This window comes from Pseudonocardia sulfidoxydans NBRC 16205 (assembly GCF_007989085.1).
Lineage (GTDB): Bacteria > Actinomycetota > Actinomycetes > Mycobacteriales > Pseudonocardiaceae > Pseudonocardia > Pseudonocardia sulfidoxydans.
Genome location: NZ_BJVJ01000003.1, coordinates 112,250 through 167,831 on the forward strand (window position 1 = coordinate 112,250; position 55,582 = coordinate 167,831).

58 protein-coding genes (2 of these 58 cut by a window edge) are annotated in these 55,582 nt (G+C 72.7%); 35 read left to right on the plus strand and 23 right to left on the minus strand.

The annotated features are described in order from the left end of the window. The 6 genes from PSU4_RS02650 to PSU4_RS02675 all read left to right on the plus strand — a co-directional run. Positions 1–651, plus strand: the 3' portion of a protein-coding gene (locus tag PSU4_RS02650) for an SDR family NAD(P)-dependent oxidoreductase (protein ID WP_147102325.1). It extends 144 nt beyond the left edge of the window; only the last 651 of its 795 coding nucleotides appear in the window; its start codon lies off the left edge, out of view; the stop codon is at positions 649–651. Continuing rightward, on the plus strand, positions 648–1,202 hold the full coding sequence (locus PSU4_RS02655; protein WP_186816704.1) for a VOC family protein: 555 nt from the start codon (positions 648–650) through the stop codon (positions 1,200–1,202). The genes PSU4_RS02650 and PSU4_RS02655 overlap by 4 nt, the downstream gene beginning before the upstream one ends. A gap of 11 nt (positions 1,203–1,213) precedes the next feature. Further along, positions 1,214–1,402: a ferredoxin gene (locus PSU4_RS02660; RefSeq protein ID WP_147102327.1), complete on the plus strand. Its 189-nt coding sequence runs from the start codon at positions 1,214–1,216 to the stop codon at positions 1,400–1,402. A gap of 89 nt (positions 1,403–1,491) precedes the next feature. Beyond that, positions 1,492–3,126 carry an FAD-dependent oxidoreductase gene (locus PSU4_RS02665; protein WP_222596146.1) on the plus strand — a complete coding sequence of 545 codons (1,635 nt, stop codon included), beginning with the start codon at positions 1,492–1,494 and terminating at the stop codon, positions 3,124–3,126. Between the two features lie 27 nt (positions 3,127–3,153). After that, positions 3,154–3,588, plus strand: coding sequence for a cupin domain-containing protein (locus PSU4_RS02670; RefSeq protein ID WP_147102328.1), 435 nt, complete (start codon positions 3,154–3,156; stop codon positions 3,586–3,588). 4 nt (positions 3,589–3,592) lie between these two features. Beyond that, positions 3,593–5,533: an oxidoreductase gene (locus PSU4_RS02675; RefSeq protein ID WP_147102329.1), complete on the plus strand. Its 1,941-nt coding sequence runs from the start codon at positions 3,593–3,595 to the stop codon at positions 5,531–5,533. A gap of 164 nt (positions 5,534–5,697) precedes the next feature. Here the strand turns inward: PSU4_RS02675 and PSU4_RS02680 are convergent, their stop codons facing one another. From PSU4_RS02680 to PSU4_RS02690, 3 genes are read right to left on the minus strand one after another with little or no spacing between them, the layout of a single operon-like run. Further along, positions 5,698–6,699, minus strand: coding sequence for a zinc-dependent alcohol dehydrogenase (locus tag PSU4_RS02680; RefSeq protein ID WP_147102330.1), 1,002 nt, complete (start codon positions 6,697–6,699; stop codon positions 5,698–5,700). A 3-nt stretch (positions 6,700–6,702) separates the two neighbouring features. Then, the gene (locus PSU4_RS02685) at positions 6,703–7,512 is read right to left on the minus strand and encodes a sugar phosphate isomerase/epimerase family protein (RefSeq protein ID WP_147102331.1); all 810 of its coding nucleotides are present in this window, start codon (positions 7,510–7,512) and stop codon (positions 6,703–6,705) included. Between the two features lie 37 nt (positions 7,513–7,549). Next, entirely contained in the window at positions 7,550–8,494 is a 945-nt protein-coding gene (locus tag PSU4_RS02690; RefSeq protein ID WP_147102332.1) for a ketopantoate reductase family protein, read from the minus strand. Between the two features lie 193 nt (positions 8,495–8,687). Here PSU4_RS02690 and PSU4_RS02695 point away from each other — a divergent pair, with 193 nt between their 5' ends. From PSU4_RS02695 to PSU4_RS02760, 14 genes are all read left to right on the plus strand, one after another. Beyond that, the gene (locus PSU4_RS02695) at positions 8,688–9,461 is read left to right on the plus strand and encodes a class II aldolase/adducin family protein (protein ID WP_186816705.1); all 774 of its coding nucleotides are present in this window, start codon (positions 8,688–8,690) and stop codon (positions 9,459–9,461) included. A 116-nt stretch (positions 9,462–9,577) separates the two neighbouring features. Further along, complete coding sequence (locus tag PSU4_RS02700; protein ID WP_246114910.1) at positions 9,578–10,855, plus strand: alpha-hydroxy acid oxidase; 1,278 nt, start codon at positions 9,578–9,580, stop codon at positions 10,853–10,855. Positions 10,856–10,947: 92 nt separating this feature from the next. Then, positions 10,948–12,153 (plus strand): ABC transporter substrate-binding protein, encoded by a 1,206-nt coding sequence (locus tag PSU4_RS02705; RefSeq protein WP_147102334.1) that lies wholly within the window; start codon positions 10,948–10,950, stop codon positions 12,151–12,153. 69 nt (positions 12,154–12,222) lie between these two features. Then, on the plus strand, positions 12,223–13,086 hold the full coding sequence (locus tag PSU4_RS02710; RefSeq protein WP_147102335.1) for a branched-chain amino acid ABC transporter permease: 864 nt from the start codon (positions 12,223–12,225) through the stop codon (positions 13,084–13,086). Next, positions 13,079–14,182 (plus strand): branched-chain amino acid ABC transporter permease, encoded by a 1,104-nt coding sequence (locus PSU4_RS02715; protein WP_147102336.1) that lies wholly within the window; start codon positions 13,079–13,081, stop codon positions 14,180–14,182. Before PSU4_RS02710 ends, PSU4_RS02715 begins: the two co-directional genes overlap by 8 nt. Next, positions 14,182–15,012: an ABC transporter ATP-binding protein gene (locus PSU4_RS02720; protein ID WP_147102337.1), complete on the plus strand. Its 831-nt coding sequence runs from the start codon at positions 14,182–14,184 to the stop codon at positions 15,010–15,012. Before PSU4_RS02715 ends, PSU4_RS02720 begins: the two co-directional genes overlap by 1 nt. Continuing rightward, the gene (locus tag PSU4_RS02725; protein WP_147102338.1) at positions 14,996–15,700 is read left to right on the plus strand and encodes an ABC transporter ATP-binding protein; all 705 of its coding nucleotides are present in this window, start codon (positions 14,996–14,998) and stop codon (positions 15,698–15,700) included. The genes PSU4_RS02720 and PSU4_RS02725 overlap by 17 nt, the downstream gene beginning before the upstream one ends. 36 nt (positions 15,701–15,736) lie before the next feature. Next, complete coding sequence (locus PSU4_RS02730) at positions 15,737–16,309, plus strand: hypothetical protein (RefSeq protein WP_147102339.1); 573 nt, start codon at positions 15,737–15,739, stop codon at positions 16,307–16,309. Positions 16,310–16,334: 25 nt separating this feature from the next. Beyond that, positions 16,335–17,129: an SDR family NAD(P)-dependent oxidoreductase gene (locus PSU4_RS02735; protein WP_147102340.1), complete on the plus strand. Its 795-nt coding sequence runs from the start codon at positions 16,335–16,337 to the stop codon at positions 17,127–17,129. Beyond that, the gene (locus PSU4_RS02740) at positions 17,126–17,887 is read left to right on the plus strand and encodes an SDR family NAD(P)-dependent oxidoreductase (protein WP_147102341.1); all 762 of its coding nucleotides are present in this window, start codon (positions 17,126–17,128) and stop codon (positions 17,885–17,887) included. Before PSU4_RS02735 ends, PSU4_RS02740 begins: the two co-directional genes overlap by 4 nt. A 10-nt stretch (positions 17,888–17,897) precedes the next feature. Beyond that, positions 17,898–18,359 carry a VOC family protein gene (locus tag PSU4_RS02745; RefSeq protein ID WP_147102342.1) on the plus strand — a complete coding sequence of 154 codons (462 nt, stop codon included), beginning with the start codon at positions 17,898–17,900 and terminating at the stop codon, positions 18,357–18,359. Beyond that, positions 18,356–19,801: an FAD-dependent oxidoreductase gene (locus tag PSU4_RS02750; protein WP_246114911.1), complete on the plus strand. Its 1,446-nt coding sequence runs from the start codon at positions 18,356–18,358 to the stop codon at positions 19,799–19,801. The genes PSU4_RS02745 and PSU4_RS02750 overlap by 4 nt, the downstream gene beginning before the upstream one ends. Continuing rightward, a complete protein-coding gene (locus PSU4_RS02755; RefSeq protein WP_147102344.1) occupies positions 19,798–20,706 on the plus strand; it encodes a TrmB family transcriptional regulator in 909 nt (302 codons plus the stop codon). The genes PSU4_RS02750 and PSU4_RS02755 overlap by 4 nt, the downstream gene beginning before the upstream one ends. A 69-nt stretch (positions 20,707–20,775) precedes the next feature. After that, positions 20,776–22,464, plus strand: a complete 1,689-nt coding sequence (locus tag PSU4_RS02760; protein WP_147102345.1) for an alpha/beta hydrolase — start codon at positions 20,776–20,778, stop codon at positions 22,462–22,464. A gap of 51 nt (positions 22,465–22,515) precedes the next feature. Here PSU4_RS02760 and PSU4_RS02765 read toward each other — a convergent pair whose 3' ends face one another. Continuing rightward, positions 22,516–23,337: an LLM class flavin-dependent oxidoreductase gene (locus PSU4_RS02765; protein ID WP_147102346.1), complete on the minus strand. Its 822-nt coding sequence runs from the start codon at positions 23,335–23,337 to the stop codon at positions 22,516–22,518. A 78-nt stretch (positions 23,338–23,415) separates the two neighbouring features. On the opposite strand from PSU4_RS02765, the gene PSU4_RS02770 reads away from it, so the two are divergent. Next, positions 23,416–23,892: a MarR family winged helix-turn-helix transcriptional regulator gene (locus PSU4_RS02770; protein ID WP_147102347.1), complete on the plus strand. Its 477-nt coding sequence runs from the start codon at positions 23,416–23,418 to the stop codon at positions 23,890–23,892. An 18-nt stretch (positions 23,893–23,910) separates the two neighbouring features. Here the strand turns inward: PSU4_RS02770 and PSU4_RS02775 are convergent, their stop codons facing one another. Continuing rightward, positions 23,911–24,471, minus strand: coding sequence for a TetR/AcrR family transcriptional regulator (locus tag PSU4_RS02775; protein ID WP_147102348.1), 561 nt, complete (start codon positions 24,469–24,471; stop codon positions 23,911–23,913). A 126-nt stretch (positions 24,472–24,597) separates the two neighbouring features. On the opposite strand from PSU4_RS02775, the gene PSU4_RS02780 reads away from it, so the two are divergent. Further along, positions 24,598–26,274 (plus strand): MDR family MFS transporter, encoded by a 1,677-nt coding sequence (locus PSU4_RS02780; protein WP_147102349.1) that lies wholly within the window; start codon positions 24,598–24,600, stop codon positions 26,272–26,274. Positions 26,275–26,367: 93 nt separating this feature from the next. On the opposite strand, the gene PSU4_RS02785 is transcribed toward PSU4_RS02780, so the two are convergent. The 7 genes from PSU4_RS02785 to PSU4_RS02815 all read right to left on the minus strand — a co-directional run bounded on the left by PSU4_RS02785 (position 26,368) and on the right by PSU4_RS02815 (position 34,112). After that, positions 26,368–27,918 (minus strand): AMP-binding protein, encoded by a 1,551-nt coding sequence (locus PSU4_RS02785; protein WP_147102350.1) that lies wholly within the window; start codon positions 27,916–27,918, stop codon positions 26,368–26,370. 67 nt (positions 27,919–27,985) lie between these two features. After that, positions 27,986–29,302 carry an MFS transporter gene (locus PSU4_RS02790; protein WP_147102351.1) on the minus strand — a complete coding sequence of 439 codons (1,317 nt, stop codon included), beginning with the start codon at positions 29,300–29,302 and terminating at the stop codon, positions 27,986–27,988. Next, on the minus strand, positions 29,299–30,024 hold the full coding sequence (locus PSU4_RS02795; protein WP_186816706.1) for an enoyl-CoA hydratase/isomerase family protein: 726 nt from the start codon (positions 30,022–30,024) through the stop codon (positions 29,299–29,301). Before PSU4_RS02795 ends, PSU4_RS02790 begins: the two co-directional genes overlap by 4 nt. Positions 30,025–30,047: 23 nt before the next feature. Then, a complete protein-coding gene (locus PSU4_RS02800; protein WP_147102353.1) occupies positions 30,048–31,346 on the minus strand; it encodes an LLM class flavin-dependent oxidoreductase in 1,299 nt (432 codons plus the stop codon). 2 nt (positions 31,347–31,348) lie between these two features. Then, on the minus strand, positions 31,349–32,506 hold the full coding sequence (locus tag PSU4_RS02805) for an LLM class flavin-dependent oxidoreductase (protein WP_147102354.1): 1,158 nt from the start codon (positions 32,504–32,506) through the stop codon (positions 31,349–31,351). Next, on the minus strand, positions 32,503–33,177 hold the full coding sequence (locus PSU4_RS02810; protein WP_147102355.1) for a cyclase family protein: 675 nt from the start codon (positions 33,175–33,177) through the stop codon (positions 32,503–32,505). Before PSU4_RS02810 ends, PSU4_RS02805 begins: the two co-directional genes overlap by 4 nt. Beyond that, positions 33,177–34,112: a dihydrodipicolinate synthase family protein gene (locus tag PSU4_RS02815; protein ID WP_147102356.1), complete on the minus strand. Its 936-nt coding sequence runs from the start codon at positions 34,110–34,112 to the stop codon at positions 33,177–33,179. The genes PSU4_RS02810 and PSU4_RS02815 overlap by 1 nt, the downstream gene beginning before the upstream one ends. Before the next feature lie 410 nt (positions 34,113–34,522). On the opposite strand from PSU4_RS02815, the gene PSU4_RS02820 reads away from it, so the two are divergent. Next, entirely contained in the window at positions 34,523–35,185 is a 663-nt protein-coding gene (locus tag PSU4_RS02820; protein ID WP_222596147.1) for a GntR family transcriptional regulator, read from the plus strand. Positions 35,186–35,303: 118 nt separating this feature from the next. Here PSU4_RS02820 and PSU4_RS02825 read toward each other — a convergent pair whose 3' ends face one another. Then, positions 35,304–35,726, minus strand: coding sequence for a MarR family winged helix-turn-helix transcriptional regulator (locus PSU4_RS02825; RefSeq protein WP_147102357.1), 423 nt, complete (start codon positions 35,724–35,726; stop codon positions 35,304–35,306). An 81-nt stretch (positions 35,727–35,807) separates the two neighbouring features. On the opposite strand from PSU4_RS02825, the gene PSU4_RS02830 reads away from it, so the two are divergent. After that, positions 35,808–37,625 (plus strand): ABC transporter ATP-binding protein, encoded by a 1,818-nt coding sequence (locus PSU4_RS02830; protein ID WP_222596148.1) that lies wholly within the window; start codon positions 35,808–35,810, stop codon positions 37,623–37,625. A gap of 53 nt (positions 37,626–37,678) precedes the next feature. Further along, positions 37,679–38,785 (plus strand): DNA topoisomerase IB, encoded by a 1,107-nt coding sequence (locus PSU4_RS02835; protein ID WP_246114912.1) that lies wholly within the window; start codon positions 37,679–37,681, stop codon positions 38,783–38,785. A gap of 68 nt (positions 38,786–38,853) precedes the next feature. Here PSU4_RS02835 and PSU4_RS02840 read toward each other — a convergent pair whose 3' ends face one another. After that, complete coding sequence (locus PSU4_RS02840; RefSeq protein WP_147102358.1) at positions 38,854–39,399, minus strand: type 1 glutamine amidotransferase domain-containing protein; 546 nt, start codon at positions 39,397–39,399, stop codon at positions 38,854–38,856. Between the two features lie 33 nt (positions 39,400–39,432). After that, positions 39,433–40,614, minus strand: a complete 1,182-nt coding sequence (locus PSU4_RS02845; RefSeq protein ID WP_147102359.1) for a thiolase family protein — start codon at positions 40,612–40,614, stop codon at positions 39,433–39,435. 101 nt (positions 40,615–40,715) lie between these two features. On the opposite strand from PSU4_RS02845, the gene glgX reads away from it, so the two are divergent. After that, a complete protein-coding gene (gene glgX / locus PSU4_RS02850) occupies positions 40,716–42,821 on the plus strand; it encodes a glycogen debranching protein GlgX (RefSeq protein ID WP_147102360.1) in 2,106 nt (701 codons plus the stop codon). On the opposite strand, the gene PSU4_RS02855 is transcribed toward glgX, so the two are convergent. Further along, on the minus strand, positions 42,796–43,992 hold the full coding sequence (locus tag PSU4_RS02855; RefSeq protein WP_147102361.1) for an erythromycin esterase family protein: 1,197 nt from the start codon (positions 43,990–43,992) through the stop codon (positions 42,796–42,798). The two genes, glgX and PSU4_RS02855, sit on opposite strands and share 26 nt — an antisense overlap. 58 nt (positions 43,993–44,050) lie before the next feature. Here PSU4_RS02855 and PSU4_RS02860 point away from each other — a divergent pair, with 58 nt between their 5' ends. Then, positions 44,051–44,773: a MerR family transcriptional regulator gene (locus PSU4_RS02860; RefSeq protein WP_147102362.1), complete on the plus strand. Its 723-nt coding sequence runs from the start codon at positions 44,051–44,053 to the stop codon at positions 44,771–44,773. A 27-nt stretch (positions 44,774–44,800) separates the two neighbouring features. Continuing rightward, positions 44,801–45,385, plus strand: coding sequence for a UdgX family uracil-DNA binding protein (locus tag PSU4_RS02865; RefSeq protein WP_147102363.1), 585 nt, complete (start codon positions 44,801–44,803; stop codon positions 45,383–45,385). Between the two features lie 5 nt (positions 45,386–45,390). On the opposite strand, the gene PSU4_RS02870 is transcribed toward PSU4_RS02865, so the two are convergent. After that, complete coding sequence (locus PSU4_RS02870; RefSeq protein WP_186816707.1) at positions 45,391–47,736, minus strand: serine/threonine-protein kinase; 2,346 nt, start codon at positions 47,734–47,736, stop codon at positions 45,391–45,393. A gap of 151 nt (positions 47,737–47,887) precedes the next feature. Between PSU4_RS02870 and ppk2 the strand changes: the two genes are divergently transcribed. Beyond that, entirely contained in the window at positions 47,888–48,724 is an 837-nt protein-coding gene (gene ppk2, locus PSU4_RS02875) for a polyphosphate kinase 2 (protein WP_147102365.1), read from the plus strand. Between the two features lie 93 nt (positions 48,725–48,817). Here the strand turns inward: ppk2 and PSU4_RS02880 are convergent, their stop codons facing one another. Then, the gene (locus PSU4_RS02880) at positions 48,818–49,765 is read right to left on the minus strand and encodes a LysR family transcriptional regulator (protein ID WP_147102366.1); all 948 of its coding nucleotides are present in this window, start codon (positions 49,763–49,765) and stop codon (positions 48,818–48,820) included. Between the two features lie 307 nt (positions 49,766–50,072). Between PSU4_RS02880 and PSU4_RS02885 the strand changes: the two genes are divergently transcribed. From PSU4_RS02885 to PSU4_RS02905, 6 genes are all read left to right on the plus strand, one after another. Continuing rightward, complete coding sequence (locus PSU4_RS02885; RefSeq protein WP_147102367.1) at positions 50,073–50,375, plus strand: hypothetical protein; 303 nt, start codon at positions 50,073–50,075, stop codon at positions 50,373–50,375. 76 nt (positions 50,376–50,451) lie between these two features. Continuing rightward, on the plus strand, positions 50,452–51,324 hold the full coding sequence (locus PSU4_RS02890; RefSeq protein WP_147102368.1) for an AAA family ATPase: 873 nt from the start codon (positions 50,452–50,454) through the stop codon (positions 51,322–51,324). Next, entirely contained in the window at positions 51,317–52,441 is a 1,125-nt protein-coding gene (locus tag PSU4_RS02895) for a vWA domain-containing protein (protein WP_147102369.1), read from the plus strand. The genes PSU4_RS02890 and PSU4_RS02895 overlap by 8 nt, the downstream gene beginning before the upstream one ends. A gap of 9 nt (positions 52,442–52,450) precedes the next feature. Then, complete coding sequence (locus tag PSU4_RS31110; RefSeq protein WP_186816708.1) at positions 52,451–52,738, plus strand: hypothetical protein; 288 nt, start codon at positions 52,451–52,453, stop codon at positions 52,736–52,738. Next, positions 52,735–53,109, plus strand: a complete 375-nt coding sequence (locus tag PSU4_RS02900) for a hypothetical protein (RefSeq protein WP_147102370.1) — start codon at positions 52,735–52,737, stop codon at positions 53,107–53,109. The genes PSU4_RS31110 and PSU4_RS02900 overlap by 4 nt, the downstream gene beginning before the upstream one ends. A 120-nt stretch (positions 53,110–53,229) precedes the next feature. Next, on the plus strand, positions 53,230–54,162 hold the full coding sequence (locus PSU4_RS02905) for a putative endonuclease domain-containing protein (RefSeq protein WP_147102371.1): 933 nt from the start codon (positions 53,230–53,232) through the stop codon (positions 54,160–54,162). Positions 54,163–54,203: 41 nt separating this feature from the next. Here the strand turns inward: PSU4_RS02905 and PSU4_RS02910 are convergent, their stop codons facing one another. The 5 genes in view from PSU4_RS02910 to PSU4_RS02930 are tightly spaced (at most 2 nt apart) and all read right to left on the minus strand, a layout consistent with a single transcriptional unit that may run on beyond the window. Next, on the minus strand, positions 54,204–54,545 hold the full coding sequence (locus tag PSU4_RS02910) for a hypothetical protein (protein ID WP_147102372.1): 342 nt from the start codon (positions 54,543–54,545) through the stop codon (positions 54,204–54,206). Then, positions 54,542–54,847: a hypothetical protein gene (locus PSU4_RS02915; protein ID WP_147102373.1), complete on the minus strand. Its 306-nt coding sequence runs from the start codon at positions 54,845–54,847 to the stop codon at positions 54,542–54,544. Before PSU4_RS02915 ends, PSU4_RS02910 begins: the two co-directional genes overlap by 4 nt. 2 nt (positions 54,848–54,849) lie before the next feature. Next, positions 54,850–55,092, minus strand: coding sequence for a hypothetical protein (locus PSU4_RS02920; RefSeq protein ID WP_246114913.1), 243 nt, complete (start codon positions 55,090–55,092; stop codon positions 54,850–54,852). Further along, positions 55,093–55,320 (minus strand): hypothetical protein, encoded by a 228-nt coding sequence (locus PSU4_RS02925; protein ID WP_147102374.1) that lies wholly within the window; start codon positions 55,318–55,320, stop codon positions 55,093–55,095. Further along, positions 55,320–55,582: the 3' portion of a hypothetical protein gene (locus tag PSU4_RS02930; protein WP_147102375.1), read on the minus strand. 4 nt of this gene lie beyond the right edge of the window; only the last 263 of its 267 coding nucleotides appear in the window; its start codon lies off the right edge, out of view; the stop codon is at positions 55,320–55,322. Before PSU4_RS02930 ends, PSU4_RS02925 begins: the two co-directional genes overlap by 1 nt.

Genomic DNA, 55,582 nt, shown 5'->3' on the forward strand with positions numbered 1-55,582 from the left:
CTGATCGCCGGCAAGGGCGGCACCGCGCTCGCCGTCGCCGCCGACGTCGCGAACGAGGCCGACGCCGCCGCGATGATCGACTTCTGCGCCGACGCCTTCGGCGGACTCGACATCCTCTACGCCAACGCCGGTATCCCCGGCGTCGGCACCGGCGCGGGCACCACGCTCGACGAGTGGCAGCGCGTCATCGACGTCAACCTCACCGGCGTCTTCCTCTCCGACAAGTACGCGCTCAAGCACCTCATCGCCCAGGGCGGCGGCGGGTCGATCATCAACCAGGCCAGCGTCGGCGGGCTCGTCGGCGTCGCCGGGATCGCCCCCTACGCCGCCGCCAAGGCCGGCGTCATCGGGCTGACCCGCCAGCTCGCCGTCGAGTACGGCCCCGCGCAGATCCGGGTCAACGCGCTGTGCCCCGGCACCGTGCCCACCCCGCTCGTCCGCGCCACCTACGAGGCCCGTGGCGGGTTCGGCACCGACACCGGCGAGTCCGTCGACGAGACGCTGGAGATGCAGCGCGCCCTGCGGTTCCCGCTCGGGCGCCTCGGCACCGAGGAGGACGTCGCCATGGCCGCGGTCTACCTGGGCAGTGACGAGTCGACATGGGTCACCGGCCAGATCTGGGCCGTCGACGGCGGGCAGACCGCAGCATGAGCACCGAACAGCCTGTGAGCGGGAATAGTCGCCATGGCGACTATTCCCGCTCACAAGGCCCGGTCGCCGAGCCGGCCCGCGGCACCGCCGCCGAGGGCATCGCCCGGATGCATCACGTCGGCATCCAGGTCGCCGACCTCGACCGCTCGCTCGCCTTCTACGAGGGCCTGCTCGGCTTCGAGGTCATCACCCGGCAGGTCCGCGGCGAGGCCTACGCCGGCGAGGTCGTCGGCTACCCCGGCGTCGAGCTGCACCTCGCGCACCTGCGTCCGCCCAACTCGTCGGTCGTCATCGAGCTGACCGAGTACCGCGGTGTCGAACGCACACCCGTCGACACCTCGACGGCCAACCCCGGCACCGCCCACACCTGCTACGTCGTCGACGACGTCGAGGCCGTCCACGCCGCCCTGCTGGCCGCGGGCGTCCGCCCGGTGTCGCGCACGATCGTGTCCCCGGAGGTCGGGATCGCGAAGGGCGGCAAGGTCGTCTACGTCCAGGATCCCGACGGCGTCCGCGTCGAGCTGCTGCAACCACCACCGTCATCGAGCTGAGGGGGAGCCCCGTGCGCGTCGACATCGATCTCGCCGCCTGTGCCGGGCACGGGCAGTGCGCCGCGACGTCCCCGGACGTCTACCACCTCGACGACGACGGGTTCGTCCTCGACGACGTGACCGTCGCCGACGGCGCGGAGGACGACGCCCGCGAGGGCGCATCGGCCTGCCCGGAGAACGCGATCACCGTGCGGGACTGAGTCCGGAGCGGTTGACCCGGCGCCGAATTCAGGGTCATAGTAGTCAGTATCTTCACCACGTAGCGTCGGTCACAAGGAGGTGCGGGCTCGTGCGCGTCTGGAACGGCGATCTCGGTTCGGAACACGACATGCTGGTCGTCGGGGCCGGGGCGATCGGCCTGACCGCGGCCCTGGTGGCCGCCGACGCCGGCGCCCGCGTCGCCGTCCTGGAGAAGGCGCCCTACCTCGGCGGGACCTCCGCGGTGTCCGGCGGGATGTTCTGGATCCCGATGAACACCCGGATGTCGGCACTGGGCCTGACCGACGACCGCGACGACGCGCTGCGCTACCTGCGTGCCGTCACCGACGGTCGCACCGCCGACGACGTCCTCGCCGCCCTCGTCGATCGCGGCCCCGAGATGCTCGACTTCCTCGAGCGTCGCGCCGGGCTGCGCATGGCGCCCATGGACAACTTCCCCGACTACCACCCCGAGTGGGACGGTGCCCACCCCGGCGGCCGCTCGCTGGACCCCGAGCTCTACGACATCCGGCAGCTGGGCGAGCTCGCGGAGAGCCTGCGCCCCGACGCGCGCCTGCCGTTCACGATGCGCGAGTACGAGGAATGGCGCATCTTCACCCGCTTCCCGACCGACATGCTCGAACAACGGGCCGCCGACGGCCTCGTCGCGCGCGGCCGCGCCCTGGTCGCGCCGCTCGTCGCCGCGTGCGCCGACGCCGGCGTCACCCTGGTCACCGACTGCGGCGCCGAACGCCTCGTCGTCTCCGACGACGCCATCGCCGGCGTCCTCACCGCCGACGGCAGGCGCATCGACGCCCAAGCCGTCGTCATCGCCTGTGGCGGGTTCGAGTGGTCACCGGAGATGGTCGACAACTTCCTGTCCGGGCCGGTCCACGGAAGCTGCAGCCCGCCCCACAACACTGGCGACGGAATCCGCATGGCCGCCAAGGCCGGCGTCCGCCTCGGCTCGATGCGCGAAGCCTGGTGGGGACCGATGGTCCTCGTCCCCGGCGACGAGACCGACGGCGCCCAGACCGGCACCCTGCTGCGGTTCGAGCGCACCGGTCCGCACACCGTGATCGTCAACCGCAACGGGCAGCGGTTCGTCAACGAGGCGCACAACTACAACGACATGACCAAGGCGTTCCACCTGTTCGACCCGGGCGCCTACGACTTCGCCAACCTGCCCGCCTACCTGATCTTCGACGAGCAGCACCTGCGCGAGTACGGCTTCCTCTCCCACCGGGCCGGGCAGCCGACACCGTCGTGGATCCGCACGGCCCCGACGATCGCCGAGCTCGCCGCGCTGCTGGAGATCGACCCGGCCGGACTCGGCGCGACGCTGGACCGCTTCAACGCCAACGCGCGCAACGGCGTCGACCCCGACTTCAACCGGGGTGCCAGCGCCTACGACCAGTACTGGGGCGACCAGCACGCCCCGCACCCCGCGCTCGGCCCCGTCGAGACCGCGCCGTTCTACGCCGTCGAGGTCGTCTCCGGGGTCATCGGCACCAAGGGCGGCATCGTCACCGACGGCGACGGCCGCGCCCTCGACGCCTTCGGCGACCCCGTCCCCGGCCTCTACGCCGCGGGCAACACCACCGCGCACCCGATGGGCCCCGGCTACCCGGGCGCGGGCGCCACCCTCGGCCCCGGCTCGACGATGGCCTACGCCGCGGGCCTCGCGGCCGTCGCGCAGCTCGGCCTGCGCCCCGTCTCGACCTGATCCAGCCCACCACCACGAGGAGAACACATGAGGTCCCAGTTCCAGCCGATCATGGGTGGCGTCGGCGGACGGTCCCGCATCGACGACAACGAATGGCACTACCTCGCCGACCCGGACGAGAACCCCGAGTTCTTCGAACACATGACCGAGCCGGTCCAGATCCAGTTCCTCGGCAAGAACTGGGACGAGGGCCCCTGGATCATGCCGAACAAGTTCCCGCCCAACGCCAAGGCCGACCGGCACGCGCACAACCACGCGACGATCTACTACATCACCAAGGGCTCGATGACGTTCAACGACGGATCGGGCTGGTACCACCCCGGCGACCTGCGCTGGATCGAGCCGTACAACGAGTACGGCCCCGAGGAGGCCGGCCCCGACGGCGTCGAGTTCCTCCTGATCTCCGCCGGGCCGATCGACGTGCAGTGGGAGGGCGGCGACACCCACATCGTGAAGGGGTGACGCCGTGCCGTTCCCGCACCTGACGGCGCCGCTGCACGTCGGGCGGCTGCACCTGAAGAACCGCACCGTGTTCCCCGGCCACCAGACGCTGATGTCGCACGACGGCGTCGTCGGGGACACGATGTACCGCTACTACCTGGAGCGGGCCAAGGGCGGCGTCGGCGCGGTCGTCGTCGAGGGTGCGGCGGTGCACCCGTCGGCACCGAAGTTCCCGAACTACCTCTACGCCTACGACGACGCGATCGTCCCGTCCCTCGACCGGCTCGCCGACGGCCTGCACGAGTTCGACTGCAAGGCGATCGTGCAGCTCGCCCACAGCGGCTCACGGATGCCGTCGCTGGACTCGCAACGGCCGCTGTGGGCGCCGTCGGACGTGCGGTCGGCGATCTCGCCGGAGTTCCCGCACGCCATGACCGAGGCCGAGATCGCCGAACTGCTCGACGGCTACCTGCTCGCGGCGCGCAACGTCGGGCGCTCGGGTGCCGACGGCGTGGAGTTCCACTCCGCGCACGAGTACCTGCCCGGGCAGTTCCTCTCCCCGGTCAACAACCTGCGGACCGACCGCTGGGGCGGCTCGCTCGACAACCGGATGCGGTTCCTGCTCGACGGCCTCGCCCGGGTCCGGGAGGGCCTGGGCGAGAACAAGGTCCTCGGCGTCCGCATCAACGGCAGCGACCTGCGCGACGACGGCGTGCAGACCGACGAGTACGTCGAGATCGCGCGCCGCCTGGAGGCGAGCGGACTCGTCGACTACATCTCCGTCAGCGCCGGGACGTCGGCGGCCAACCACCTCATCGTCCCGCCGATGGACGTCGAGGAGCGGGTGTTCACACCCTATGCCGCGGCCATCAAGGCGGCGGTGACGTCCGTGCCGGTGTTCGCCGTCGGCAGACTCAAACGGCCCGAGACCGCCGAGGCGCTGCTCGCGGCCGGCGAGGCCGACGTCGTCGCCGAGGCGCGGGCGTTCATCGCCGACCCGGAGTGGCTGAACAAGCTGGTCAGCGCCCCCGACACGGTGCGCCCCTGCATCGCCTGCAACCAGGGCTGCTTCGGCAACCTCTACCTCAACCGGCGGCTGACGTGCTCGGTCAACCCGGCGGTCGGGCGGGAGGCCGAGCTGGGCCTGGGCACCGTCCCGACGATCGCCGTCCGCAGGCGGGTCGCGGTCGTCGGGGGTGGGCCGGGCGGGATGGAGGCGGCGATCACCGCCGCGTCCCGCGGGCACGACGTCACCCTGTTCGAGGCGACGGGCCGGCTCGGTGGGCAGGTGCTGCTCGCCACCGCCGTGCCCGCGCGCACCGAGCTGGGCGAGATCGTCGAGCACCAGGTCGACGAGCTCACACGCCTCGGTGTCGACGTCTGGCTCGGCGCCCGCGCCCGTGCCGCCGACCTCGCCGGGTACGACGCCGTCGTCACCGCGACGGGGTCGACGCCACGGCCGGCGCCGTTCGGCGCGGCCCTCACCCCGGAGGAGGCGATCGTCTCCACCGAGGACTGGTCGGGGCGCGACGTCGTGGTGGTCGACGACGTCGGCCACTTCGCCGCCTACCTGCCCGCCGAGCTGATGGCCGACCGCGGGGCGCGCGTCGTCGTCGCGACGGCCAAACTCACCGCGGGCACCGGGCTCGACTCGGCGACGATGATGACGATGCACATGCGCCTGGCGCGCAAGGGCGTCGAGTTCCTCGTGCACGCCGCGCCGGTCTCGGCGTCCGACGGCGCGGTGACGTTCCGCGACACCCTCTCGGGTGCATCACTGACCCGTCCCGCCGACGTGGTGGTCGCCGCCGTCGGCAACAAGGCGGGCGACGCCCTGGCCCACGAGCTGCGCGACTGCGCGGGATCCGACGACGGGCCCGACCTGCACCTGGTCGGCGACTGCGTCGCCCCGCGCACCATCACCGAGGCGATCCGCGAGGGCCGCCTCGTGGGCCGCGCTCTGTAGCCCGGCCCGGCCGGCCCCACCCGGCCCACCCCCGGGGAACGAACGGCACAGTCGGGCAGCTGAGTTGCGCCACTGTGCCGTTTGTGCAAAGAAGGCGGTGCAGCGGCAGAACCCGCAGGTCAGGCCTCGTGAGCGGCGATAGTCGCCATAGCGACTATCGCCGCTCACAGGTGGACGAACACCTTCACGACGTCGGCGGCGCCGGTGATGGCGTGGTCGAAAGCGGCGGCGACGTCGTCCAACGGGTAGGTGCCGCTCACGAACTTCGCCACCGATTGTTGCTGTGCGCCCACCACCGCGAGGGCCTCGGGGAACAGGCCCGCGCGGGCGCCGACGATCGTCACGCCCTGGAACAGCACCTTGGGGACGGGGACGACGATGTCGTGCGCCGCGACGCCGACGACGACGAGCCGGCCGCCGTTGCCGACCGCGCCCAGCGCCGACTCGAGGCCGGGCTTCGTGCCGGACGCCTCGAAGGCGACGTCGGCGCCCTCGCCGTGGGACCAGTCGGCGACGGCGCCGGGCTCGGCGAGCGGGTCGACGACACGGGTGGCGCCCAGCTCGGCGGCCAGCGCGCGGCGGCCTTCCACCGGGTCGCACACGAGGATCTCGTGGCCCGCCGCCGCGGCGCACACCGTGATGGCCAGGCCGATCGGGCCGGCGCCGACGATCACGAGCCGCTCGTCGCCGCGCAGCTCGGCGCGGGCGACGGCCATCGTGGCGATGGAGAACGGTTCGACGAGCGCGGCCTCGGTCGGGGTCAGGCCGGGGGCGCCGAAGAGCTGGTCGACGGGGGCGACGACCTGGTCGGCGAGCCCGCCCGGTAGCGCGACGCCGAGCGCGCGGAACGACGTGCAGGCGGGCCAGGCGCCGCGGGTGCAGGGCCGGCACACCCCACACGGGATGGCCGGGTTGATGGTGACGGTGTCACCGACCTGCAGCGGGCCGTCGTAGCCACGGGGGAGCGCGGAGAGGGTGCCGCCGACCTCGTGGCCCTGCCGCAGCGGGAACCCGGTGTCGTGGCGCTCCCCGAGGTACATGTGCAGGTCGGTGCCGCAGAGCCCGACGGTGCCGACGTCGACGACGGCGTCGTCGGGGCCCGGGTCGGGGTCGGCGACGGTCTCGACGTGGATCTCGCGGGGTCCGGTGGTGACGGCTGCGCGCACGGTCTACTCCTGTCCGGGAAGCGTGGCCCGCGTCGCCTCGAGGAGCCGGCGGGCGCGGGTGGTGGGGTCGAGTGCGGCGGCGAGGTGGTCGGACTGCACCTCGACGCTGACGGGCAGCCCGTCGGGCAGGGCGGCGACCAGGTCGTGCAGCGGGAGATCGCCCTCGCCGGGCGGGAGGCGGTGGTGGCGGGCCTCATGGACGAGACCGTCGACGCCGTCGACGTCCGCAGGAGCTGCGGCGGGTCCGTCGCAGATCTGCCAGTACCCGATCCGTTCGGGGGCCACGGCGGCCACGGCGGCGACGTCGGCGGGGGTCTCGCCGCTGCGGTGCAGGTGCAGGGCGTCGACGAGGACGGCCGCGGCGGAGGGTTCGGCGCCGATGTCGTCGAGGGTGGCGACGGCGGCGGCGAGGGTCGGGATGCGGGTGAACCGCATGAACTCCAGCCCGATCCGGGTCGGCCCGCCGGTGGCGGCCTTCACCAGTGTCGCGAGCTCGGCGCGGGTGTCGGCGGGATCGGGGTGGCTGCTCACGGTGAGCAGGAAGCGGGCGCCGAGGACGACGGCGAGGTCGAGCAGTCGCAGTGCCTCGTCGATGCTGCGGTCGGGGCCGAGGCGGACGACCTCGAGGTCGAGCAGGGTGAGGCCGTGGTCGTCGGCGCGGCGGCGCAGGGCCACGGCGGCGGCGGGGTCGGTGTCGGGGTCGAGCCGTAGTCCGGCGGCGTCGTAGCCCGCGGCCGCGGCGGCGTCGAGGGTCGTCTCGGGCCCCGCATCGAGGACCGTTCCGGCGGCGAGGGAGAGCAGCGGGGCGCTCATGCGTAGTCGCTAGAACTGAGACGACGGGTGCTCGGGGTCACCGGACACCCGCGAGTGCGAGCAGGCCCAGAACGGTGGTGTGCACGGGCACCGGGACCCCGTGGGCGCCGGCGAGCCGGGCCACGGCGGCGGCCATCCCGGACAGCTCGGTGCGGCGTCCGTTGCGGACGTCGGTGCACATCGACGTGTAGTGCTCGCCGGTGCCGGCCCAGACCGCGCGGGCGTGGTCGAGCGCGGCGTCGCGGTCGAGTTCGACGCCCTCGGCGTGGGCGACGGCCACGACCTCGGAGACCATGCGTTCGGCCAGGTCGCGGCCCTCGGGGCTGTTCCACACGGTCGCGACGGTGACCCGCGGGACCGAGCTCAGGGGGCTCATCGACGCGAGAGCCAGCTTGTTCCAGATCAGGGTGTCGACCTGCGGGACGGCCTCCGCGCCCAGGCCCGCCGCCTGCAGCGCGGCCGCGACGTCCGCACCGCGTTCCAAGGGTGCGCGGCCGCGGCCCATGCGTCCGAGGTCGGTGCGTGAGCCGCCGGCGGCCGTCGACACCGAGACGGTGATCCGGCCCGGTTCGGCCAGTGCCGCACCGACCGTCGTGGTCCCGACGAGCGTGCGTTCCTCGCCGAACACGTCGGCGACCAGGGCGTCGGTGCCCAGGCCGTTCTGCAGCGGGACCGCGACGCCGTCGGGGGCGAGGACGTGGGCGGCGGACGCCGCGGCCTCGCCGAGGTCGTAGGACTTGGTGAGCAGCAGCAGGACGTCGAGCGAGCCGGGGGCGACGTCGGTGGTGCGGGCGGCGACGGGGACGTCGACCTTCCACGGGTCGCTGCCGGGCGGGTCGACCTGCAGCGGCCCGGCGGCCAGCGCCTGGACGTGGGCGCTGCCCCGTCCGACGAGGACGACGTCCGCTCCGGCGCGGGCCAGATGGGCGGCGTAGGCGGAGCCCACCCCGCCCGCTCCCAGTACCCCGATACGTCCCGTCATCGCGACTCCCTCCGGTCGGCCGCGGCGTCGCGACCCGTAGCAGCGCTCATCGGATTCCGGGACCCGGCCCGGCGCAAACCCTGACCACAAAAGCGTCACTAGAACCCTAGCGCCGCACCTACGGGCCGGGCTAGCCTTCCGGTCAGGCGACGCCGCCCAGGCCGGTGGCGGCGTCCCGGACCGGAGGATGCCGATGAGTCTCACCGAGAGCGAGAAGGCGCCGACCACCGCGACGGGCGTCAAGGCCGTCGTCAGCGAGAGCGACCCGCGGTTCCAGATCGCCGCGTCGCGCCGGATCCTGCACCGCGAGGGACTGGACAGTCAGGTCGGCGGGCACGTGAGCCTGCGGGTGCCCGGTGAGGAGGCCTTCCTCGTCACGCCGTTCCAGTACTTCGACGAGACCCTGCCCGAGCACGTCAGCAAGGTCGGGTTCGACCTGAAGGTCATCGAGCAGGGCACGCTGCCCGCCTCGCCCGGCATCAACTTCCACGCCTCGATCTACTCCGCGCGCCCGGACGTCAACTGCGTGATCCACACCCACGCGAAGAACATGGCGGTGCTGAGCACCACGGGTGAGCCGTTCGGCATGTACTACGACTACGCCTCGCTGCTCCTCGACGATGTCGTGCCGTGGACCGACGACCCGAACCTCGTCCCGTCCGAGGAGGGCGACCTCATGGTCGCGCAGCTCGGCGGGAAGAAGGCGCTGCTGATGGGCCACCACGGCTCGCTGCACGTGGGCGACACGCTGGAGCGCGTCACCATGGAGGCGCTGATCATGGAGATGTGCGCCGGCTACCAGCTGGCGGCCATGGCGGTGAACGGCAAGCAGCTCGACCGTCGGATCGCCGAGAGCTACCGCGGCGCCTACCTCAAGAACGAGTTCCGCGAGCAGATGTGGATCGCGAACTACCGCCGGCTTCTGCGTAGCGATCCGGACCTCTTCGCCACGCTCAAGCAGGACTGACAACCGAGCGTCGTCGGTCGGGTCACGACGGTCACGACGCCCTCCTGGCGGATCCGGACGGGTCCACGGCGGGGCGCGTGGCCGTCGCGGCGTGCCCGCGACCGGGAGGGACGGACGTGGCAGGAGACGGACGCGGGACGGGCCGTCCGGCGGGTCTGCGGGCCCGGCGGGCCGCCGCCGCGATCACGGTTGCCGATCTGCGCCGTGCGGCGCGCAAGCGGTTGCCGCGCATGGTCTTCGACTTCGTCGACGGCGGTGCCGAGGACGAGCTGACGGTCACCGAGAACGAGGCGGCCTTCGACCGCGTGGCCTTCCGGCCGCGGGTGCTCGTCGACGTCGCGCAGCGGTCGCAGGCCGTCACGGTGCTCGGCAGGCGGCTGGAGATGCCGGTCATCCTCGGTCCGACCGGGTTGATGCGGATGGTCGGGCACGAGGGCGAGCTGGCCTCGGCCGCCGCGGCGCACGCGTTCGGCACGGTGTCGGTGACCAGCTCGGGGTCGAGCGTGTCCATCGAGGACGTCGCGGCGTCGGTGGGCTCACCGCAGTGGTTCCAGCTCTATCCGTGGGGTGACCGCTCGACCGTCGAGAACATCATCGCCCGCGCGCGCGACCTCGGGTTCGGGGCGATGGTCGTGACCGTCGACGTGCCGGTCGTCGGCGCACGGGAGAAGGACCTGCGCAACGGGCTCACCGTTCCGCCACAGGTCAACGCACGTACGGGCTGGGACCTGGTGCGTCATCCGGGGTGGCTCGCCGGGCTGCTGAGCCATCCGAGGCCGACGTTCGCGAACTTCACCGGGCTCATGACCGAGGCGAAGGGCACGACGGGCCTGGCCGTCTACACCAACGGGCTGCTCAACCCGGCCCACACGTGGCGCGACCTCGAGTGGATGATCGAGCGCTGGGGCGGGCCGGTCGTGCTCAAGGGCGTCATGACCGGTGAGGACGCCAAACGTGCCGTCGACGTCGGCTGCCAGGCGATCGCGGTGTCCAACCACGGTGGCAGGCAAGCCGACTCGGTGCCGGCGGCGCTCGACGTGCTGCCCGAGATCGTCGACGCCGTGCCCGCCGAGGTCGACGTGCTCCTCGACGGCGGTATCCGCCGCGGCGGGGACGTGGTTAAGGCGCTCGCACTGGGCGCCAGGGCCTGTCTCGTGGGCAGGCCCTGGGTGTACGGGCTCGCCGCCGGCGGGACCGCGGGTGTCGAGCGGATGCTCGCGATCCTGCGCGACGAGATCGACCGCACGCTCGCACTCGTCGGACGGCCGGGCGTCGGGGCGCTCGACCGGTCTGCCGTGGGCCCGTGGCCGCGTGCCGCCGCGGCCGTCCGCGACCCGTTCGCGGGCGACGTGGCGGCACCGTCTCCGAATCGTGAGCAACATAAACGTCGTTAGCTTCTTGACGACGCTTATTCGTGACGCCTAGATTTCCGCGGAGTTGCGGGCGTCACACGTCCGCGCACCACCCCCAGCCGGAGGAACCCCCGATGATGCGCAAGCCCCTCCTGATCGTGGCAGCGGCCGTCACCGCGCTGCTCGCGGCCGCATGTGGAAACGTCTCGAGCAGTTCGGGAGGGGGAGGGGACACCCCGCCGGGCATCACGGCCGACCAGATCACGATCGGCGCGACGCTGCCGATCACCGGCACCGCGGCCATCTCCGGGCAGGGACTGCAGGCCGGTATCGAGATCGCCGTCGACGAGATCAACGCCAACGGCGGCATCGGCGGCCGCAAGGTCAACGCGATCATCCTCGACGACGGCTACACCGCCGACCGCGTCGTCACCAACGTGCGGCGCCTGGTGTCGCAGGAGAACGTCTACGCGATCGTCGCCCCCGCGGGCTCGCAGGGCCTGCCCGGCACGTGGCAGTTCCTCTCCGAGAGCAAGACGCCGACGTGGGGCCCGATCTCCCCGGCCGACCCCAAGCAGGCCGAGGTCTACCTGCTCAGCGCCACCCGCGCCGCTCAGGACGCGGTCGCGATCGACTACTTCGCCAAGAAGGGCGCCAAGCGCCTCGCGGTCATCCAGCAGGACAACGACCTCGGTGTCTCGGCCAAGCAGGCGCTCGCCGCGCAGATGCCCAAGCACCCCGACATGCAGATCGTCGCCGACGAGACCACGCAGGCCGCCAACACCGAGGTCTCCTCGGCGGTCAACAAGGTCGTCGCGGCACAGCCCGACGCGGTGCTGCTCGCCGAGGACAACACCTCCAGCGCGCTGATCCTCAAGCAGCTGCGGGCGCAGGGCTTCACCGGCATGGTCTTCGCCGACCAGGGCGCGGGCGGCACCGGCGGCACCTCGACCGTCGGACCGGCCGGCGACGCGGCCGAGGGCTTCCTCGGCGGCATGCAGGCCGACACCGTCTCCACGGACAACCCCGCCGTCGAGCACTGGCGCGAGCTGGCCAAGGCCAGCGGCAAGCCCCAGGCCGAGAGCGGCTTCTCGCTGCAGACCTACAGCTACGTCCAGGCGTTCGCCGAGCTGGTCAAGCGCATGGGTGACGACGTCTCCTACGCGAACTTCCAGAAGACCGCCGAGGGTCTCGCGACCGACCCGATCAAGCTGGGCTCCATCCCGGACATCGAGTGCGGACCGCTTCCCGACGGCCACACCTGCGCCAAGCAGGCCGGCATCGCGAAGTACACCGGCGGCAAGTGGGTCGTCGAGCAGCAGTTCATGGCTCCGGTCTGACCCACCACCACCGCACCTGAGTAACGCCCCGCGCCGCGATCGGCCGGGCCGAGCAGGAAGGAGAGAAACGTGCTGCAGACCATCGTCAGCGGGCTGGAGTCCGGAAGCTGGTTCGCCCTGCTCGGCCTGGCCATCGTCGTCGTCATGAAGGCGGCCGACGTCCCCAACTTCGCCATGGCCGAGATGGGACTGGTCGCCACCTACGTCGGAATCTCGCTCGCCGCGGCGGGCCTGCCGTTCTGGATCACCGTGCTCGCGACACTCGTCGTCGGCATCGCACTGGGAGTGCTCATCGACGCCGCGCTCATGCGCCGGCTCTCGAAGTACGGGCACTTCCCGTTGCTGCTCATGACGATCGGCCTCTCGCTCGCACTCAACGCGGTCGTCGGCCTGCTGTGGGGCCACGCCCCCCGCAGCTTCCCCGCCCCCTGGTCGGGTGTGTCGGTCGGCGTCGGCGGTGGCGTGTCCATCGGCGTCTCGCAGATCGTGTCGATCGTCGTCGGGCTCCTCGGCGCCGTCGCGATCACCATGTTCTTCCGCTCGTCGACGGGTTCGCAGATGCGGGCCGTCGCCGAGAACCGGGCGACCGCACGGCTCATCGGTGTCAACGCGGGCCGGCTGTCGGCCATCGCGTGGGGCATCGGCGGGCTCATCGCCGCCGTGACCGTGATGCTGCAGGCGCAGTCGTCGCTGGTCTCGACGATCACGCCGACGTCGCTGATCATCTACGGCTTCGTCGCCGCCACGATGGGCGGCTTCACGTCGCTGATCGGCACGTTCGTCGGCGGCCTGATCCTGGGTGTCATCCAGCAGTTCGTGGGCACCTACATGTCGACCGCGGCGCAGTTCTCCGTCGCCCTGCTGGTCGTGTTCCTGGTCCTGATCCTGCGTCCCGACGGGTTCACCAAGGGAGTGAGGTTGCGCGATGTCTGACTCGACCGAGGTGCTCGCGAGCGCCCCGACCACCGGGCCCGCCGCCGTCGCGGCCGGGATCAGAGCCAACGCCGGCGCCGCCGACGACGGCGGACGCGGGCCGGGCCTGCGGAAGGGCATCGTGGCGATCGTCGCCCTGGTGGTCCTGTTCGCGGTGCCGTTCGTCGCGAACTCCTATCTGGTGTTCGTCCTCAGCCTGACGCTCGTCTACGCGATCTCGACCGTCGGGTTCAACCTGCTCATCGGCTGGTCGGGCCAGATCGGCCTCGCCCACGCCGCCCTGTTCGCGATCGGCGCCTACGGGAGCGCGGTCACCGTCGAGCACGGGATCCCCTTCCTGGTCACGATCCCGCTCGCGGGTGTCGCGGCCGCGCTGCTCGCGGTGATCATCGGGTTCCCCGCGGTCCGGCTGAAGGGCTTCTTCCTCGCCATCGCGACGCTCGCGCTCGGCATGGCGATCGTCGAGCTCCTGGTGTTCGCCCGGCCCATCACCGGTGGTGGCGCGGGCATGAACGTCGACGTCTGGACGCTGCCCAGCATCACCGGCAGCGCGTCGACCTACTTCGTGATCCTCGTCGTCGCCGCGCTGACGTTCTTCCTCACCCGCCGCGCCCTGCTCGGCCGGTTCGGCCGCACCCTGCAGGCGGTGCGCGACCTCGGGCCGCTCACCGGCTCGCTCGGGGTGTCGGTGCTGCGCTACCGGCTCGTCGCGTTCGGGCTCTCCGGGTTCATCGCGGCCGTCGCCGGCACGCTGTACTCCCAGCTGCAGACGTTCATCTTCCCGGCCATGTTCCACATGAACCTGCTGGTCCCGATGCTGGTCATGGTCTTCGTCGGTGGCGCCGGGTCACTGTGGGGCCCGCTGGTCGGCGCCGCGTTCGCCGTCGTCATCATCGAGTTCTTCCAGGACCTCGGCGACCAGCAGGCCATCGCCTACGGCGTCGTGCTGATGGTCGTGATCGCGCTGCTGCCGGGCGGTCTCACCTCGCTGTTCCGCACCGTCCGTGACTCCCGCTTCGGGACGGCACTGCAGCGGCGCAAGCCCGCGACGCCCGTGCCCGGCACCCAGGGCACCGCCGCGAAGGAGGACGCGTGATGTCCACCGAGACCGTCGGCGCCGGAGACACGGCCACCCCCTCGCGCGAGGCGACTCCCGTCGTCGAGTTCGACGGGGTCGGCAAGTCCTTCGGCGGCAACTCCGTGCTGGAGGGCGTGAACCTCGCGGTGCGGCCCGGGTTCACCGGCCTCATCGGCCCCAACGGCGCCGGCAAGACGACGTGCCTCAACGTCGTGTCCGGCTACCTGCGCCCCGACGCGGGGGACGTCCGCCTCGGCGGGCAGAGCGTCATCGGGCTGCGGCCGGACAAGGTCGCCCAGCTCGGCGTGTCCCGCACGTTCCAGACCCCGCGGCTCATCCCGAACCTGTCGGCGGTCGAGAACGTGATGGTCGGCGGCGGCCGCCACCACCGGCACGGGCACATCGCCGAGCTGTTCGGCGTCCCCGCCGCGCGCCGCGACGAGAAGACCCAACGTGCCCGCGCCCGCGAGCTGCTGGCCGTCTTCGGCCTCGGTGAGCACCCCGACCGGGCGGCGAACCAGTTCCCGATCGGCAGCCAGAAGATCATCGAGGTGGCCCGGGGCCTGCTCAACGACCCCACGCTGCTGCTGCTCGACGAACCCGCCGCGGGCCTGGGCGCCGAGGACGTCGACCGGCTGGTCGACGGACTCAACGGCTGGCTGGGGGAGCGGCCGGGAGCCGCCGTCATGATCATCGAGCACGACCTCGAACTCATCACCCGGCTGTGTCCCACAGCCGCGGTCCTGCACTTCGGGCGGATCATCCAGAACGGACCGCCCAAGGACGTCCTGCGCGACCCCGTCGTCGTCGAGGCCTACCTGGGAGCCGACGTTGCTGCTGGAGATTGAGGATGCCCGGACCGGCTACGGCGGTCTGGAGGTCCTGCACGGGGTGTCGCTGACCGTCGACGAGGGCGAGATCGTCACCGTCCTCGGGCCCAACGGCACCGGGAAGACGTCGCTGATGCGCCTGCTGTCGGGGGTGCTGCCGCTGTGGTCGGGCCGCATCACCTTCGACGGCAAGGACCTCGGCAAGGCGCCACCCAACAAGCGCGCCGGCCTGGGGCTCTGCCAGCTGCCCGAGGGCCGCGGCATCTTCCAGACGCTCACGGTCGGGGAGAACCTCGACCTCGGGCTGGCCGCGCGGCGCGCGTCCGGGTCCGCGGCCAAGGCCGACCGCGACCGCGTCCTGGGCCTGTTCCCGGAGCTCGCGGGCCGGCTCGACCAGTCGGCGTCGTCGCTGTCCGGTGGACAGCAGCAGATGCTCGCGCTCGGCCGCGCGCTGATGAGCCAGCCGCGGCTGCTGCTCATCGACGAGCTGTCGTTCGGGCTCGCGCCACGCGTCGTTCGGGACCTGTTCGACGTCGCACGTGAGCTGCGCGAACAGGGCGTCACGCTGCTGATCGTCGAGCAGCAGGCGGCCGCGCTGCGCGTCTCCGACCGCACCTACATCCTGCGGGGCGGGCGCAACGAGCTCACCCGCAACTCCGACGAGCTGCTGGCCTCCGACGAGCTGGTGAGCTCGTACCTGCGCTGACGGAGAGTGCCGGCGCCGGAGCACCGAGGGGGAACCATGACGGGGGACACGGGGGAGCTGCACCTGCGCCAGCTTCCCGACCAGCTGCGCGCGCTCGACCCACCGGTCGACCCGCGCGTCCTGGAACTGGTCGACGCCGAGCACGCCCGGTGGCGCGGGCTGCACGACCGGCTCGTCGCGCTGATCGTGCAGCTCATCGACGTCGCCACCGACGCGACGGGGGGTGAGCACGCGGTGAACGACGTCATCACCCGGATGATCGGGGAGACGACCGTCGGCATCGACGACCTCGTCGGCTCCGGGGCCGCGGTGGACCCGGCCGAGATCGCGGCGCTGCTGCGGGCGCACGGGTCGGTCGGGACGGTGTCGTCGGTCGGGCCGACCACGACGTTCCGGCACGCCTGCGGCAGCGGCGGGCACTACTGGCGGGACAACCCCGACGTCGCGACGGTCGCCGAGGGCGAGGTCCCCGGTGTCCCGGGCGGTCGTCCGCGCTACTGCGCGCGCTGCATCCGCAGCATCTCCAGCCACGCCCACGGCGCCTGGACGGTCACCCCACCCGACACCCCGGCGGAGACCTGCACGTGGCGGGTCACGGTCGCGCAGTGAACGTTCGTTCCATCGAGGAGAAGACATGACTGCCGTAGCGACCGCTGTCGTCACCGGCGCGGGCAGCGGCATCGGTGCCGTCATCGCCCGCCACGCCGGAAAGGCCGGCTACCGCGTCGCCTGCTGGGACCGCGACGCCGACGCCGCCGCGGCCACCGCGTCCGCCATCGGCGACGCCGCCACCGCCCGCCGCGTCGACGTGACGTCCGAGGACGACGTCGTCGCCGGGTTCGAGGCGCTCGACGGGCCGCCGTCGCTCGTGGTCAACAACGCCGGGCTGGTCCGCTTCGGGCCGCTCGCGACGCTGTCGGTCGCCGACTGGAAGGCCGTCCTCGACGTCAACCTGACCGGCACGTTCGTCGTCGCCCGCGAGGGCGCGAACCGGATGGGTGGCGCGGGCGGGGCCGTCGTGAACATCTCGTCGGTCAACGGGATCGCGGCCGCCCCCAACGGCGGCGCCTACACCGCGACGAAGGCCGCGGTGATCAAGCTGACCGAGCAGATGGCGCTGGAATGGGCGGGCAGCGGGGTGCGGGTCAACTGCGTCGCGCCGGGGTTGATCAACGCCGGGATGTCCGACGCGATCTACGCCGACCCCGAGATCCGCAGGCTCCGTCAGGGGCAGGTGCCTCTCGGCGAGCTGGGGACCGCCGAGCAGGTCGCCGACGCCGTCATGTTCCTGGCCTCGCCCGGCGCCGCGTACGTCACCGGGCAGACCATCGCCGTCGACGGCGGCATCACCGTCGCGGCACTGGCGCGGATGGCGCGCCCGAAGTCGGTCGACTCCGTGGGAGCCGATCCCGAGCAGGAGGTGTCGTGAAGGAGATCGCCGGAACGTCGGTGCTGGTCACCGGCGGTGGCAGCGGCATCGGCGAAGGTGTGGCGCGGCTGTTCGTCGCCCGTGGCGCCCGCGTCACGATCAGCGGGCGCCGTGAGGACAAGATCCGCAAGGTCGCCGACGACATCGGCGCCGGGTGCAACGCCGTCGCGGGGGACGTGACCGTTCCCGCCGACCGCGAGCGGATGCTGGCCGCGGCGATCGAGCACGGCGGCGGGCTGGACACGCTGGTCAACGCCGCGGGCAACATGTACCGCGGGAAGATCGACGAGCTCGACGAGCGGCAGATGCTCGACCTGTACCACGCCAACGTCGTCGGACCCGTCCAGCTGACCGGGCTCGCGATGCCCGCGCTGCGGGAGCGGTCGGGCTCGGTCGTCGTGTTCGGGTCGGTGCACACCCAGCGCGCGTTCCCCGGCGCCTCGCCGTACGCCGCGACCAAGGGCGCGCTCGAGGCGCTGACCGGGGTGCTCGCCGCGGAGCTGGGCCCGCAGGGTGTCCGCATCAACTGCATCCGCCCCGGCGGCGTCTACACCGAGATCAACGAGCGCGCCGGCCTGGGCACCCCCGAGGAGGCCCAGGCCCGGCTCGCCGGTCTGGCCGCCGCGCACGCGATCGGGCGCATCGGGACCACCGAGGAGGTCGCCGAGGCGGTCGCCTACCTCGCCGAGGCCGAGTGGGCCACGGGCAGCATCCTGACGATCGACGGCGGCCTCTCACTCGGCGTGACGAACGACTGAAAGGCCCGCAATGGAGCTGTACCACGTCGGCTACGTCGTCGACGACATCGAGAAGGCGATGGCCGCGCTGTCGGCCACGGCCGGCCGTACGTGGTCGGAGATCCGTCCGCGGCATCTTCGCGTCCAGGTCGACGACGACCCCGAGATCCTCGAGATCGAGCTGCTCGCCGCGTACTCGCAGCCCGGCCCGCCCTACGTCGAGCTGATCCAGGACGTCCGCGGCGGCATCTGGTCCGGCGGTGCCCACGGCGGTGCGCGGCTCGACCACCTCGGCTACTGGGAGGCCGACCTGCCCGGTCGGGTCGCCGCACTGCGTTCCGCGGGTGCGACGCAGGTCGTGCACGCCGTCGACGAGGAGGGGAACCCGACGAGGTTCGCCTACCTGCGCGCCCCGGGCGGCGGTCCGTGGCTCGAGCTGGTCGACGAGTCGGTCAAGCCCGAGCTGATGGCGTGGATCGAGGGCCCGTCGTGACAGGGTTGGAGTGCGACGTCGTCGTCCTCGGCACCGGGCCCGCCGGGATGGCCGCCGTCGCCGCGGCCGCCGCCGAAGGCGTCGACGTCGTCGCCGTCGAGGCCATGGACCACATCGGCGGCAACTGCGTCTGGTCCACCGGCTACCTGACGTTCGTCGGCTCCGCGATGCAGGCCGAGCAGGGCCTGGTCGACGACGTCGAGACCTTCGTCGCCGACGCCGCCCGGATGACCGCCGAGGCGGCCGAGGGCTACGGCCTGGTCGTCGACGAGGACCTGGTGCGGCTCTTCGGCCGTGAGAGCGCCGAGACCTACGACATCCTCACCGCCCGCGGCGTGCGGTTCAGCCGGTTCATCCCGCGGCCCAAGCAGCACACGGTCGACCGGATGGCCGCGGTCGTCGACCCCTGGATGTTCAGGTCGGCGTTCGAACCCGACTTCGCCCTGCCCAACGTGCGCACCCTGTTCGCGACGACGGCGCGCCGGCTGCTCACCGACGACAGCCGGGTCACCGGCGTCCTGGTCGACGGGCCCGGCGGCACCACCGCGATCACCGCCCGCGGCGGCGTCGTGCTCGCGACCGGCGGTTATCAGTCCAACCCCGAGCTGCGGCAGCGCTACCAGCCCAACTTCCTGGCCCGCGGGCCGTACCTGGGCGTCGACACCTGCCGCGGCGACGGCCACCTGATGGGCCAGGCCGTCGGCGGCGACCTGGTCAACATGACGTTCGTCCCGCCGCTGGTCATCGTGTCGTCGTCGCTGGTGGAGGACGCGATCGCGGTCAACGAGTCCGGCGAGCGGTTCCACGACGAGGCCGGTGTCTACGAGGAGCGCGTCGAGGCGCTGCTCGCCCAGCCCGGCCGCCGCGGCTGGTACGTCGTCGACGACGTCGTCGCCCGGGAGAAGGCGACACTGATCGGGCAGATGCCCGAACCCGCGGTGCAGGCGCCGACCCTCGGCGCGCTCGCGGCGACGATCGGCGTCCCGCCGGCCGCGCTGGAGGCGACCGTCGAGGGCTGGAACTCCTTCCTCGCCACCGACGCGCCGCAGGACCCGGCGACCGGGCGTGTCGTCATGCCGCCGGGGCGGCGCACCTGCGCCACCGCGCCGTTCACCGCGATCCCCATGGTCGTCGGCGTCAACTTCGTGTCCGGCGGGTTCCGCGCCACGCAGTCGTTGCAGGTCATCGACGTGTTCGGTGTACCCGTCCCCGGTCTCTACGCGGCGGGGGACTGCCTCGGTGGCCTCGGCGGCACCGCCGAGCTGGGCGGCACCCGCATCTCCGGTGGCTCCACCCTCGGCCGCCTCGCCGGCCGGGCCGCGGCGCGCGGCGAGTCCGACACGACGGCGCGCCACAGCGTCCAGGGCGCGTTCCTGCCGTCCAAACTGGACACGAAGATCGCCCTCATGTCGCTCGACGACCACTCCCTGGACCAGCGATGACCGTTCCCGACGGAGTCGTCGCCCAGCTCCAGGAGCTGGGCATGTCGATGTACGAGGCCAAGGCCTACCTCGCTCTCGTCGCCGCGGGCGAGCCGCTCAACGGCTACGAGGCCGCCAAGCGTTCCGGCGTCCCGCGCAGCACCGTCTACGAGACGCTCGGCAAGCTCACCGCCAGCGGCGCGACCTACGAGGTCCGCACCGACGACGACACCGTCACCTACCTGCCGCTGCCGCCCGCGTCGCTCATCGACCGGCTCGGCCGCCGCTACGAGTCGACCCTCGGCGCCCTGCGTGCGGCCCTGCCCTCGATCGCGCCGCCGTCGCGGGTGCACCTGATCCACAACCTCACCGGCCGCGATCCGCTGCTCGAACGCGCGGGCGACGTCGTGTCCGGGGCCCGCCACGACCTCTTCCTCTCCACCTGGCCGCAGGAGGGGGCGCAGCTCGACGGTCTCGTCCGCGACGCCGACGCCCGCGGGGTCGCCGTCACCACGCTCACCTACGGCGAGGACGAGGACCTGCCGGGACACGCCTACGCGCACACGCTCTCCCCGCCCGCCGTGGTGCTGGAGAACCTGGGCTGCCGGCTGTTCGTCGCCGTCGCCGACCGGCGCGAATGCGTCATCGGCGGGTTCGTCGACTCCGACGCGTGGGGCATCTTCTCCGACAACCCCGCCGTCGTCCTGGTCGCCGTCGAGTACGTGCGTCACGACATCGCCATGCAGCTCGTCGCGTCCCGGTTCCCCGCCGACGAGGTCGCGAGCTTCTGGAGCACCGACGACGACCTCACCCGGCTGCGCTCCGACCACGGCTTCGCCGCCAGCGCCCTGCGCGCCGGGGGTGCCGACGGGGAGCGGCCCAGCGGCCCCCGCCGCGGTGGGCGCCGCCGGGGCCGCAGCGCCTGAGGGTCCCCCGGGTAGCGATATCGTTCGCCGAATGTTGCTGCCGACGGTGCCTTCGCCGTGGATGCCGGTGTGACCACGACCCGCGAGGCGCCGCCGGAGGAGGTGGTCGGCGCCGACGACGAGCCCGAGCCCCCGGTACGACGCTGGTTCGCCCCCAGCCTGCCCGGGCTGTGGGGGGCACTGATCCTCGCGTGCCTGTCGTTCACCCCGTCGCTGCTGCCGCGCACCGGGCTGCTGCAGGGGGCGGTCGCGGGCATCGGCGCGATCCTCGGCTACGGGCTCGGAGTCCTCGCCGCCGTCGTGTGGCGGGCCTTCGCCGGGCGCGGCCCGCGCCGGGCCCGGCGCGGGCCGGTGATCGTGTTCGGTGTCGTCGCCGTGCTCGCCGTCGCCTGCGCGATCATCGCGGGCCGGTACTGGCAGGGGCAGCTGCGCGAGCTGATGGGCGTGCCTGCGCAGGGGTGGGGCGAGAGCCTGCTCGCCGTGCCGGTCGCGGTCGTCGCGTTCGTCGTCCTGCTCGCGGTGTGCCGGCTGCTGTTCCAGCTCGGGCGCGGCATCGGCCGGCTCTTCTCGCGCTGGATGGGCCGTCGCGGCGCCCGCGCGCTCGGCGGGCTGCTCGTCGGCGCGGTCGTGGTGTACCTGGTCAGTGGGCTGGCCCTCGACAGCTTCTTCACCGCCACCGACCGCGCCTTCGCCGCCGCCAACGACGCCACCCCCGACGGCGTCACCCGCCCCACCTCCGACCTGCGCTCCGGCGGCCCCGAGTCGCTGATCAGCTGGGACTCCCTCGGCCGCGAGGGCCGTATCTTCGTCGCCGGCGGGCCGTCGTCGGCCGACATCGCCGCCTTCACCGGAGCCGGCGCCGCCGACCCCATCCGCGTCTACGCGGGCGTCGACTCCGCCGACACCGCCGAGGCCCGCGCCGCCCTCGCCGTCGCCGACCTCGAACGGGCCGGCGCGTTCGACCGGGCGCGGCTGCTGGTCGCCACCACCACCGGGCAGGGCTGGCTCGACGCGGGCGCGATGTCGTCGTTCGAGTACGTCGCGGGCGGCGACTCCGCGATCGTCGCCCTCCAGTACTCGTTCGTGCCGTCGGGCTTCTCCTACCTCGTCGATGCCACCCGCGCGCAGGCCGCGGGCCGTGCGCTGTTCGACGCCGTCTACGGCAGGTGGGCGTCGCTGCCGGTGGATCGCCGTCCGCAGCTCTACGTCTTCGGGGAGAGCCTCGGGTCGTTCGGGGGAGAGGCGGCGTTCAGCGGCGAGGCCGACCTGCGCAACCGCACATCGGGCGCGCTGTTCGTGGGCCCGCCCAACTTCAACGCCCTGCACACCGAGTTCCGCGACGACCGCGACCCCGGAAGCCCCGAGGTCGAACCCGTCTACCGCGAGGGGCGCACGGTCCGGTTCAGCACCGACGTCGCCGCCGGGGCGCCGCCCACCGGCGCGCCCTGGGACGGCTCGCGGACGCTGATCCTGCAGCACCCGTCGGACCCGATCACGTGGTGGAGCCCGTCGCTGCTGTTCAGCCGGCCCGACTGGCTCGCCGAACCCCGCGGCCGCGACGTGCTGCCGTCGATGACGTGGCTGCCGATCGTCACGTTCTGGCAGGTCACGCTCGACATGCCCGCGTCGGCCGAGGTGCCCGAGGGGCACGGCCACCGCTACACGGCCGAGTCCGTCGACGCCTGGGCGCTGCTGCTGCGCCCACCGGACTGGACGCCGTCGAAGGCCGACCGGCTGCGCGCGATCATCGCGGCCTGATCTCCCTGTGAGTGGCGATGGTCGCTATGGCGACCATCGCCACTCACGACCTCATGTGCCGCTGAGCAGCTCGACGACCGGTGCGAACTGCTCCAGGAACTGGGCGTTGACGCTGATGTAGGACGTGCCGATCCGGTCGCGGCGGCGCCGCAGCTCGGCGGCCATCTGCTGCGGGGTGCCGCGCAGCATGGTCAGCGCGTCGGCGGCGACCAGCTCGTCGGCGTCGACACCCATGAACTGCTTCGTCCACGGCGGCACCTCGTCGCCGACGACGAAGATGTTCATGGCCAGCTCGATGACGTCGGCCCGGTCGCCGGCCTTGGCGCGCAGGTCGTCGGCCATCGCGGCCATGTCGTCGATGTCCGCGAGCGGACCCGCGGCCAGGGTGACGATGTCGGCCTTCTCGGCGGCCAGGGCGCGCGACTTCGGCCCGCCGGCGGCGACGAGCACGGGTGTGCGCACCCCGTCCTTGTCGAGTTCCCGCACCCGGTCGATGGTCTCCCCGACCTGGGCCAGGCGTTCGGCGGTGCTGCCGTAGGGCATGCCGAGACGTTCGGCCGACTGCTTCGCCGCCGGGATGCCGGTGCCGATGCCGAGCTCGAAGCGCCCGTCGGTCAGGACGGTCATGGAATGCGCGTCCCAGGCCGCGGCCATGGGCGTGCGCAGCGGGGAGGCGAGCACGAACGTCGCGACCCGCACGTCGGCCGCCGACGCCGCGACGGCCAGCGACGGGAACGGCGAGAGCAGCTGGAGCCCGTCGGGCATCAGCAGGGTCGAGTAGCCGAGCTGGGCGATCCGACGCGCGGTCGCACGCCAGGAGTCCCCGTCGCCCTGCGGTGTGGCGACGACGCCGAAGCGGAAGGTGCGGGTCATGGTTCCTCCTCGTCGAATCGTTACAAGACAGAACGATTCTCTGATGCACATCATTTGTCAACTGCTACGGTTCCGGTCATGGACGATGCTCCGCAGCCGCCGGGACCCGGGCCCGGGTCGGCGTTCCTGCTCGCACAGATCGGTGCGCACGCGGCGATGCGCTTCGCCGAGCGGATCGGCGAGCTCGACCTGACGCCGCCGCAGACGGGACTGCTGCGGGCGGTCGCGGCCGCACCGGGGCGGTCGCAGCAGGCGTTGGCCACCGTTCTCGGGACGCCGCCGAGCCGGCTCGTCGCGCTCGTCGACCAGCTCGACGAGCGGGGCCTGGTGCAACGGCGGCGCAACCCGGCCGACCGTCGGCTGCACGCCCTGCACGTCACCGAGGCGGGGGAGAAGTTGTTGCAGCGCATCGCCGAGGTCGGCCGTGCGCACGACGACGCGATGTGCGCGGCGCTCGACGACGCCGAGCGCGCGACGCTGCGGGCGCTGCTCGGGCGGATCGCCGACGAGCAGGGGCTCACGCCGGGGGTGCACCCTGGCTACCGGCACGCGTGAGCTGCCGGGCCGCGTGGGTCAGCCTCCCGCAAGCTCCAGTGCGATCTCGAGCGCGGCCGCCTGCCGTTCGTCGGCGGAGACCGGCAGGCTCTCCTCGTCCATGAACGCCCCGAGGTGCAGTGCGATGACGGCCAGCCGCATCCGCATCTGGTCGGCGGCCGAGGCGTCGGGATCGGTGACGGCGCGGCTCATCGCGAAGAATCGCGCCTTCATGTCCTTGGCGGCGGCGACGTCGCGCAGTGACGACTGGCCCTCCTGCATCAGTCGTGCGACCTGCGCGGCCGAGGGGCCCGTCAGCAGGCCCTGGTAGCGGCGCAGCACCTCGGCGCGGGTCCCGGCGCCGGGGCCCTCGGCCTGGGCCCACTCCACGATCTCGTCGACGCCGGCGAGGAAGTCGTCGAAGAGGGCGCCGACGATCTCCTCCTTGGTCTTGTAGTGGTAGTAGACCGCGGCCTTGGTGATGTCGAGCCGTTCCGCGATCTCGCGCAACGACGTGCCGTCGTAGCCGCGCTCGGCGAACAGCTCGAGTGCCACCGCGCGGATCTGCGCACGGGTGTCCGTGCGTCGTGCGTCCGTCACCGTTCACCTCCGGGTCGTGATGCCCGCCATCTTACTTGCCGACCGGCTAGTTCGAGCGTAGCTTACCTCTCAGACCTTACTAGCCGGTCGGCAAGTAAGAGCAGGGGTATCCGGGGGAGGACCGAGATGGACGAGGAGACCGGGACGGCCACGGCCGCACCGGGCGACGAGCAGCGGGCCGGCAGGCACCGCGCCGAGCCCGGAAGCGCCGCGTCGGCCGTCGCAGTGCAGACCGAGCAGCAGCACGAGCCCCGCCACGCGGAGGCGGAGACCACCACCCGGACCGTCGACGAGGACCGGCCACGCAGCAAGCGCGAGATCTACACCGTGCTGTCCGGCCTGATGATCGCGATGCTGCTGGCCATGCTGGACAACATGATCGTCGGCACCGCGATGCCGACGATCGTCGGTGAGCTCGGCGGGCTCGCCCACCTGTCGTGGGTCGTCACCGCCTACGCGCTCGCCACCGCCGTCGCGACGCCCGTGTGGGCCAAGCTCGGCGACCTGTTCGGCCGCAAGGGCGTCTTCATGGTGTCGATCGTGGTGTTCCTCGCCGGGTCGGCGCTGTCGGGGCTGGCCCAGAACATGGGCGAGCTCATCGCCTTCCGCGGCGTCCAGGGCCTCGGCGCGGGCGGCCTGATGGTCGGCGCCATGGCGATCATCGGTGACCTGGTGCCTCCCCGCGAGCGGGGCCGCTACCAGGGCATGATGGCCGCGGTCATGCCGATCGCGTTCGTCGGCGGACCACTGCTCGGCGGGTTCCTCACCGACAACCTGAGCTGGCGCTGGGCCTTCTACATCAACATCCCGCTCGGCGTGCTGGCACTGGTCGTCATCTGGTTCACGATGAAGCTCCCGGGCCGCCGCGCGCAGGTCTCCATCGACTGGGCCGGAGCCGGCCTGCTCGCCACCGCCGTGTCGGCGCTGACCCTGCTCACCAGCTGGGGCGGCACCGAGTACGCGTGGGGCTCGTGGCAGATCATCGGGCTCGGCGTGCTCACCGTCGTCGCCACGATCTGGTTCGTGCGGGTCGAGCGCCGCGTCGCCGAGCCGATCCTGCCGCTGGCGCTGTTCACGGCCCCGAACTTCACCCCGGCCATCGCCCTGACGTTCCTGACCGGCTTCGCGATGTTCGGCGCGGTCACGTTCCTGCCGCAGTACCAGCAGATCGTCCAGGGCGCGTCGGCGACGAGCAGCGGGCTGCTCCTGCTGCCGCTCATGGCGGGCATGCTCGTCACGTCGCTCGCGGGTGGGCAGTTCGTCACGCGCACCGGCCGCTATCGGATCCTGCTGATCCTCGGCTCGTTCGCGATGGCCGCGGGCCTGGGCGTGCTGTCGCTGATGACCGTCGACACCACGATGCTCACCAGCTCGCTGTTCATGGTCGTGCTCGGCGTCGGCATGGGATTCCTGATGCAGACGACGATGCTGGTCGTGCAGAACAGCGTCGACCGCAAGGACATGGGCGCGGCCAGCGGTGCCGCCACCCTGTTCCGGACGATCGGCGGCTCGCTCGGGGTGTCGCTGCTGGGCACGCTCTACGCCCAGCACCTGCAGTCCTCGCTCACCGGCAGCCTCGGCGCCGCCGCGGGTGCGCAGGTCAGTGGGGGTCAGCTCACCCCGGCCATGCTGAGCGGGCTGCCCGCGCCGGTGCAGGAGGCGTTCCGTGCCGCCGTCACCTCGGGCGTCTCGACGGCGTTCCTGTGGGCGGCCGGGGTCGCGCTGGTCGCGATCGTGGCGGCCTTCGTCATCCGTGAGGTGACGCTGCGGGGCAGCGCCCCGGCCCCGGCCCCCACACACTGACCCGCCGGCCCCTGTGAGTGGCGATAGTCGCTATGGCGACTATCGCCACTCACGACTGTCGGGCCGGACGCGGCGGCACCGCGCGGAACGACGTCAGCCGGTGTAGCGGGCGCGCAGGAGGTGTTTGCGCAGCTTGCCCGTCTCGGTGCGGGGGAGCTCGTCGACGAAGTCGACCACCCGCGGCACCTTCCGATGAGAGATCCGCGAGCGCAGGAACGCCCGCAGCTCCTCGGCCAGCTCCGGCCCCGGGACGGCGCCGGGTGCGGCGCGGACGACGGCCGTCACACGTTCGCCCAGGTCGTCGTCGGGCACCCCGATGACGGCGACGTCGAGCACCGCCGGGTGCAGGGCCAGCGCGTCCTCGATCTCCTGCGGGTAGACGTTCACACCACCGGAGATGATCGTGAACGCGCGACGGTCCGTGAGATAGAGGTAGCCGTCGGCGTCGACGTGGCCGATGTCGCCGTTGGTGCCCCAGTTGGGGTGCTTCGGGTTCTGTGCCTCGGCCGTCTTGCCGGTGTCCTTGTGGTAGCTGAACGGCAGCACCTCGCGCTCGAAGTACACGAGCCCGGTGTCGCCGACCGGCACCTCGTCGCCGGCGTCGTCACACACCCGCACGACACCCAGCCGCGACCGGCCCACCGAACCCGGGTGGGCCAACCACTCGTGCGAGTCGATCATCGTGACGCCGAGGGCCTCGGTGGAGCCGTAGTACTCGTGCAGGACGGGCCCCCACCAGTCGATCATCCGGTGCTTCACCTCGACCGGGCACGGTGCCGCCGCGTGCACCGCCACCGTCAGCGACGACACGTCGTGGCGGGCGCGCACCTCGTCGGGGAGCTTGAGCATGCGGACGAACATCGTCGGCACCCACTGGCTGTGCGTGGCCCGGAAGCGGCCGATCGCGGCGAGCGCGGTCTCGGCGTCGAACCGCGGCATCACGACGACCGTGCCGCCGACGGCGTGCACCATCGCACCGAACCGCAGCGGCGCCGCGTGGTAGAGCGGGGCGGGGGAGAGGTAGACGGTGTCGGCGTCGAAGCCGTAGACCGGCCCGAACACCCCGAGCAGGGGGTCCGGCCCGTCGTCGATCCCCTTGTCGGACAACGGCGGCTTCACGCCTTTGGGGCGGCCCGTCGTGCCGGAGCTGTAGAGCATGTCCTTGCCGCGCGGCGGGTTGCCGGGTACCGGCTCGGCGGAGGCGGCGGCGAGCGCGGCCTCGTAGTCGTCGTGGCCCGCGACCCCGTGCCCGTCGAACCCGCCACCGAAGGCCAGCCGCAGTCGGACCCGCGGCGTGCCGTCGACGATCTCTGTCGCGGTGGCGGCCTGCCCGGCCGACGTGACCAGCGCCGTCGCGTCGCAGTCGTCGACGATGTAGGCGGCCTCGGCGGGCTGCAGGTGGAAGTCGACCGCGGTGACGTAGAGCCCGCTGCGCACCGCCGCCCAGTAGATCTCGAAGCAGCGCGGCGAGTTCTCGGCCAGCACGACGACGTCGTCGCCCGGGCGCAGCCCCGCGTCGTACAGGACGCGGGCGAGCCGCCGGGAGCGGTCGTCGAGCTGGGCGTAGGTGAGGGTCTCGCCCGTGTCGGACATGACGACGGCGGGCTTGTCGGGGGTGAGTGCAGCGAACCGACCTGGGTGCAACGCCGGACCTCCTCGAGCGGTCGTGAGTGGCGATAGTCGTTATAGCGACTATCGCCACTCACAGGGGTCACTCGGGGAGGGGCTTCCCCTTGGTCTCGGGCCCCGCGATCAGCGCGAACACCAGGCCGAGGACGTAGATCGACCCGATCACGAGCGCAGCCGTGGCGATGCCGCCCAAGCCCCCCACGATCGCGCCCGCCAGGAGCGCACCGGCCGCGGCGAACACCCGGCTGACGTTGAACACGACGGTGATCGCGCTGCCCCGCAGGCTCGTCGGGAACAGCTCGCCCGGGTAGGTCGCCATCCAACCCATCTGCCCGAGGGTGAAGAACCCGTTGACCGCGACGACGAGCGTCAGCAGCCCGAGCGAGGAGTACTCGATGCCGAAGAGCACCCACGTCAGCACCAGCGCCCCGGCGAAGTAGGACCACAGCGCCCAGCGCCGGCCGATCGCGTCGGCCAGCACGCCCCACGCGAGCCAGCCCAGCACGCCACCGACGTTGTAGGCGAGGACGATCAGCGTCGTGGTCGTCGGTGCCGCGCCGGCCGCCTTCACCGCGGCGCCCGCGTACTGCGGCACCCAGGTGGAGACGGCCCACCACCCGACGAGGCTCGCCGTCGAGCAGGCCAGCAGCTTCAGCAGCCGGCTGCGGCTCGTCGGCTCGGTGAACAGCCGGCGCAGGGTGAACACGGTCAGGGCGCGCTCGTGCTCGTCGAGGGTCTCGCCCTTGGCCGCGCGGGCGGTCGCGGCACGGCGGCGGGCGTCGGCGTCCTCCCACATCGGGGACTCGCCGACGCGGCGGCGCACGAACAGCACCACCAGGGCGGGCAGGGCGCCGATGGCCAGCAGCCAGCGCCACGTCCCGGGCTCGGTGGGGCCGAGCAGCCAGAACACACCCGTCGCGACCAGGAAGCCGACGCCGAACGCGCACTGCAGCAGCGCGATGCCCTTGCCGCGGCTGCGGTCGGACCAGGTCTCGGCGACCAGCGCGCTGCCGGGGCCCCACTCCGCGCCCATGCCCAGTCCGGCGATGATCCGCAGCACCAGGAAGATCGCGAAGTTCGGCGAGAGTGCCGCGAGGCCCGTCGCGATCGCGTAGGTGAGGATCGAGGCCATCAGCACCTTGCGACGGCCGAAGTAGTCGATCAGCACGCCCGAGGCCAGGCCGCCGACCGCCCACGCGATCAGCTGCACGGCGAGGATCGTGCCGAAGTAGACCGGCGAGGCGCCCGTCCCGACCAGGTCGGCGACGACCAGGCTGCCGACCAGCACGATCGCGTACGTCTCGAACCCGTCGAGCATCCAGCCCAGCCAGGCCGACGCGAAGTTGGCGCGCCGGGTGTTGGACGCAGTCCTTGGCGCGGCTGCGGTGTCCGTACTCACGACTGCCCCCGCTCGATCCAGGCGACGAGCCGCTCCACCGCGTACTCGCCGAACTCCTTGGCCGGACGCTGCTCGGCCGACTTGGCCTCGCCCGCGAACTCCTTGAGCAGCCGCAGCGCCGACGCGTCGCGACCGGCGAGCTCGGCGACGGTCCGCTCGACCGTCGCGTCCAGGTCCGCCTCCGCGACGACACGGCTGACCAGGCCGAGCCGCAGCGCCTCGGCCGCGCCGACCTTGCGCGAGGTGAGCACCAGGTCGTCGGCGGCCTTGGGGGTGACGTGGCGGTACAGGTAGGTGAGGACGACCAGCGGCGGCAGACCGGCCGCCAGCTCGTCGAACCCGAGGATCGCGGTGTCGGCGGCGATCGCGATGTCGGAGTGCAGCGCGAGCCCGGTGCCGAAGCCGAAGGCGCGCCCGCGCACGGCGGCCACGCTGATTCCGGGGAAGCTCGCGAGAAGCTCGTTGGCGTGCAGGATGAGCCGCAGGTTGTCGGCGCGGGTGACGCCGGCGACGCGCTCGCCCTTGTCGCGGCCCAGCGTGAGGTCGGCGCCCGCGCCGGACACGACGAGGACCGTCGCCCCGCTCGCGTGGGCCTGCTCCAGGCCGGCGATGAACGCCTGCATCGTCGCGTAGGTGATCGTGTTGGCGTGGTCGGGTCGGTTGAAGGTCACGCGCGCGACACCATCGGCGTGCGCGACGAGCACCGGATCGGGCTCGGTCATGGGTTCGGCTCCGTCGGGGAGGGTCAGGGGAGTGGGGGCAGGCCGAGATTTGTGCGCAGGGTGGACCCCGCGTACTCGTTGTGGAACAGACATCGCTTGCGCAGCAACGGAACGACGTGCTCGACGACGTCCTCCAGCCCGGACGGGAAGGCGTCGATCATCAGGTTGAAACCGTCGACCGCGCCGGCCTCGACCCAGGTCTCGATCGTGTCGGCGATCTCCTCCGGCGTGCCGACCACCTGCTGGTGGCCGCCGCCGTTGGCGTAGAGCAGCTCGCGGACGGTGAGGTTGCGCCGCGTCGCGAGCTCGACCGCGGCGTCGCGGAACCCGTGCGAGCCGCGGAAGCCGTCGTTGGCGCGGATCAGGTCGACGGGCAGCGGCTCGTCCAGCTCCAGAGCCTCGACCGGCACGCCCACCCGCAGCGCCAGCTTCTCCAGCTCCGGGCCGACGCCGCGCAGCTCGTCGAGCTCCTCCTTGCGCGCCTGCGCCTCCGCGGTCGTGCTGCCGACGACCGGCAGCAGCCCGGGGACGATCTTCAGCGCGTCGGCCGGGCGTCCGTGGCCGACGGCGCGGCGCCGGACGTCGGTGCGGAAGGCCGTCGCCGCCTCGATGGTGTTCTGCGCGGTGAACACGACGTCGGCGTACTGCGCGGCCAGGTCGCGCCCACTCTCCGAGGCCCCGGCCTGGAAGATGACCGGCCGGCCCTGCCGCGAGCGGGGCAGCGTCGACGGGCCGCGGACGGAGAAGTGCTCGCCGACGTGGTCGAGCGCGTGCACCCGGGCGGCGTCGACGAACGTCCCCGTCGCCTTGTCGCCCACGGTGGCACCGGCCTCCCAGCTCTCCCACAGCCCGATGACGACGTCGAGGAACTCCCGGGCGCGGGCGTAGCGCTGGTCGTGCGCGGGCAGCGGGGTGCCGCCGAAGTTGCCGGCGACCGCGGGCACGAACGTCGTCACCGCGTTCCAGCCCGCCCGGCCGCGGCTCATGTGGTCGAGGCTCGCGAAGCGCCGGGCCAGGTTGAACGGCTCGTTGAACGTCGTCGACGAGGTGCCGACGAGCCCGATCCGCTCCGTGTGGGCGGCCATCACCGCCAGCGTCACCGCCGGGTCGAGCGCCCCGAGGTTGGGCCGGGCGAAGCGTTCCTCGCTGACGTCGAGCGTGTCGGCGAGGAAGATCGCGTGCAGCGCACCGGCCTCCGCGGTCCGCGCGATGTGCGCGTAGTAGTCCGGGTCGACGTAGTCGAACGCGTCGCCGTCGCGGTAGCGCCACGAGCCGTGGTGCATGCCCAGGCCCATGACGGTGGCGGTGAGGATGATCTCCACGGCTATCCCCGGAGTCCGCGAGCCTTGAGCAGCGGGACGACGGCCTCGTTGAAGAACGCCAGCTCCGGTTCGTAGTCGTAGAAGCCCAGCTGGACGCCGTCGAACCCGGCGGCGTGCAGCCGCTCCAGCGCGTCGGCGACCCGCTCCGGGCCACCGGTGATCTGCAGGTGCCCACCCAGCGCGCGGTCGGCCAGCACGTGCTGGGGCCAGGCCTGGGCGTCGCCGGAGGTGTGCCGGGCGTGGTAGTTCACCAGCGAGCCGGTGTCGGCGTGGGCGACGATCTCGTCGCGGTAGGCGAACGCCTCCTCGTCGGTCTCCTTGCAGATGACCAGCGGGAAGATGATGACCTTCACCTCGCGGCCGTGCGCGCGGGCCGCGTTCTTGATCGTCGCGACGTGCTCGGGCATCGCGTCGATCGCACCGTCGAAGTCGGCGCCCGCGGGGCTGGCGGTGAACACGATGTCGACGTGGCGGCCCGCGAAGTCGTAGCCCGCCGGGGACCCGCTGGCGGCGACCAGGATCGGGCGCCCGTACTTCGGTCGCGGCGACACGTACGCGTCACGCAGGGAGTAGAACTCGCCGTCGTAGGTGAGGTTCTCGCGGCCGTTCCACAGGTCTTCGAGGATCGAGGTGAACTCGTCGGCCATGTCGTATCGACGGTCGTGGTCGATGCGGTCCATGCCGAACATCGGCGGCTCGCCCGCGGCGTAGCCGGTGACGATGTTGAGCCCGTAGCGCCCGCCCGCGATGTGGTCGGCCGTCGCGGCGAAGCGGGCCAGGTGCATCGGGTGCCAGTTGCCGTAGAGCACGTGGACCGTCGAGATCGACAGGATGTTCGTCGTCACCGTCGACAGGGCGATCGTCGAGATGAACGGGTCCAGGAAGTTCTCCCGGTAGTTCATCTCGCCGCCGAAGCCGCCCTTGCCGATCCACTGCTGCAACCCGAACACGAACTCGAAGCCCGACGCCTCGGCGAGCTGGGTGAGGTGGCGGTTGTACTCGAAGTCCCACTGCGTCGCCCGCGGCAGCGTCGACTGCGAGAACGCGCCCGTCTGCAACGGCAGGAACAGCCCGAGCATCAACGGCTGGCGCGACGCCCGGGACAACGGGCTGTCGGGGAAGTCGAGAGGCCCGGGGACGGGATCGAGGGCGCGACTCATCGGGTGCCTCCCGTCTCTGCGAGGGTCTCGACGACCACGCGGGCGGGCCCGGCGTCCCCGCCGCGGATCGCCAGCGGGTAGGCGTGCACGTGGACCCGCTGTCCCGCAACGGCGTCGAGGTTCGTGAGGTTCTCCGCGATCAGGACCTCGGCCCCGAGCAGCGTGCGGTGCACGGGGAAGTCGAAGCCCGCGCCGCGGCGGTGCACCGGCAGGTCGGGGGTGATCATGTCGACGCCCACGAACGGCACCCCCTGCTCCACGCACCAGGTGGCGAGCTCGGGGGACAGGCTGGGGTGGTCGGCGTAGTCGCCGGAGAGGAACTTCTCGCTCCACCCCGTCGCGACCAGCAGGAACTCACCCCGCTCGGGGGCGGGGCCACCGGCGAGCACGTCGTCGACGGTGATCTCCTCGCCCGGCTTGCGGTCCACCTTCGCGACGACCGCCGACCCGGCGAACCGCTCGATCGGCAGCTCGTCGATCGTCTTCGCGCCGTCGACGGCGTGCGCGGGTGCGTCGATGTGGGTGCCGACGTGCAGCGCCAACGTGATCGCGCTGATGTTGAGCGGTGCGCCGTCGGCGATCGAGGCCACCTGGTGACGCTCGACCTCGGGCAGGATCGGGATCTTGGGCATCCCCGGCCACAGCTGGTGGGAGATGTCGAGCAGTGCCATCAGGCGGTCTCCTTCGCCGTGCTCGCAGCGGCGAAGTGGTCGAGCAGGTCCCACTTCGCGAGGAACTCACGCATCTCGGCGCGCGCGGTGTCGTCGAGGCCCGACCACGGCCACAGCGGCTCACCGAGGTCGCATCCCATCAGACCGGCCGCCGCCTTGACCGCCGGCAGGAACCCGAGCCCGGTCCAGCGGCCCGGGAACTCGGAGAAGAACAGCTGCAGCCTCGCGGCCTCGGCGACGTCGCCGGACTCGAACGCCTCGACGAGCCGGGTCGCGATCGGCAGCCCCGACGTCGGCAGCATGGCGCCGCTGCCGCCGAGGACCAGCGTCGAGAGCAGCAGCTCCATGTTCGTGTAGACGTGCGCGCTGCCCTGGATGCGGTTGACCAGCCCGAGCAGCTTCTGCTCGTCGCGCGAGGTCTCCTTGATCGCGACGACGTTCGGGTGGCTGCAGATGCGGGCCATCGTGTCGACCGACAGGTCCACACCCAGGCGCGGGTTGTTGTAGAGCAGCACCGGGATCGGGCTGGCGTCGGCCAGCGTCGCGAACCAGTGGTGGGCCTCGTCCGGTGTCGGCGCCGCGCCCCACGGCTTCGGGCTGGCCACCGCCGCCGCGACCGACGCGCCGCGTTTCGCGATCTCCCCGGCCAGCGCGATCGACTCCTTCAGCGACGCGCTCGACACCCCCGCCAGCACCGGGACGTCGTCGGGCAGGCCCTCGCGGGCCGCGTCGACGAGCCCCAGGCGCGCCGCCTTCGTCAGGACCTGGAACTCCTGGCTCTCGACCGCGCCGACCGTCACCGCCACCGGGCGGGCCGCCGCGAGCACGTCGACCTGCGCGGCGAACCGCGCCTTGTCGACGCGCACGCTCGTGCCCACGAACGGGGTCAGGGCCGCCACGACCAGTCCGCGGCGCAGCACGACGTCAGCCGTCATCGAGAAACCTTCCTGGGATGGGATCCGTGCCGACGTGCGGTCACGGACGGTGGCGCCGCGAGGGCGCGAGCTGCCGGCACGAGGGCGCGGCGGCGGCGGTCGGGTCGACTCAGCCGCGAGCGGGACCAGGACGACAGCTACGGCAGCCGCGGTCACCGCGGGTGTCGCGCGGGCAGGACAGGACGCTGCGCTGGGAGACGTGACGTGTCGTCACCGTTCCTCCTCGCCGTCGTCGTCGGGGTCGTCCGCGACAGTAAGTGAGGACCGCGCCATGTGCAAGACGCGTGTCAACACGCGTCTACACGCGTCTACGTGATGGACGCGCGCGCACGATTGTGCGGACACGTCCCGTACTCTGTGCCGCGTCGATGTCGGGCCGGACCCCACGGTCCGGCCGGTGAGGGGGACCCGTGGCCGCGCCCGTCCAGACCGGCAATACCGCCGAGTCGCAGTACCTCGTGCTGCGCGACGAGATCGTCGGCGGAACGCTGCCCCCCGGGACGACCCTGCTCGAGACCGCACTCGCCGCCCGCCTCGGCGTCGGCCGCGCCCCCGTCCGCGAAGCCATCCTCCGGCTCGAGTGCGACGGCCTCGTCGTCCGCGGCCCCCGCGGCCCGCACGTGCGCACCCTCACCGCACCCGAGGTCGTCGAGATCTACCAGGCGCGCATCGCGCTCGAGGCCGAAGCCGCCGCGTCCGCCGCCGCCCACCGCTCCGCCCTCGACCTCGCCCGGCTCCGCCACGTCGACGAGGAAGCCCGCGGCGCCCGCGACCAGGACGAACGCCGCGCCCTGCACGGCCGCTGGCACGCCGTCCTGCGCCAGGCCTGCCACAACCCGACGATCACCGCCATCCTCGAACAGCTGGCCCTGCAGCTCGCGCTCTACGACAGCGTCGACATGTCGCGCAACCCGAACCTCGAGTCGAGCGACGACGAGCACGCCGAGGTCCTCGACGCCATCTCCGACGGCGACCAGGACCGCGCCCGCACCGTCCTGCGCGCCCACCTCGAACGCACCCGCGACGTCCGCATCGCCGCACTGGTCCGTCAGGAGAACAGCTCCACCGCCTGACCGGGCTCCACCGCCTCGCCGGGGCGGGCTACTCCGGCCGTGCGCCCAGTTCGACGTCAGGTTGGTTCCCGGTGCGTCGCGCGCAGTCTCCTGTCGAGCTCGGCGTGTGGGGTCGCGGTCAGTCCCGCAGGGAGCCGAGGATGCGGGCGAGCTCGGTGCGGTCGTGGGCGTCGAGGCCGCGGAAGAACCCCTCGGCCTCGGCGACGCGTGCGGCGCGGATGCCGTCGGCGATCTCGCGGCCGCGTGGGGTGACGCGCACCAGGGTGGCGCGCCGGTCGGCCGGGTCGGGGGCGCGTTCGACGAGGCCGCGTACCTCGAGGTCGTCGACGACCTCGGTGGCCGAGCGCGGGGCGATGCGCAGCTGTTCGGACAGGGCGCCGGGGCGCATCTCGCCGTTGCGGACGAGGACGCCGAGGGCGCGGGACTGGCCGGGGGTGACGTCCCAGGGGGCGAGTGCGTCCTTGGAGAGCCTGCGCAGCCGGCGGGCGACGGCCCAGAAGGTCTCGGCGAGCGAGTCGTCGGATGCGGGCTCGGCGGTCACGGAACAAAAATAGCACCAAGTCGTGTTGTAGCCTCATGTTGAGGTAACCTCAGCAATTGTCCCGACCGAGAGGGGTCCGGCTTGGAACCCACGACTTCCGGCACCATCGCCGGCACGGAGGACCGTCCGCGCCGCGGCGGCCGCACCGTCACCGCGGCCGAGAAGGCCCAGGCGCGCGAGGTCTCGCTGCGCCGCATCGGCCGTCTGTTCACGCCCTACCGCAGCAGGCTGGCCGTGGTCGTCGCCATGATCGTCGCCTCGTCGATCGTCGGCATGGCCTCGCCGTTCCTGCTGCGCGCCGTCATCGACACGGCGCTCCCCGAGCGCGACGTCGCGCTCCTCGTCGCGCTCGCCGCCGGCATGGTCGGCGTCGCCGCGCTCACGTCGGCGTTCGGCGTCGTGCAGACCTGGATCAGCACCCGCATCGGCCAGGAGGTGATGCACCGGCTGCGCACCGACGTCTTCGGGCACCTGCAGCGCCAGTCCATCGCCTTCTTCACCCGCACCCGCACCGGGGAGGTGCAGTCGCGGATCACCAACGACATCGGCGGCATGCAGTCCGTCGTCACCTCCACGGCGACCTCGATCGCCGCCAACCTCACCACCGCCGTCGCGACGATCGTCGCCATGGCCGCCCTGTCCTGGCAGCTCCTGCTCGTCTCCCTCGTCGTGATGCCGCCCGCGATCCTGCTGACGCGCCGCGTCGCCCGGGTGCGCCGCGCGATCACCGCCGCCCAGCAGCGCGAGCTCGCCGACCTCAACGTCACCGTCGAGGAGGGTCTCTCCATCAGCGGTGTGCAGCTGACCAAGACCATGGGTTCGGGTCCCGCCGTCGTCGCGCGGTTCACGCGGTCCTCGGAACGGCTGATCGACCTGGAGCTGCGGTCACAGCTCGCCGGGCGCTGGCGGATGGCCTCGATGAGCGTCATCTTCGCCGCGGTCCCCGCGATCATCTACGTCGGCGCCGGGCTGCCCCTGGGCGACGCGATGACGATCGGCACCCTGATCGCGTTCACCACGCTGCAGGCCGGACTGTTCCGGCCCATCACGGGGCTGCTCGACGTCGGCGTCTCGATCGTCAGCTCGCTCGCGCTGTTCGCGCGCATCTTCGAGTACCTCGACCTGCCCGTCGACGTCGACGACCCGGCCGACCCGGTCGACGTCGACCCGGCCCGCGCCCGCGGCCACGTCCGGTTCTCCGACGTCACCTTCGCCTACCCGGGCAGCGAGACCGCAGCCGTCGCCGGCGTCAGCCTCGACGTCCCCGCCGGCTCCACGCTGGCGCTGGTCGGCGAGACCGGGTCGGGCAAGAGCACCCTCGCGGGGCTCGTCGCCCGGCTCCAGGATCCGTCCGGCGGCCGGATCACGATCGACGGCGTCGACCTGCGCGACATGCGCCTGGCCGACCTCACCGCGATCGTCGGCACCGTCAGCCAGGAGACCTACCTGCTGCACACCACGGTCCGGGAGAACCTGCGCCACGCCAAGCCCGACGCCACGGACGCCGAGATCGAGGCGGCCGCGCGCGCCGCGCAGGTCCACGACCTGATCGCGTCGCTGCCCGAGGGCTACGACACCGTCGTCGGGTCCCGGGGCCACCGGTTCTCCGGGGGCGAGAAGCAGCGGCTGGCCATCGCGCGGACGCTGTTGCGCGACCCGCGGGTGCTGGTCCTCGACGAGGCCACCAGTGCGCTCGACACCGAGACCGAGCGGGCCGTGCAGCAGGCGTTCGACACGCTCGCCCGTGGCCGCACGACGATCACCATCGCCCACCGGCTCTCCACGGTCCGCGACGCCGACCGGATCGCGGTCCTCGACCACGGTCGCGTCGTCGAGTCCGGCACGCACGACGAGCTGCTCGCCCGCGACGGCCGCTACGCCGCCCTCGCCGCGGCCTGAGCGGCATCGGGGGGCACCCGACTTTCACGCCGCCGGCGGCAGCGTCGCCCGGATTGGCCGTCCCGGCCCACGGGTACGGGACGGCCGTGCCCGACGACGAGCTCCCCCACGGCCTGACGCGTTCGGACACCGCGGGCCCCGGCTGGACCCGCCGGCGCCGCGGGAAGGGCTGGAGCTACTCCGACGATCGCGGCACGATCATCACCGACCCGTTGGTGCGCACCAGGATCGGGCAACTGGCGATCCCGCCCGCGTGGCGTGAGGTGTGGATCGCGCCCGACGAGCACGGGCACGTCCAGGCCGTCGGCACCGACGACGCCGGCCGTCGCCAGTACCTGTACCACCCGGTGTGGCGGGAGGCCCGCGACCAGGTCAAGCACGACCGGGCACTCGTGCTGGGCAGCCGGATGCCGCGGATCCGGGCGGAGATCGCCGCCCGGCTGGGGGAGCGCGGGCTGGGGTCGCGCCGGGTGCTCGCGGCGGGCCTGCGGATGCTCGACCTCGGCGTCTTCCGGGCGGGTGGCGAGCAGTACGCCCCCGACAACCCCGATGACGACGGCACCTTCGGCCTCGCCACCCTGCTGCGCGAGCACGCCGTCCTCCAGCGCGGCGCGGTGCTCGTCGACTACCCCGCGAAGGGTGGCGTCCAGCGGGCGGTGCGGCTGGCCGACCCGGACCTGCACACGGTGATCGGGTCGTTGCGGCGCCGCCGCGGCGGCGGGGAGGAGCTGCTGGCCTACCGCGACGACGGGCGGGGGCAGGAGTGGCACGACGTCACGACCGCCGACCTCAACGCCGCGGTGAAGGAGCTGGCCGGCGACGAGATGACGTGCAAGGACCTGCGGACCTGGAACGCGACCGTGCTCGCGGCGGTCGAGCTGGCGGCGCGCAGCCGCGACGGGATTCCGGATGCGGAACGGGCCCGGAACCGGCAGGTGAGGCAGACGATGACGGCGGTGGCGGAGCACCTGGGCAACACCCCGGCCGTCGCGCGCGCGTCGTACGTGGACCCGCGGGTGGTGCAGCGCTACGAGGACGGCCGCACGATCCTGCGGGCGCTGCGCAAGGTCGGGGACGTGACGTCCGAGGACGGCTCGGTCGACGGCCGCTCCCGCGACGTCCTCGACCGCGCCGTGGTCCGCCTCATCCGGCACGGCTGATCGGGAAAGGCCTGGTCAGGGGTCGCGAGCGGTAATAGTCGCGATAGCGACTATTACCGCTCACAGGCTCACTTCGCCGCGAACTCCTGCACGATGCGCGCGCAGAAGGCGGGCAGGTCGTCGGGGTCGCGGCTCGTGGTGAGGCGGCCGTCGGTGACGACCTCCTCGTCGACGGCCGTGCCGCCCGCGTTGCGGATGTCGGTGCGCAGGCTCGGGAACGACGTCAGCGTCCGGCCCTGGACGAGGTCGGCCTCGACGAGCGTCCACGGCGCGTGGCAGATCGCGGCCACCGGGTGGTCGGCGGCGAACGTGTCGCGCACGAACGTCAGCACCTTGTCGTCGAGGCGGAGCCGGTCGGCGTTCACGGTGCCGCCGGGCATGATCAGCGCGTCGTAGTCCGATGCCGAGACCTCGGAGACGACGCGGTCCACGGGGTGCTTCCCGGCGGGCTCGATGTCGCTGTTCATGGCCTGGATGTCGCCGTCGGCGAGCGAGACGAGCTCGGTCGTGGCCCCGGCCGCTTCGACGGCCTTGCGGGGCTCGACGAGCTCGACCTCCTCGACGCCGTCGGTGGCGAGCACGGCGATGCGCAGTCCCTGGAGTTCTCCACTCATGGCGGCGGCGTTCCCGGGGCAGGCCCGGGCAAACTACCGGCCCACGAGCTCCACGATCGTCGCGTTGGCGGTGCCGCCGCCCTCGCACATGGTCTGCAGGCCGTAGCGGATGTCGTTCGCCCGCATGTGGTGCACCAGCCGCGTCATCAGGATCGTGCCGGACGCGCCGAGGGGGTGGCCGACGGCGATGGCGCCGCCGAGGGGGTTGAGGTACTTGCCGTCGGGGTCGTCGAGGCCGAGCTCGATCTGCCAGGCCAGCGGCACGGGCGCGAACGCCTCGTTGACCTCGAAGGCGCCGATGTCGGAGATCGAGAGTCCGGTGCGGGCGAGGACCTTCTGCGTCGCGGGGATCGGGCCGGTGAGCATCATCAGCGGGTCGGCGCCGCTGACCGCGCCCCCGTGGTAGCGCGCGATCGGGGTGAGGCCCAGCTCCTTGGCGCGCTCGGGCGTCGTGATCAGGACGGCGGAAGCGCCGTCGGAGATCTGGGAGGCGTTGCCCGCGTGAATGACCCCGTCCTCGCGGAACGACGGCTTCAGCTTCGCGAGGGTGTCGGGGGAGGTGCCACGGCGCAGGCCCTCGTCGGCGGTGAACTCGGGCTTGCCGGGGACCTCGACGAGCTGCCCGGCGAAGGCGCGCGAGTCGATGGCCGCGGCGGCCAGCGCGTGGGAGCGGGAGGCGTACTCGTCGAGCCGGGCCCGCGACAGGCCCCAGGCGGCGGCGATGCGTTCGGCGCCGACGCCCTGGTTGAAGTCCTCGTTGGGGAACTCGCCGGAGGTGAGGTCGTCGGCGTAGCGCTCGCGCACGAGCGGCCCGAAGGGCCGTCCGAGGTCGCGGCCCGCGCCGAGGGGCACCCGCGACATCGACTCGACCCCACCGGCGACGACGAGGTCGTACTGGCCGGCCATCACCATCCCGGCCGCGAAGTCGAGCGAGGACTGGCTCGACCCGCACGCCCGGTTGACGGTGATCCCCGGCACGGTCTCGGGCCACCCGGCGGCGAGCACGGCGTAGCGGCCGATCTGCGCGGCCTGGTCACCGACCTGGTTCACGCAGCCCCAGACGACGTCGTCGACGAGCGCGGGGTCGATGCCGGTGCGGTCGGCGAGGGTGCGCAACACCGCGGCGGACAGGTCGACGGGGTGGACGTCGGCGAGCGACCCGTTGCGACGGCCGATGGGGGTGCGGACGGCGTCGACGATGACGGCTTCCGGCATGGGCGCTCCTTGGGGATCACGACGAGGTTTCCGTCCGACGGTACGTCGTGGCGCCACCGCTCCGCCGTGCCGTCCGCCACACGAGACCTCATCCTGGGCGGGTGCGGATGTGGCCGGGGCAGCCGTTCCCGTTGGGGGCGTCGTGGGACGGTGGCGGGACGAACTTCGCGATCTGGTCGGGCGCGGCCGAGCGGATCGAGCTCTGCCTGTTCGACGACGCCGGCGCCGAGACGCGGCTGGCGCTTCCCGAGCGGCACGGTCTCGTGTGGCACGGCTACCTGCCGCGCGTGGGGCCCGGGCAGCGCTACGGCTACCGCGTCCACGGCCCCTACGACCCGGCGGCGGGGCTGCGCTGCAACCCGGCGAAGCTGCTGCTCGACCCGTACGCCAAGGCCGTCGAGGGTGACGTCGGGTGGGGCCAGCCGATGTTCGGCTACCCGTTCGGTGATCCCTGGGCGCGCAACGACGACGACTCCGCACCGTTCGCGATGCGCTCGGTCGTCGCCGACCCGTACTTCGACTGGCAGGACGACCGGCCGCTGCGCATCCCGTACCACGAGACCGTGATCTACGAGGCGCACGTGCGCGGGCTGACGATGCGCAACCCGCGGGTGCCCGAGGACGTGCGGGGCACCTACGCGGGCGTCGCGCACCCGGCGACGATCGCGCACCTGCGGTCGCTGGGCGTCACCGCGCTGGAGCTGATGCCGGTGCACCAGTTCGTCCACGACTCGCTGCTGCTCGAGCGGGGCCTGTCCAACTACTGGGGCTACAACACGATCGGCTTCTTCGCCCCGCACAACCGCTACACCGCGGGCGACGCCCGTGGCCAGCAGGTGCAGGAGTTCAAGGCGATGGTGCGCACCCTGCACCGGGCGGGCATCGAGGTGATCCTCGACGTCGTCTACAACCACACGGCCGAGGGCAACCACCTCGGGCCGACGCTGTCGTTCCGCGGCATCGACAACCCCGCCTACTACCGGCTCGTCGACGGCGACCCGCGCTACCACTACGACACCACCGGCACCGGCAACAGCCTGAACGTGCGTCACCACGAGTCGCTTCGGCTGATCATGGACTCGCTGCGGTACTGGGTGACGGAGATGCACGTCGACGGGTTCCGGTTCGACCTGGCGTCGAGCCTGGCCCGGGAGTTCCACGAGGTCGACCGGCTCGCGGCGTTCTTCGACCTCGTGAACCAGGACCCCGTCGTGAGCCGCGTCAAGCTCATCGCCGAGCCGTGGGACGTCGGCGACGGCGGCTACCAGGTCGGCGGATTCCCTCCACTGTGGACGGAGTGGAACGGCCGCTACCGCGACACCGTCCGTGACTTCTGGCGGGGCGAACAGGGCGTGCTGCCCGAGTTCGCGAGCCGCTTCTCCGGCTCCTCGGACCTCTACGAGGTCGACGGGCGACGCCCCTTCGCGTCGATCAACTTCGTCACCGCCCACGACGGGTTCACGCTCACGGACCTGGTGTCCTACAACGACAAGCACAACGACGCCAACGGCGAGGACAACCGCGACGGGGAGAGCCACAACCGGTCGTGGAACTGCGGCGCGGAGGGCCCGACCGACGACAGCGACGTCAACATCCTGCGGGAACGTCAGAAGCGCAACTTCCTGACGACGTTGCTGCTGTCGCAGGGGGTCCCGATGATCTCCCACGGCGACGAGCTCGGCCGCACCCAGGGCGGCAACAACAACGCCTACTGCCAGGACTCGGAGCTGGCGTGGATCGACTGGGACGACGCCCGTGCCCACGAGGTCCTCACCGAGTTCACCGCGGGCCTCGCCCGGCTGCGCGCCGAGCACCCGGTGTTCCGGCGGCGCCGGTTCTTCCAGGGCCGCCGGACACACGGCTGCGACGTCGCCGACATCGTCTGGCTGCGCCCCGACGCGGCACCGATGAGCGACGAGGACTGGCACACCCGCCACAGCCTCGCGGTGTTCCTCAACGGCCGCGGCATCGCCGACCGCGACGACGTCGGCGAGCCCGTCGTCGACGACTCGTTCCTGCTGCTGGTCAACGGCGAGCACCGGCAGACGACGTTCACGCTGCCCGACGAGTCCTACGGCCGGACGTGGCGGATCGTCGTCGACACCGCGGACCCGTTGCTCGCCACCGCGCGGCGGCGGCGGCCCGCGCCGGGCAGCCGGCTGCGGACCGCGCCGCTGTCGATCACGGTGCTGGAGTGCCGCTACTGAGGGTGCAGTCGCGGACGAAGGCGACGCCGTCGATGCGCGGCAGGTGCGCCGGGTCGAGCGGGGCGTAACCGAACCAGGGCGAGCGCCGCGCGGGTCCGGCCGGGTCGAACGCCCGTGGGTCGGCCAGCACCCGGTTCGCGCCGAGGGCGGACAACCGGCCCTCGACGGTGTCGCCTGCGGGCGCGGCCACCCCGTGCGCGGGAATGGTGCCGACGGCGGTGTGCACGAACGCGTAGTCGTCGCCGAGCCGGGTGTCGACGATCGCGCCCGCGCTCCACCAGCTCACCGGGGCCCCGCCCATCCGCATCGAGCTCTGGTCGCGCTGCAGGTGCGCGTTGTGGGCGAACACCAGGACCGGGCCGCGGTCGGCCCCGGCGAGGACGTTCCCGGCCATCATCGCGTCGCGGACGCCGAGCAGCCGCGCGATCCGCGCGGGCGAGGTGTCGGCCATCCAGGAGTGGTAGCGCAGCAGCCCGACGGCGGCCCGCCCGTGCAGCCGCGCCCGGTCCCACTCGTCGCGCGACGACGCCGCGCGCAGACCCGGCGACCACGCGTCGAGCAGGTCGATGAGGTCGTCGGCGAGCAGCCGCAGCGCCTGCGCGTCCGGGGTCCGGCCCACCGAGCGGGCCGGGTCGTACATCGCGGCCGGTTCGGTCCAGCGGGCGTCGTCACCGACGAGGGTGTCGATCTCGGCGGCGGTACAGGGCAGCAGCGGCGCGTCGAGGCGGGCCGCGAGGAAGGTGTGCAGCGCCGTCAGGGTCGCGCGCGGGCTCGCGGCGGTGGTGATCTCCAGCGGCCCGTCGACGCCCGCGAAGCGCACCTGCTCCACGGCCGGGCGGCCCTGGTTGTGGGCGCGCATCCACTCGACGAGGGCCCGGTTACCGGCGTGGGCACCCCACTCGTGGCTGAAGCCACGCGCCACGACGTCGTCGAGGTCGCCGGCGCCGGAGGTGACGTGGTCGTCGACGAGCAGGCCCGCGACGCAGTCGCTCTCGACGGCGATCGTCCGGTAGCCCTCGTGCTCGACGAGGTCGCGGAACAGGTCGTTGCGCAGGGCGAGCAGCTCCGCCACGCCGTGGGTGGGCTCGCCGAGGGCGAGGACGCGCGGGCGGCGGCCGAGCAGGCCGAGGAGGGCCGCGGCATCGGCGGCACAGGTGTGAGCAGAACTCATCGCCTCGACGGTATCGTTGAACAGTTGGTTGAGACTTTCACGCAATTTCGGCTGGACGATGCCCCAGAACCCTCCACCGAGGCTGCGCCCCGTCGACCTCGCGCGGCCCCACGGTCTCTCCACCCAGGCGGTCCGCAACTACGAGGCCGCAGGCATCCTCCCGCCCGCCGGACGCAGCCCGCACGGCTACCGCCACTACACCCCGCGGCACGCGAGCGCACTCGCGGCGTTCCTCGCCCTCGCACCCGGCCACGGGCACGGCACCGCCGGCGCGATCATGCGGGCCGTCAACGACGACGACGTCGACACCGCCCTGGCCCTCATCGACGACAGCCACACCCGGCTCGTCGAGGACCGGGCGGTCCTGCGCGCCGTCGAGGCGGCCCTCACCGACCTGGAACCACCACCACCGTCGTCGTACGGCGGCGAGATGTTCGGCGGCGAGATGTTCGTCGGGCCGCTCGCGCACCGCCTCGGGATCCGGCCGGCGACGCTGCGCCGCTGGGAACGCGCCGGGGTCGTCACCCCACGCCGCGACCCGGCCACCGGCTACCGCGTCTACGACGACGCCGCCGTCCGCGACGCCCACATGGCCCGGCAGCTGCGCCGGGGCGGGTACCGGCTCGACCGGATCGCGGCCGTCGTCGCGCACGTCCGCGACGCCGGGGGCGTCACGGCGCTGGAGCCGGTCCTGCGCGACTGGCGCGCCCGCCTCGCCGCGCGCAGCCGCGCGATGCTGCGCGGTGCCGCCGCCCTCGACGCCCACCTCACCGGGGACTGACCGGCTCCGCGCCGGGTACCCGCCCACGTGAGCACCGACCTCGACGACCTGCGCGCCGCCGCCGCCCGCTGCACCGACTGCGAGCTGTACGCCGACGCCACCCAGGCCGTGTTCGGCGCCGGACCGCCGTCGGCGTGGCTGATGCTGGTGGGGGAGCAGCCCGGCGACCGGGAGGACCGCGAGGGCGCACCCTTCGTCGGGCCCGCGGGCCGCGTCCTCGACGACGCGTTGCAGCGCGCCGGGATCGACCGCGACGAGGTCTACGTGACCAACGTCGTCAAGCACTTCCGCTTCGAGCGCGAGGGCAAGCGCCGCATCCACCGCACACCGACGGTCCGCCACGTCCGCGCCTGCCGGCACTGGTTCGACGACGAGCTCGACGTCGTCGGACCGCAGGTCCTGGCGTCGCTCGGAGCGACGGCGGCGAAAGCCCTCGTCGGCCCCGACTTCCGGATCACCGCCGAGCGTGGCCGCGCCCGCGAGTGGAACGGCAGGCAGCTGGTGCCGACGGTGCACCCGTCGTCGATCCTGCGAGGGCCACCGGACACGCGCGAGGCGGCGCTCGAGGCGCTGGCCGCGGACCTGCGCGTCGCGGCGGACCTGCGTCCCTGAGCGGCCTACTTCGTGGCGCTCACGTTCCACACCTGTGTGCCCGCCGTGCAGCCGGTGGCCGGGATGGTGTGCTCCATGCGGCCGTTCACCCCGGTCGCGGCCCACACCGTGTTCTGCACCGACGCACCCGTCGCCGACAGCGACAGCCGGAACGTCGCCGCGATGGGGCTGCCGTTGCAGTTGTAGCCGTACTGCTCGGCGATCGTGCCGCCCACCGACCAGACGCCGCTGCCGTCGACGGTCATCGTCAGGTTGCCGGCCCACTGCCCGTTCGGGGCGCGCACCGTGCAGGTCTTGCGGTTGCAGTCGCTGACGATCATCGAGATCTCGAGGTTCGTCGACTTCGCGCAGTCCGAGAGGTTGCACGTGCCCTGCTGGCCCTTGAGGACGTAGGCGCCCTCGAGGGAGGCGTTCGCGGTGACGGCCTCGAAGTCGTCGCCACCGGTGGAGCCGGCGGGCCGGCGCAGCGCGGCGTTGCTCAGGTCGACCAGACCGAGCTCGCGGACCGCCTCCCCGGCGCCGACGACGGCCACCGTCCGGTTTCCGTCGTACCCGGGCCAGGGGGCGCCGTCGGTGGATGCCGTGGGATCGGCCGAACCGGGAGCGGTGAGCGGGTTGCCCGACGCGCACCGCACCCGCGGGATGCCGTAGGCGTCGACCAGCACCGCGGTACCCGCCTGCAGCACCGCCGGGGCCTGCTCGGCCGAACCGTCGGTCCAGCCGTGCTCGGTGACGCGGGTGTCGGCGGCGAGCAGGACCGGGGTCAGCTCGCCCAGGTACGGCGTGAGGTCGCCGCTGGACAGGACGGTCGGGGTGCGGCTCCAGCGCAGGCCGGGATCGGTGCGCAGCGCGGTGACCCAGGCACCCGCGACGTCGGCGTGCCCGGACAGGAACGACGACAGACCGTCCCGGTCGCAGGAGGCGCTGCCCTTCACCCCGCGGTAGAGCCCGTCGGTGCTGCCGGGGACGGCGTCGCGGTTGGTCGCGTCCTTCGGGATCGACGACGCGTACACCGACCCCGTGAGCCCGGAGGTGCGGGAGAAGTCGGCGGTGAACGCCCCGAGCACGGACCCGCCCGTGGCCGGCTGCAGGACGAGGTCGTTGCCGCTGCGGGACAGGAACCACCAGGTCCCGCCGCCGGCGAGCAGGGCGACGACCACGACGACCGCGGCGACGATCGGCCACTTCCTCCGCGGGCCCGGGCTCGTCGCGGGCTCGGGTGGCGTCGTGCCCCACGGCGGCGCGGGGGCGCCCGGCCCGGTCGCGGCGGCGGCGAAGGCGGGCTGCGGCGTCCAGCTGTCGGGACCGGGAGGCGGCGACACCACCGGCGGAGCCGTGCCGTACACGGGCGGGGTCGTGCCGTACGCGGGCGGGGTCGTGCCGGCGGACGGGGGAACCGTCCCGGGCACAGGAGGCGTGGTGGCGTAGGCCGGGGGGATCGTGCCACCGAAGCCGTCGGGGGAGCCGATCAGCGTGGGCGTGGGCGGCGGACCGGGTGCGGCGACGGGCCGCCCCGACTGCAGCGCCCGGGCCTCGGCCACCGCGTCGGCCATCGACTGCGGCCGCTGCGCCGGGTCGAGCGCCGCCATCCGTACCAGCAACGCGGTGAGCTCCGGCGGTACCCCCGCCACGATCGGCTGCGGCAGCGGCCCACGCAGGATCCGGGCGACCATCGGGCCCGGACCGGCGTCGCCGTCGTCGCGGAACGGGCCGCGCCCGCACAGCAGCTCCCACACCGTCGTGGCCAGGGAGTAGACGTCGGACAGCACCGTCGGGCGGGTGTTGTTGAGGACCTCGGGCGCGACGTGGTCGAGGCTGTAGCCGCCGGCGACCGTCTGGGACTGGGCGCTCACGGTGCCGCGGGCGACGCCGAAGTCGGTCAGCGCGGGCGTCCCGAAGTCGGTGATCATGATGTTGGCGGGCTTGACGTCGCAGTGCAGCACGCCGTGGGCGTGCGCGGCGACGAGCGCCTCGCCGACACGGATCAGTACGTCGAGGGCGTCCGCGGGGGGCATCGGACCGTGTTGGCGCAGCGCGGCGGCGTACGAGCCGCGACCGCAGAGCTGCAACGCGAGCCACGGATGGTTGTCGACGACACCGGCGTCGTAGAGCGCGACGATGTGCGGGTGCTGCGACAGCGCGGCCATGGCCTGGCGTTCACGCTCGAACCGGCCCCGGGCGTCGGGATCGCGCAGATCGACGTCGAGCAGCTTGAGCGCAACCGACCGGCCCGCCGACAGCTGTGTCGCCTCCCAGACGACGCTCGACGCGCCACGTCCCACGATCCGGATCGGGACGTACCCGGGCGGGACGGCGCCACCCGGGCCGAACCCCGCTCCCGTGCTGTTCACGCTGTGCTCCCCCCTCTTGGCGTCGCCCGGCAGCGGCCATCCGTTACGCGCAGTATTCCCAGGTGCATCCGGACGGGCACCCGCGGCCCTCCGGACATCGCGCACGTCCGAGATCTCCCGTGCGACCCACCCCCGGTGACAGACTGCGCGGATGGCGAAGGACAAGGCGGGCGACAAGACGGCCGCGGGGGACAAGCCCGCCCGGGTACCCAAGAAGGCCTACGAGGCCGAACTGCTGCGGCTGCAGGGCGAGCTCGTGCAGATGCAGGAGTGGGTGCGCGACACCGGCGCGCGGATCGTCATCGCCTTCGAGGGCCGCGACGCGGCGGGCAAGGGCGGCGCGATCAAGCGGGTCACCGAACACCTCAACCCCCGCGTCGCGCGGATCATCGCACTGCCGGCGCCGACCGAGCGGCAGCGCACGCAGTGGTACTTCCAGCGCTACGTCGAGCACCTGCCCGCCGCCGGGGAGATCGTGCTGCTCGACCGCAGCTGGTACAACCGCGCCGGCGTCGAGCGGGTCATGGGCTTCTGCACCCCCGAGGAGTACCAGCGCTTCATGCGCCAGTGCCCGATCTTCGAGAACCTGCTCGTCGAGGACGGCATCCTGCTGCGCAAGTACTGGTTCTCCGTCAGCGACGCCGAGCAGGTGCGACGGTTCTCCGAGCGTGCGGCCGACCCGCTCAAGCAGTGGAAGCTCTCGCCGATGGACCTGGAGTCGATCACCCGCTGGGACGCCTACTCCCAGGCCAAGGACGACATGCTCGTCCACACCGACACCGACACGTCGCCGTGGTGGGTCGTCGAGGCCGAGGACAAGCGGGCGGCGCGGCTCAACATGATCCACCACCTGCTGACGTCGATCCCGTGGCAGCCGGTCTCCCGGCCGCCGCTGGCGTTGCCCGACCGGCCCGCCGGCACCGGGTACGTCCGCCCGCCGCGCGAGATCCAGCGCAGCGTCCCGGACCACGCCGCGACCCTGTCCTGACCCGGGCTCCCGACGGCACCGCGGACAACCGGGCGCAACCTCACTGCTGCTTCTCCCCGCAGGGCGAGCAGTGAGGTTGCGCGCGGAGGTGGGTCAGCTCCAGATCGTCACGTAGACGGGCGGCCGGAACCGGGCGGGGGCCAGTCCCTCGCCCGGGGCCCGGAGCAGCTTCATCGCCTCCGGTGTCGACAGGAAGTGCCGCAGCGACGACGCGGCCGCCGACCGCCGGTCCACCGGCAGCGTCGACACGTGCCACACGACGTCGATCGGCGTGCCGGGCAGGTCGAGGACGGTCAGCTCGCGGCGCCGGACGTGGTGCACGGCAAGGTGCGCGATGCCGGGGGCGACGCCCGCACCGCGGGCCGCGGCGTCCCACGCGGCGGTCTGCGTCGGGAAGACCGACAGGCTCGACTCGGGGATGCGCGCGGCGCGCAGCATCCGGCCCACGTCGCTGTCGGGGTCGGTCGCCGAGGTCTCGACGAGCCACGGCCAGCGCGCGGGCGGGCCGGTGAAGCGGGCGTCGGGCGCGGCGAGCACGACGAGCCGCGCCCGGAAGATGGGCTCGCTGACCAGGCCCATCGACCGTTCCCCGCCCAGGTGCGGGCCGAGTGCGACGTCGGCGAGGCGCTGCGAGACCAGCGCCCCCATCTCGGCGGTGGTCGCGACGCCGGAGCTGATCTCGATCGTCCCCGACGACCGCGCCCCGAACGTCTCGCCCAGCGGCCCGGCGACGAACTCGACGACCGGGCTCGGCGCGACCAGCCGCAGCTGCTCCGGCGCGCCCTTGGCCGAGCGCACCGCCGACTCCGCCTCCGCGCCGAGCGCCACCATCTGCGCGGCGATCGCCAGCAGCCGGGTGCCGCCGGCGGTCATGGTCATGCCGTTGCCGCTGCGCACCAGCAGCGGGTCGCCGAGGTACTTGCGCAGGGCCGCCAGCGCCTGGGACACGGCGGGTTCGCTGACCGACAGTGCGTTCGCGGCGGCCTTGACCGACCCGAGGCGCGCGACGAGCACGAACGCGCTCAGCTGCGTCAGCGTCATGCCGGGCATTCTCGACCATCGGTGGCCATGATCGGAGCCCCGTTAAGTGATCACTTATGACACGTTCGTGCTGCGTGTCGGCGGTCGTGCGGTGACGAACCGGCTGCCGAGACGCACCCGGGCGGCGCTGCGAGCGGCCGGCCCGGCGCTCGTGTGCAGCGCGCCGAGGCACGCCCCGGGCGCGTCTGCGGCCCCGATTTAAGTGAACGCTTAGCTGCGGGTGTCGCCGCGGCGGCCCCACGGCGAGACTTCCGTCCGAGGGGCGAACGGGCCACCATCGACGTCCGATCGCGGGGAGGGGACACCGATGTCCGAGCGCGAGACCGGCACCGACCGTGACACCGACGAGGCGCTGACCGTGTTGCGCAGCATCTGGTCGGCCACCGGCCAGACCAGCGCCGAGCTGGAGGAACGCTTCGGCCGCCACCCCGGCAAGGTCTGCAAGAACATGAAGAACATCGGCTTCGGCGGCATGCCCGGCGACCCGGTCGACGGCGACACCAACACCCCCGTCGACGACGACGTCCGCGCCGCCTGGCGCCGCCGCCTCGAACGCGACGGGAAGCTGCACCCGCGCGGGCGCAGCGTCGGCGAGTCCCTGGACCTGTGAGTGGCGATAGTCGCTGGAGCGACTATCGCCACTCACGAGCGATCGAAACCCCCCATCTCCCGAGGAGACCGTTCCGTTGACCCGCCCCGGCTCGGTCGCCGAGCTCACCGACGCCCTGCGCGCCACCGGCTATCTCGCCGACCGCGGCCTGGCCACCGCCGTCCACGTCGCCCTCGGGCTCGACCGGCCCGTCCTGCTCGAGGGCGAGGTCGGAGTCGGCAAGACCGAACTCGCCAAGGCACTCGCGGAGGTGCTGGGGCGGAGACTGATCCGGCTGCAGTGCCACGAGGGGATCGACGCCGCCCAAGCGCTCTACGAGTGGGACCACGCCCGCCAGCTGATGCACATCCGGGCACTCCAGGAGACCGCCTCCGCGAACGACGACGCCGTCGACGCCCTGTTCGGGCCGAGGTTCCTGCAGGAGCGCCCACTGCTCGCCGCCGTCCGCGCCGGCGCCGGGGCGGTGCTGCTCGTCGACGAGATCGACCGCGCCGACGACGAGTTCGAGGCCTTCCTGCTGGAGCTGCTGTCGGACTTCCAGGTGACGATCCCCGAGATCGGGACCGTCGCCGCGCAGGAGCCACCGCTCGTGCTGCTGACGTCCAACCGCACCCGTGAGCTGCACGACGCCCTCAAACGGCGCTGCCTCTACCACTGGATCGGCTACCCGTCCGCGGCGCGCGAGGTCGCGATCGTGCGCTCGCGCCGCCCCGACGTGTCCGAGGCCCTCGCCGAGTCGGTCGTCGCCGCCGTACACCGCCTGCGCGCCATGGACCTCGCCAAGCCGCCCGGCGTCGCCGAGACCATCGACTGGGCCCGCACCCTGGAGTTCCTGGGCGACGACCTCGACGCCGCCTCCGCCGACCTCACCCTCGGCTCGGTGGTGAAGGACCACGACGACGAGGAGCTCGTCCGCACCCGGCTCGACGAGCTGACCGCGCGTGGCTGACCTGGTCGGGCTGCTCGTCCGCTTCGCCCGCACCCTGCGCGCCGAGGGCGTCGCGATCGGGCCCGGCGACGTCCTCACCTACTGCGCGTCCGTCGCCACCCTCGATCCCACCGACCTCGCCGACCTCTACTGGGGCGGGCGGATCGCGCTCGTCACCCGCCACTCCGACGTCGAGACCTACGACCGGGTGTTCGAGGAGTTCTTCCTCGGCACCGGCGACGACGGCGGCGACCTGCTCGAACTGCTGCTGCGCGCCGAACCCGAGGCCGAGACGACACTCGAGACCGTCGCGCCCGACCCCGGCGACGACGAGCGTCCCGACGAGGAGACGACGCTCGGCCTCATGGCCTCCGACGTCGAGACCCTGTCGACCCGGGCGTTCGCCGAATGCACCGACGACGAGCTGGAGACGTTGCGGCGCATCATGTCCCGCATCCGGTTGCGCCCGCCCCTGCGCCGCACCCGACGCACCCGCGCCGCCCGGCGAGGCAGACGTCCCGACCTGCGCGCCACCGTCCGCCGCGGCATGCGCACCCACGGCGAACTCGTCGAACTGCGCTACCGACGCCGCCGCGTCCGCCCCCGCCCGCTCGTGCTGATCCTCGACATCTCCGGCTCGATGGCCGACTACTCCCGCGCCCTGCTGCAGTTCGCGCACTCCGCCCAGCGCGGCGCCCGGTTCCGCGTCGAGGTGTTCTGCTTCGGCACCCGCCTCACCTACCTGACGCCGTCGCTGCGGACCCGCAGTCCCGACGAGGCGCTCGCGCGCGCCGCCGACCTCGTCGTCGACTGGGAGGGCGGCACCCGCATCGGCCATGCCGTCGACGAGTTCGTCCGACGCTGGGGCCGCCGCGGGATGGCGCGCGGCGGGATCGTTGTCGTCTGTTCCGACGGGCTCGACCGCGGCGACCCCGAGCTGCTGGAATCCGCGATGCAGAAGCTCTCACGGCTCTGCCACCGCGTGGTGTGGACCAACCCGCACGTCGTCACGGGAGGCAGGGGAGCGCCGCGAACCGTCGGCATGCTCGTCGCCGAGCCTTACGTCGACGTGCTGCTGTCGGGGCGCGACCTCGGCAGCCTCGACGAGCTGGCGGCGCTGCTGCCGGAGCTGGGATAGGAGCGGGCGATGCGCTGGAGTGTGGGACTCGAAGCCCAGGGGGACCGGCTGGTCACCCACGACGAGATCGTCGAGCTCGCCGACGCCGTCGCCCCGCACGGCGGCATCGCGTCCGGCATCGGCACCGACCGCTATGGCGCGCAGATCATCGTCGTCGCCTCGACCCACGACGAGGCCGTCGAACGTGGGAAGGCGACCTTCCGCGCCGCCGCGGCCACCGCGGGTCTGCCCGAGTTCCCGATCGTGCGTGCGGAGGCGGTGAGCGAGGCCGACGACGACCTCGCCTGGGAGGCATGATCCGCCTCGGCTCGTTGGCGGGCTACGCCTTTTCCGGTCCCCGGCTGCTCGCCGGCTGGGACCCGCCCGCCGAGCCGGGCGTCTACGCGATCCTCTACAAGCCCGAACCCGATCGTGAGCGCTACGCCGTCGTCTACGTCGGCCACGCCGACGACCTCACCACCGAGGGTCTGCCCCTGCGCCACCCCCGCTCCCACTGCTGGACCCGACGCGCCGGCGGGAAGTGGCGCCTGCACGTCGCCACGTTGTCGATCCCCGGCGGCACGACGGGGCACCGCAAGATGGTCGCCGAGGAGCTGATCTCGATGTACACCCCCCACTGCAACGCCGAACGCTACGACGGCGCCTGGCGCCCCGAGTGGACCCTGTGAGCGGCGATGGTCGCTATAGCGACTATCGCCACTCACGACCGTTTGTCCACATGCGGGCGGGTGATCCACAGATCGCACGAGGCACCCCACGAGCCGGCCCGGGGAGCCGATCGTCGTCACATGATCGAGACACACCTGACCGACCGCCAGCACGGAATGGTCTCCCTGGCGCAGCTCCGGGAGCTCGGTGTCAGCTGGAGCACCGTCGTCGCCCAGACGAAGGCCGGGCGATGGCGCCACCACCTTCCGCGCGTCTACGCGACCTTCACCGGCCCGCCCCCGCGCGCGTCGAGAATCAGCGCCGCGCTGCTGTACGGGGGAGCGGGCGCCGTGCTCAGCCACCGGACGGCGGCCGAGGAGTGGGGGCTGGTCCGATGTGAGGACGGGCCGGTCCACGTGACGCTCCCGTACGGAAGCTCGGCCGTCTCTCAGCCCGGGCTCGTCGTGGTGCACCGCTCCCGCGCGTTCCGCCACATCGTCGTCGCCTCCGACCCGCCGCGGACCAGCCCGGGCGACACGGCCATCGACCTCGCGGTGGCCGAGCCGGACGAGGTCGAGGCGCGGCGGATGCTCGTCGCGTTGCTGACGACGGGCCGGGTCGGACCGGACCATCTCCGCCGGCGGCTGCTCGAACGTCCGCCGCTGCGGTACCGGCGCGCGCTCGCGGAGGCGGTCTCACTGGTGCGCGACGGCGTCCAGTCCGCGCTCGAGGAGCTGTACGCCTCCGATGTCGAAGCGGCGCACGGGCTTCCGGTCGGCCGTCGGCAGACGCCGATGTCGGTGGACGGGTTCACGCTCTACGAGGACGTGACCTACGACCACGCCGGTGCCGAGGTCACGATCCGCCTCGACGGCCGGACGCACCTCGCGGACAGCACGGCCTTCCGCGACCGGCGGCGCGACAACGCTGCGGAGCTCGCGGGCAGGGCGCGGCTCGTCTACGGCTGGAAGGACCTGTCGAACGATCCGTGTGCGGCGGCCCGGGAGGTCGCGACGGTCCTGGTCCGTCGCGGCTGGCCCGGGCCGCCGACCCGATGTGAACGCTGCGCGTGAGGGTCGTGAGTGGCGATAGTCGCTCCAGCGACTATCGCCACTCACAGGGTCTTGAGGCCGACGCCGTCGAAGAGGCGGGACCGGCGGCGGCCCGACGCGGGAACAGCCACGTCCGGACGCGTCGGGTTCGGAGATGCCTTTCGCACGATCTGCTCGGCGAACCCGTAGAGCAGCGGGAGAGCGCCGGCAACGGTACCGCCCGAGCGGTTGATGTGCTCCACACCCGGACCGATGAGGGCGGCGTCCCTGTTGACCTGCTGGACACTCTCCTCGCACGCTTCCAGGTTCGTCGCGATCCCCGTCAGGAGGGTGCCGACCCAGAACAGGTAGAACGCCAGCCCGGCGATGAGCAGGACGATCACGACGACGGTCAGGACGATCATCGGGACGCTCCGTTCGTGACAGCGGCCGGAGCGGGGGTCGGGATCGACGGCAGCACCCGGCCCAGGAACAGGTGGTGCTGCAGGCCCTCGGCGAGGACACGGTCGACGGCGTCGCCGGTGGGGTCGATCAGCGCGGCCGAGGCCGTGTTGGCCGTGACCTTCTCCAGCGTGCCCTTGATGTCGGCGACCCTGCGGTCGATGGTCTTCACCAGGTTCACGAGCAGCTGCAGCAGGGCCGCGACGACGAGGACGACGACGAACCCGGCGATGATCGCGATCCACCACGCGGTGGTGTCGGACATGGTCAGCCTCCCAGCCTGGCGCGGCCGCGGGCGAGGCCCGCGGTGATGGTGTCGGCGAAGTCGATGGTCTCGGCGAGGGCGGCGAGGGGGCGGGTGTTGACCTCCGCCTCGGCCAGCCCGGCGTTGATCGCCTGCGCCTGCTTACCGATCCGCGCGGCGAGCACCAGGATCGGCACCACCAGCGCGACGACGACCAGCACCACGACGATGCCGATCACGAAACCCACGATCCATCCGGTGCTCATCTAGACCCCCGCACAGAAGTCGCGGACCGGCTTGAGGTTCGCGTTCACCGAGGTGAGACGCGACGGGACGGTCGACGTCGAGGCGACGATCGCACCGACCCCGCCGTCGAGCGCGGCCAGGGTCTGCGAGACGTGCCGCAGGTGCAGGATCACCCGCAGCAGGCCGATCCCGGCGACGGCGATGATCAGGGCGGCGATGACGATCGTCGCCCAGGCGGCGGCGGGCATCAGTTCTCCTTCGGGGGCAGCAGGACCGCGACACTGCCCGCGTAGCGGACGGCGCCGGCGGACACCTGGGCGACGGTCGCGTCGGTCGTCGCGAGCATCGAGGGGACGGGGTCGAGCGCGCCGGCGAGCGTCACGCCGCCGGCGAGGATGTCGTCGGCCGCCCAGCGGATGCGCTCGACGGCGGCGAGCACCCGGTTGAGCAACGCGATCACGACCGGGAGCACCACGAACAGCAGGACGGCGTTGCCGATCCACCACAGCA

Bases quoted from the DNA above. Each gene is read 5' to 3' on its own strand.
- PSU4_RS02925 (WP_147102374.1), bottom strand. From the start codon at position 55,320: ATGCCCGCCGCCGCCTGGGCGACGATCGTCATCGCCGCCCTGATCATC.
- PSU4_RS02685 (WP_147102331.1), bottom strand. From the start codon at position 7,512: ATGAGCGCCCCGCTGCTCTCCCTCGCCGCCGGAACGGTCCTCGATGCG.
- PSU4_RS02900 (WP_147102370.1), top strand. From the start codon at position 52,735: ATGATCCGCCTCGGCTCGTTGGCGGGCTACGCCTTTTCCGGTCCCCGG.
- PSU4_RS02910 (WP_147102372.1), bottom strand. From the start codon at position 54,545: ATGATCGTCCTGACCGTCGTCGTGATCGTCCTGCTCATCGCCGGGCTG.
- PSU4_RS02905 (WP_147102371.1), top strand. From the start codon at position 53,230: ATGATCGAGACACACCTGACCGACCGCCAGCACGGAATGGTCTCCCTG.
- PSU4_RS02915 (WP_147102373.1), bottom strand. From the start codon at position 54,847: ATGTCCGACACCACCGCGTGGTGGATCGCGATCATCGCCGGGTTCGTC.
- PSU4_RS02730 (WP_147102339.1), top strand. From the start codon at position 15,737: ATGACGGGGGACACGGGGGAGCTGCACCTGCGCCAGCTTCCCGACCAG.
- PSU4_RS02795 (WP_186816706.1), bottom strand. From the start codon at position 30,024: ATGACCGAGCCCGATCCGGTGCTCGTCGCGCACGCCGATGGTGTCGCG.
- PSU4_RS02695 (WP_186816705.1), top strand. From the start codon at position 8,688: ATGAGTCTCACCGAGAGCGAGAAGGCGCCGACCACCGCGACGGGCGTC.
- PSU4_RS02780 (WP_147102349.1), top strand. From the start codon at position 24,598: ATGGACGAGGAGACCGGGACGGCCACGGCCGCACCGGGCGACGAGCAG.
- PSU4_RS02705 (WP_147102334.1), top strand. From the start codon at position 10,948: ATGATGCGCAAGCCCCTCCTGATCGTGGCAGCGGCCGTCACCGCGCTG.
- PSU4_RS02840 (WP_147102358.1), bottom strand. From the start codon at position 39,399: ATGAGTGGAGAACTCCAGGGACTGCGCATCGCCGTGCTCGCCACCGAC.
- PSU4_RS02920 (WP_246114913.1), bottom strand. From the start codon at position 55,092: ATGAGCACCGGATGGATCGTGGGTTTCGTGATCGGCATCGTCGTGGTG.
- PSU4_RS02845 (WP_147102359.1), bottom strand. From the start codon at position 40,614: ATGCCGGAAGCCGTCATCGTCGACGCCGTCCGCACCCCCATCGGCCGT.
- PSU4_RS02855 (WP_147102361.1), bottom strand. From the start codon at position 43,992: ATGAGTTCTGCTCACACCTGTGCCGCCGATGCCGCGGCCCTCCTCGGC.
- PSU4_RS02810 (WP_147102355.1), bottom strand. From the start codon at position 33,177: ATGGCACTGCTCGACATCTCCCACCAGCTGTGGCCGGGGATGCCCAAG.
- PSU4_RS02755 (WP_147102344.1), top strand. From the start codon at position 19,798: ATGACCGTTCCCGACGGAGTCGTCGCCCAGCTCCAGGAGCTGGGCATG.
- PSU4_RS02735 (WP_147102340.1), top strand. From the start codon at position 16,335: ATGACTGCCGTAGCGACCGCTGTCGTCACCGGCGCGGGCAGCGGCATC.
- PSU4_RS31110 (WP_186816708.1), top strand. From the start codon at position 52,451: ATGCGCTGGAGTGTGGGACTCGAAGCCCAGGGGGACCGGCTGGTCACC.
- PSU4_RS02670 (WP_147102328.1), top strand. From the start codon at position 3,154: ATGAGGTCCCAGTTCCAGCCGATCATGGGTGGCGTCGGCGGACGGTCC.
- PSU4_RS02860 (WP_147102362.1), top strand. From the start codon at position 44,051: ATGCCCCAGAACCCTCCACCGAGGCTGCGCCCCGTCGACCTCGCGCGG.
- PSU4_RS02805 (WP_147102354.1), bottom strand. From the start codon at position 32,506: ATGAGTCGCGCCCTCGATCCCGTCCCCGGGCCTCTCGACTTCCCCGAC.
- PSU4_RS02815 (WP_147102356.1), bottom strand. From the start codon at position 34,112: ATGACGGCTGACGTCGTGCTGCGCCGCGGACTGGTCGTGGCGGCCCTG.
- PSU4_RS02720 (WP_147102337.1), top strand. From the start codon at position 14,182: ATGTCCACCGAGACCGTCGGCGCCGGAGACACGGCCACCCCCTCGCGC.
- PSU4_RS02690 (WP_147102332.1), bottom strand. From the start codon at position 8,494: ATGACGGGACGTATCGGGGTACTGGGAGCGGGCGGGGTGGGCTCCGCC.
- PSU4_RS02770 (WP_147102347.1), top strand. From the start codon at position 23,416: ATGGACGATGCTCCGCAGCCGCCGGGACCCGGGCCCGGGTCGGCGTTC.
- PSU4_RS02880 (WP_147102366.1), bottom strand. From the start codon at position 49,765: ATGACGCTGACGCAGCTGAGCGCGTTCGTGCTCGTCGCGCGCCTCGGG.
- PSU4_RS02745 (WP_147102342.1), top strand. From the start codon at position 17,898: ATGGAGCTGTACCACGTCGGCTACGTCGTCGACGACATCGAGAAGGCG.
- PSU4_RS02715 (WP_147102336.1), top strand. From the start codon at position 13,079: ATGTCTGACTCGACCGAGGTGCTCGCGAGCGCCCCGACCACCGGGCCC.
- ppk2 (WP_147102365.1), top strand. From the start codon at position 47,888: ATGGCGAAGGACAAGGCGGGCGACAAGACGGCCGCGGGGGACAAGCCC.
- PSU4_RS02655 (WP_186816704.1), top strand. From the start codon at position 648: ATGAGCACCGAACAGCCTGTGAGCGGGAATAGTCGCCATGGCGACTAT.
- PSU4_RS02885 (WP_147102367.1), top strand. From the start codon at position 50,073: ATGTCCGAGCGCGAGACCGGCACCGACCGTGACACCGACGAGGCGCTG.
- PSU4_RS02765 (WP_147102346.1), bottom strand. From the start codon at position 23,337: ATGACCCGCACCTTCCGCTTCGGCGTCGTCGCCACACCGCAGGGCGAC.